58 protein-coding genes (2 of these 58 cut by a window edge) are annotated in these 56,287 nt (G+C 66.2%); 20 read left to right on the forward strand and 38 right to left on the reverse strand.

Going from position 1 to position 56,287, the window contains the following annotated elements; all coding sequences use genetic code 11:
* The 5 genes in view from ABIR17_RS04745 to ABIR17_RS04765 are tightly spaced (at most 27 nt apart) and all read left to right on the forward strand, a layout consistent with a single transcriptional unit that may run on beyond the window.
* Positions 1-684 carry the 3' portion of an RNA polymerase sigma-70 factor gene (locus tag ABIR17_RS04745; protein WP_348003211.1) on the forward strand. 177 nt of this gene lie to the left of the window's left edge, so only the last 684 of its 861 coding nucleotides appear in the window; its start codon lies off the left edge, out of view; it ends in the stop codon at positions 682-684.
* Between the two features lie 27 nt (positions 685-711).
* Positions 712-1,443, forward strand: a complete 732-nt coding sequence (locus ABIR17_RS04750) for an NAD(P)H-binding protein (RefSeq protein WP_348003212.1) — start codon at positions 712-714, stop codon at positions 1,441-1,443.
* Positions 1,440-1,877 carry a hypothetical protein gene (locus ABIR17_RS04755; protein ID WP_348003213.1) on the forward strand — a complete coding sequence of 146 codons (438 nt, stop codon included), beginning with the start codon at positions 1,440-1,442 and terminating at the stop codon, positions 1,875-1,877. Before ABIR17_RS04750 ends, ABIR17_RS04755 begins: the two co-directional genes overlap by 4 nt.
* Before the next feature lie 23 nt (positions 1,878-1,900).
* Complete coding sequence (locus tag ABIR17_RS04760) at positions 1,901-2,584, forward strand: TRIC cation channel family protein (protein ID WP_348003276.1); 684 nt, start codon at positions 1,901-1,903, stop codon at positions 2,582-2,584.
* A complete protein-coding gene (locus tag ABIR17_RS04765; RefSeq protein WP_348003214.1) occupies positions 2,577-3,299 on the forward strand; it encodes a methyltransferase domain-containing protein in 723 nt (240 codons plus the stop codon). The genes ABIR17_RS04760 and ABIR17_RS04765 overlap by 8 nt, the downstream gene beginning before the upstream one ends.
* Here ABIR17_RS04765 and ABIR17_RS04770 read toward each other — a convergent pair.
* Together ABIR17_RS04770 and leuA are read right to left on the reverse strand one after the other, a co-directional pair.
* Positions 3,296-3,952, reverse strand: coding sequence for a GNAT family protein (locus tag ABIR17_RS04770; RefSeq protein WP_348003215.1), 657 nt, complete (start codon positions 3,950-3,952; stop codon positions 3,296-3,298). The two genes, ABIR17_RS04765 and ABIR17_RS04770, sit on opposite strands and share 4 nt — an antisense overlap.
* 69 nt (positions 3,953-4,021) lie before the next feature.
* Positions 4,022-5,785, reverse strand: coding sequence for a 2-isopropylmalate synthase (leuA, locus tag ABIR17_RS04775; RefSeq protein WP_348003216.1), 1,764 nt, complete (start codon positions 5,783-5,785; stop codon positions 4,022-4,024).
* A gap of 253 nt (positions 5,786-6,038) precedes the next feature.
* Between leuA and ABIR17_RS04780 the strand changes: the two genes are divergently transcribed.
* Positions 6,039-6,740: a hypothetical protein gene (locus ABIR17_RS04780; RefSeq protein WP_348003217.1), complete on the forward strand. Its 702-nt coding sequence runs from the start codon at positions 6,039-6,041 to the stop codon at positions 6,738-6,740.
* A gap of 80 nt (positions 6,741-6,820) precedes the next feature.
* Here ABIR17_RS04780 and ABIR17_RS04785 read toward each other — a convergent pair whose 3' ends face one another.
* Positions 6,821-8,200 (reverse strand): FtsX-like permease family protein, encoded by a 1,380-nt coding sequence (locus tag ABIR17_RS04785; RefSeq protein ID WP_348003218.1) that lies wholly within the window; start codon positions 8,198-8,200, stop codon positions 6,821-6,823.
* On the reverse strand, positions 8,197-8,943 hold the full coding sequence (locus ABIR17_RS04790; protein WP_348003219.1) for an ABC transporter ATP-binding protein: 747 nt from the start codon (positions 8,941-8,943) through the stop codon (positions 8,197-8,199). The genes ABIR17_RS04785 and ABIR17_RS04790 overlap by 4 nt, the downstream gene beginning before the upstream one ends.
* A 149-nt stretch (positions 8,944-9,092) precedes the next feature.
* Between ABIR17_RS04790 and ABIR17_RS04795 the strand changes: the two genes are divergently transcribed.
* Positions 9,093-9,701 carry a hypothetical protein gene (locus ABIR17_RS04795; protein ID WP_348003220.1) on the forward strand — a complete coding sequence of 203 codons (609 nt, stop codon included), beginning with the start codon at positions 9,093-9,095 and terminating at the stop codon, positions 9,699-9,701.
* A gap of 34 nt (positions 9,702-9,735) precedes the next feature.
* Here the strand turns inward: ABIR17_RS04795 and ABIR17_RS04800 are convergent, their stop codons facing one another.
* From ABIR17_RS04800 to hrcA, 12 genes are all read right to left on the reverse strand, one after another.
* Positions 9,736-10,398: a response regulator transcription factor gene (locus ABIR17_RS04800; RefSeq protein ID WP_348003221.1), complete on the reverse strand. Its 663-nt coding sequence runs from the start codon at positions 10,396-10,398 to the stop codon at positions 9,736-9,738.
* A complete protein-coding gene (locus ABIR17_RS04805) occupies positions 10,395-11,597 on the reverse strand; it encodes a histidine kinase (RefSeq protein WP_348003222.1) in 1,203 nt (400 codons plus the stop codon). The genes ABIR17_RS04800 and ABIR17_RS04805 overlap by 4 nt, the downstream gene beginning before the upstream one ends.
* Positions 11,598-11,695: 98 nt before the next feature.
* The gene (gene era / locus ABIR17_RS04810; RefSeq protein ID WP_348003223.1) at positions 11,696-12,589 is read right to left on the reverse strand and encodes a GTPase Era; all 894 of its coding nucleotides are present in this window, start codon (positions 12,587-12,589) and stop codon (positions 11,696-11,698) included.
* Entirely contained in the window at positions 12,586-13,914 is a 1,329-nt protein-coding gene (locus tag ABIR17_RS04815) for a hemolysin family protein (protein WP_348003224.1), read from the reverse strand. The genes era and ABIR17_RS04815 overlap by 4 nt, the downstream gene beginning before the upstream one ends.
* Before the next feature lie 4 nt (positions 13,915-13,918).
* Positions 13,919-14,380 carry an rRNA maturation RNase YbeY gene (gene ybeY / locus ABIR17_RS04820; protein ID WP_348003225.1) on the reverse strand — a complete coding sequence of 154 codons (462 nt, stop codon included), beginning with the start codon at positions 14,378-14,380 and terminating at the stop codon, positions 13,919-13,921.
* On the reverse strand, positions 14,377-15,333 hold the full coding sequence (locus ABIR17_RS04825; RefSeq protein ID WP_348003277.1) for a PhoH family protein: 957 nt from the start codon (positions 15,331-15,333) through the stop codon (positions 14,377-14,379). Before ABIR17_RS04825 ends, ybeY begins: the two co-directional genes overlap by 4 nt.
* A gap of 73 nt (positions 15,334-15,406) precedes the next feature.
* Positions 15,407-15,763, reverse strand: coding sequence for an HIT domain-containing protein (locus tag ABIR17_RS04830; RefSeq protein ID WP_348003226.1), 357 nt, complete (start codon positions 15,761-15,763; stop codon positions 15,407-15,409).
* Positions 15,764-15,844: 81 nt separating this feature from the next.
* Positions 15,845-16,042 (reverse strand): hypothetical protein, encoded by a 198-nt coding sequence (locus tag ABIR17_RS04835; RefSeq protein WP_348003227.1) that lies wholly within the window; start codon positions 16,040-16,042, stop codon positions 15,845-15,847.
* 50 nt (positions 16,043-16,092) lie between these two features.
* Positions 16,093-16,773, reverse strand: coding sequence for a phosphotransferase (locus ABIR17_RS04840; protein WP_348003228.1), 681 nt, complete (start codon positions 16,771-16,773; stop codon positions 16,093-16,095).
* 7 nt (positions 16,774-16,780) lie between these two features.
* On the reverse strand, positions 16,781-17,524 hold the full coding sequence (locus ABIR17_RS04845; protein WP_348003229.1) for a 16S rRNA (uracil(1498)-N(3))-methyltransferase: 744 nt from the start codon (positions 17,522-17,524) through the stop codon (positions 16,781-16,783).
* An 11-nt stretch (positions 17,525-17,535) separates the two neighbouring features.
* Complete coding sequence (dnaJ, locus tag ABIR17_RS04850; protein ID WP_348003230.1) at positions 17,536-18,645, reverse strand: molecular chaperone DnaJ; 1,110 nt, start codon at positions 18,643-18,645, stop codon at positions 17,536-17,538.
* Positions 18,642-19,673: a heat-inducible transcriptional repressor HrcA gene (gene hrcA / locus ABIR17_RS04855; protein ID WP_348003231.1), complete on the reverse strand. Its 1,032-nt coding sequence runs from the start codon at positions 19,671-19,673 to the stop codon at positions 18,642-18,644. The genes dnaJ and hrcA overlap by 4 nt, the downstream gene beginning before the upstream one ends.
* Before the next feature lie 164 nt (positions 19,674-19,837).
* Here hrcA and ABIR17_RS04860 point away from each other — a divergent pair, with 164 nt between their 5' ends.
* Together ABIR17_RS04860 and ABIR17_RS04865 are read left to right on the forward strand one after the other, a co-directional pair.
* Entirely contained in the window at positions 19,838-20,230 is a 393-nt protein-coding gene (locus tag ABIR17_RS04860; protein WP_348003232.1) for a DUF4870 domain-containing protein, read from the forward strand.
* Positions 20,231-20,364: 134 nt separating this feature from the next.
* The gene (locus ABIR17_RS04865) at positions 20,365-20,919 is read left to right on the forward strand and encodes a DUF4870 domain-containing protein (RefSeq protein ID WP_348003233.1); all 555 of its coding nucleotides are present in this window, start codon (positions 20,365-20,367) and stop codon (positions 20,917-20,919) included.
* Positions 20,920-21,001: 82 nt separating this feature from the next.
* Here ABIR17_RS04865 and hemW read toward each other — a convergent pair whose 3' ends face one another.
* The 6 genes from hemW to ABIR17_RS04895 form a co-directional block, all read right to left on the reverse strand.
* Positions 21,002-22,225, reverse strand: a complete 1,224-nt coding sequence (hemW, locus tag ABIR17_RS04870) for a radical SAM family heme chaperone HemW (RefSeq protein ID WP_348003234.1) — start codon at positions 22,223-22,225, stop codon at positions 21,002-21,004.
* A gap of 2 nt (positions 22,226-22,227) precedes the next feature.
* The gene (locus ABIR17_RS04875) at positions 22,228-22,890 is read right to left on the reverse strand and encodes a DUF1990 domain-containing protein (protein WP_348003235.1); all 663 of its coding nucleotides are present in this window, start codon (positions 22,888-22,890) and stop codon (positions 22,228-22,230) included.
* A gap of 33 nt (positions 22,891-22,923) precedes the next feature.
* Complete coding sequence (locus ABIR17_RS04880) at positions 22,924-23,601, reverse strand: GNAT family N-acetyltransferase (RefSeq protein WP_348003236.1); 678 nt, start codon at positions 23,599-23,601, stop codon at positions 22,924-22,926.
* 10 nt (positions 23,602-23,611) lie between these two features.
* Entirely contained in the window at positions 23,612-23,977 is a 366-nt protein-coding gene (locus ABIR17_RS04885) for an NINE protein (RefSeq protein ID WP_348003237.1), read from the reverse strand.
* 13 nt (positions 23,978-23,990) lie between these two features.
* Positions 23,991-25,841, reverse strand: a complete 1,851-nt coding sequence (gene lepA, locus ABIR17_RS04890) for a translation elongation factor 4 (protein WP_348003238.1) — start codon at positions 25,839-25,841, stop codon at positions 23,991-23,993.
* Positions 25,842-25,948: 107 nt separating this feature from the next.
* Positions 25,949-26,266 carry a hypothetical protein gene (locus tag ABIR17_RS04895; protein ID WP_348003239.1) on the reverse strand — a complete coding sequence of 106 codons (318 nt, stop codon included), beginning with the start codon at positions 26,264-26,266 and terminating at the stop codon, positions 25,949-25,951.
* Between the two features lie 236 nt (positions 26,267-26,502).
* Here ABIR17_RS04895 and rpsT point away from each other — a divergent pair, with 236 nt between their 5' ends.
* Positions 26,503-26,772 carry a 30S ribosomal protein S20 gene (gene rpsT / locus ABIR17_RS04900; RefSeq protein WP_348003240.1) on the forward strand — a complete coding sequence of 90 codons (270 nt, stop codon included), beginning with the start codon at positions 26,503-26,505 and terminating at the stop codon, positions 26,770-26,772.
* A gap of 202 nt (positions 26,773-26,974) precedes the next feature.
* Here the strand turns inward: rpsT and ABIR17_RS04905 are convergent, their stop codons facing one another.
* From ABIR17_RS04905 to pabB, 7 genes are all read right to left on the reverse strand, one after another.
* The gene (locus tag ABIR17_RS04905; RefSeq protein ID WP_348003241.1) at positions 26,975-28,297 is read right to left on the reverse strand and encodes an NtaA/DmoA family FMN-dependent monooxygenase; all 1,323 of its coding nucleotides are present in this window, start codon (positions 28,295-28,297) and stop codon (positions 26,975-26,977) included.
* A 50-nt stretch (positions 28,298-28,347) separates the two neighbouring features.
* Positions 28,348-29,388 carry a DNA polymerase III subunit delta gene (gene holA, locus ABIR17_RS04910; protein ID WP_348003242.1) on the reverse strand — a complete coding sequence of 347 codons (1,041 nt, stop codon included), beginning with the start codon at positions 29,386-29,388 and terminating at the stop codon, positions 28,348-28,350.
* A gap of 10 nt (positions 29,389-29,398) precedes the next feature.
* Positions 29,399-31,651: a ComEC/Rec2 family competence protein gene (locus tag ABIR17_RS04915; RefSeq protein ID WP_348003243.1), complete on the reverse strand. Its 2,253-nt coding sequence runs from the start codon at positions 31,649-31,651 to the stop codon at positions 29,399-29,401.
* Complete coding sequence (locus ABIR17_RS04920; RefSeq protein WP_348003244.1) at positions 31,648-32,238, reverse strand: ComEA family DNA-binding protein; 591 nt, start codon at positions 32,236-32,238, stop codon at positions 31,648-31,650. The genes ABIR17_RS04915 and ABIR17_RS04920 overlap by 4 nt, the downstream gene beginning before the upstream one ends.
* A gap of 90 nt (positions 32,239-32,328) precedes the next feature.
* On the reverse strand, positions 32,329-33,180 hold the full coding sequence (locus ABIR17_RS04925) for an aminoglycoside phosphotransferase family protein (RefSeq protein ID WP_348003245.1): 852 nt from the start codon (positions 33,178-33,180) through the stop codon (positions 32,329-32,331).
* A 4-nt stretch (positions 33,181-33,184) separates the two neighbouring features.
* On the reverse strand, positions 33,185-35,683 hold the full coding sequence (gene leuS, locus ABIR17_RS04930) for a leucine--tRNA ligase (RefSeq protein WP_348003278.1): 2,499 nt from the start codon (positions 35,681-35,683) through the stop codon (positions 33,185-33,187).
* A 173-nt stretch (positions 35,684-35,856) separates the two neighbouring features.
* Positions 35,857-37,200 (reverse strand): aminodeoxychorismate synthase component I, encoded by a 1,344-nt coding sequence (gene pabB / locus ABIR17_RS04935; protein ID WP_348003246.1) that lies wholly within the window; start codon positions 37,198-37,200, stop codon positions 35,857-35,859.
* Between the two features lie 11 nt (positions 37,201-37,211).
* Here pabB and ABIR17_RS04940 point away from each other — a divergent pair, with 11 nt between their 5' ends.
* On the forward strand, positions 37,212-38,009 hold the full coding sequence (locus tag ABIR17_RS04940) for an aminotransferase class IV (protein ID WP_348003247.1): 798 nt from the start codon (positions 37,212-37,214) through the stop codon (positions 38,007-38,009).
* Entirely contained in the window at positions 38,006-38,686 is a 681-nt protein-coding gene (locus ABIR17_RS04945; protein ID WP_348003248.1) for a DedA family protein, read from the forward strand. The genes ABIR17_RS04940 and ABIR17_RS04945 overlap by 4 nt, the downstream gene beginning before the upstream one ends.
* A gap of 10 nt (positions 38,687-38,696) precedes the next feature.
* Here the strand turns inward: ABIR17_RS04945 and ABIR17_RS04950 are convergent, their stop codons facing one another.
* On the reverse strand, positions 38,697-39,269 hold the full coding sequence (locus ABIR17_RS04950; protein WP_348003249.1) for a TetR/AcrR family transcriptional regulator: 573 nt from the start codon (positions 39,267-39,269) through the stop codon (positions 38,697-38,699).
* A gap of 200 nt (positions 39,270-39,469) precedes the next feature.
* Here ABIR17_RS04950 and ABIR17_RS04955 point away from each other — a divergent pair, with 200 nt between their 5' ends.
* On the forward strand, positions 39,470-40,510 hold the full coding sequence (locus ABIR17_RS04955) for a phosphatase domain-containing protein (protein WP_348003250.1): 1,041 nt from the start codon (positions 39,470-39,472) through the stop codon (positions 40,508-40,510).
* Positions 40,511-40,749: 239 nt separating this feature from the next.
* A complete protein-coding gene (locus tag ABIR17_RS04960) occupies positions 40,750-41,073 on the forward strand; it encodes a hypothetical protein (protein ID WP_348003251.1) in 324 nt (107 codons plus the stop codon).
* Between the two features lie 34 nt (positions 41,074-41,107).
* Here the strand turns inward: ABIR17_RS04960 and ABIR17_RS04965 are convergent, their stop codons facing one another.
* Positions 41,108-42,289, reverse strand: a complete 1,182-nt coding sequence (locus ABIR17_RS04965; protein WP_348003252.1) for a glycoside hydrolase family 3 N-terminal domain-containing protein — start codon at positions 42,287-42,289, stop codon at positions 41,108-41,110.
* 76 nt (positions 42,290-42,365) lie between these two features.
* On the opposite strand from ABIR17_RS04965, the gene ABIR17_RS04970 reads away from it, so the two are divergent.
* Positions 42,366-43,199, forward strand: a complete 834-nt coding sequence (locus tag ABIR17_RS04970; RefSeq protein ID WP_348003253.1) for a UbiA family prenyltransferase — start codon at positions 42,366-42,368, stop codon at positions 43,197-43,199.
* Positions 43,200-43,205: 6 nt separating this feature from the next.
* Here ABIR17_RS04970 and ABIR17_RS04975 read toward each other — a convergent pair whose 3' ends face one another.
* The 3 genes from ABIR17_RS04975 to ABIR17_RS04985 are packed head-to-tail and all read right to left on the reverse strand — an operon-like array spanning position 43,206 to position 45,827.
* The gene (locus ABIR17_RS04975; protein WP_348003254.1) at positions 43,206-43,874 is read right to left on the reverse strand and encodes an alpha/beta hydrolase; all 669 of its coding nucleotides are present in this window, start codon (positions 43,872-43,874) and stop codon (positions 43,206-43,208) included.
* A 10-nt stretch (positions 43,875-43,884) separates the two neighbouring features.
* On the reverse strand, positions 43,885-44,715 hold the full coding sequence (locus ABIR17_RS04980) for an alpha/beta hydrolase (RefSeq protein ID WP_348003255.1): 831 nt from the start codon (positions 44,713-44,715) through the stop codon (positions 43,885-43,887).
* A 32-nt stretch (positions 44,716-44,747) separates the two neighbouring features.
* Entirely contained in the window at positions 44,748-45,827 is a 1,080-nt protein-coding gene (locus ABIR17_RS04985; RefSeq protein WP_348003279.1) for an LLM class flavin-dependent oxidoreductase, read from the reverse strand.
* 90 nt (positions 45,828-45,917) lie between these two features.
* Here ABIR17_RS04985 and ABIR17_RS04990 point away from each other — a divergent pair, with 90 nt between their 5' ends.
* Positions 45,918-46,373, forward strand: coding sequence for an NUDIX domain-containing protein (locus ABIR17_RS04990; RefSeq protein ID WP_348003256.1), 456 nt, complete (start codon positions 45,918-45,920; stop codon positions 46,371-46,373).
* Positions 46,374-46,429: 56 nt separating this feature from the next.
* On the opposite strand, the gene ABIR17_RS04995 is transcribed toward ABIR17_RS04990, so the two are convergent.
* Positions 46,430-47,800: an aminomethyl transferase family protein gene (locus ABIR17_RS04995; protein WP_348003257.1), complete on the reverse strand. Its 1,371-nt coding sequence runs from the start codon at positions 47,798-47,800 to the stop codon at positions 46,430-46,432.
* Positions 47,801-47,900: 100 nt separating this feature from the next.
* Here ABIR17_RS04995 and ABIR17_RS05000 point away from each other — a divergent pair, with 100 nt between their 5' ends.
* From ABIR17_RS05000 to ABIR17_RS05010, 3 genes are all read left to right on the forward strand, one after another.
* On the forward strand, positions 47,901-48,836 hold the full coding sequence (locus ABIR17_RS05000) for an IclR family transcriptional regulator (protein WP_348003258.1): 936 nt from the start codon (positions 47,901-47,903) through the stop codon (positions 48,834-48,836).
* Complete coding sequence (locus ABIR17_RS05005; RefSeq protein ID WP_348003259.1) at positions 48,794-49,555, forward strand: IclR family transcriptional regulator; 762 nt, start codon at positions 48,794-48,796, stop codon at positions 49,553-49,555. The genes ABIR17_RS05000 and ABIR17_RS05005 overlap by 43 nt, the downstream gene beginning before the upstream one ends.
* Positions 49,556-49,623: 68 nt before the next feature.
* Positions 49,624-50,802, forward strand: coding sequence for a 4-hydroxybenzoate 3-monooxygenase (locus ABIR17_RS05010; protein ID WP_348003260.1), 1,179 nt, complete (start codon positions 49,624-49,626; stop codon positions 50,800-50,802).
* Positions 50,803-50,806: 4 nt separating this feature from the next.
* Here ABIR17_RS05010 and ABIR17_RS05015 read toward each other — a convergent pair whose 3' ends face one another.
* The 3 genes from ABIR17_RS05015 to ABIR17_RS05025 all read right to left on the reverse strand — a co-directional run bounded on the left by ABIR17_RS05015 (position 50,807) and on the right by ABIR17_RS05025 (position 55,290).
* Positions 50,807-52,678, reverse strand: coding sequence for a heavy metal translocating P-type ATPase (locus ABIR17_RS05015; protein ID WP_348003261.1), 1,872 nt, complete (start codon positions 52,676-52,678; stop codon positions 50,807-50,809).
* Between the two features lie 36 nt (positions 52,679-52,714).
* Positions 52,715-54,217, reverse strand: coding sequence for a glycerol kinase GlpK (gene glpK / locus ABIR17_RS05020; RefSeq protein WP_348003262.1), 1,503 nt, complete (start codon positions 54,215-54,217; stop codon positions 52,715-52,717).
* Between the two features lie 98 nt (positions 54,218-54,315).
* The gene (locus ABIR17_RS05025) at positions 54,316-55,290 is read right to left on the reverse strand and encodes a sugar-binding domain-containing protein (protein WP_348003263.1); all 975 of its coding nucleotides are present in this window, start codon (positions 55,288-55,290) and stop codon (positions 54,316-54,318) included.
* Between the two features lie 114 nt (positions 55,291-55,404).
* Here ABIR17_RS05025 and ABIR17_RS05030 point away from each other — a divergent pair, with 114 nt between their 5' ends.
* Positions 55,405-56,287, forward strand: partial view of a glycerol-3-phosphate dehydrogenase/oxidase gene (locus ABIR17_RS05030; RefSeq protein ID WP_348003264.1) — the 5' portion only. Its footprint extends 779 nt past the window's final position; only the first 883 of its 1,662 coding nucleotides appear in the window; the start codon lies at positions 55,405-55,407; the stop codon falls past the right edge of the window.

Consider the following 56,287-nt stretch of genomic DNA (forward strand, 5'->3'; position numbering starts at 1 on the left):
ATCACCGCGTTGACGAGTGCACGTGCACGCCGCGAGGTCTACGTCGGGCCGTGGTTGCCCGAACCCGTCGATACCTCGGCGGATCCGCTGTTGGGGGCCGAACTGGCCGAGGCTCTGTCGATCGCGATCCTCGTGTTGCTCGAGAGGCTGCTGCCCGCCGAACGTGCCGCCTTCGTGCTGTACGAGGCCTTCGACTATCCGCACGCACGCATCGCCGAAGTGCTCGAGGTGAGCGTCGCGAACGCTCGGCAGTTGCTGAGCCGGGCTCGCAAGCATCTGGCGAGTGAGCGTTCCCGTGCGGTGCCCACGACCGAACGCGACCGGCTCCTGGGAGCGTTCCTGACCGCAGCAGGCAGCGGCAACCTCAAGTCGCTCGAAAGCGTTCTCGCGGCTGACATCGTGGCACTCTCGGACGGTGGGGGCAAGGTGACGGCAGCCCGCAAGCCGATCCGTGGCCCGCAACGAGTGGCGCAGTTCGTTCTCGGGGTTCTCGAGAAGTTCGGGGGCGGCATCCACCCGGTCTCCGTCGAGGTCAACGGTGGCCCCGGAATGCTGGGGGTTCGAGACGGTGTGCCGATCGCAATCTGGACGATCGAGGCGGAGCCTGGCGGCATCCACCGCATCTTTATGGTCGTCAACCCCGACAAGCTGTCACGTTTTGAGAGCCTCGCCGCTCTCAGCTAGGGAAATCCCACCCCTAAGGAGAGAACCATGACCACCATCCTCGTCACCGGCGGCACGTCGGGACCGGGACACCCCACCGTCGACCGGCTCCGCGCGGCAGGACACGACGTGCGCGTGCTCAGTCGTCAACCCGGCGACGGCCACCTGCTCGGCAACCTGTCGACCGGCGTCGGACTCGCCGACGCTCTGGTCGGAGTGGAAACCGTCGTGCATCTGGCGACCAACCGAAAAAGGGACCTGCCCGATACGCAGCGCCTCCTCGACGCCGCGAAAGCCGCCGGCGTGACTCACCTGGTCTTCCTCTCGATCGTCGGCGTCGACCGCATCCCGTATGCCTACTACCGTGACAAGGTCGCCAACGAGTCGGCGATCGAAGCGTCGGGGATTCCATTCACGATCCTGCGCGCGACCCAGTTCCACTCCTTCCCCGGCGAGATTCTGGCGATGACGGGAGGGCGGTTCTTCGTCGACCTGAAGATCCAACCCATCGGGGTCCTGGATGTCGCGGTTCGGCTAACAGAACTGGCGACAGCTACGCCCGCTGGCCGGGTCGGCGACATCGGCGGGCCGGAGATTCTCGAAGGCCGCAACATCCTGGCTCGCCTGCAGCTCGCGGGTCGGGCCAAGAAACGGGTGTTCGTACTCAATCTGCCGGGCAAGACTTTCGCCGCATTCCGTGCCGGCTACCACCTGACGGGGGTACCCGGGTATGGCACTCAGACCTTCGACGAGTGGCTCGCTTCGGGAGCACGGCGGTGACCGCCGTGCTGCGTATCGGCCTCGCGGTTCTCGCGCTCGCCGAACTGTTGATCGGGGGCTGGAACCTTCTCGCTCCCGAGAACTTCTACGCGAACTTCCCCGGGGTGAACCTCACGCCGCCGTTCGCAGAGCACTACGCCCGCGACTTCGGGGGCGCGACGCTCGGGATCGCCATCGTGCTCGTCGCGGCCGCGATCATCCCTCGCACGGTTCTGGTCATCCCGGCACTGCTCGCCATTTCCGCCTTCGCGGTGCCGCACGCCGTGTTCCACCTTGAGCACCTGCATGATGTGGGCCCCGATCTTCTGCTTTTTGTCGTGGTGACCACCCTGGGCGAGGCCGTCGCCGCACTCGTGCTGCTCGCGGTCGCCCTCGTGCGCTGGCAACGCGAGCGCAGCAACAGGACTGAGCAAGTGCTACCAATGGAGTCGTGACCCCCGACGTTTTCGTGATCCCGATGTGGGCCGACCTGCTGGCGATCGGGATCGGCAGCCTGCAGGGGGCGACGTTCGCGGCACAGTTTCGGGATCGGCGGCTCGACCTGCTCGGGGTGGCCATCATCGGCATCGCGACCGGGTTCGGTGGTGGGCTGCTGCGCGACATCCTGCTCGGAGAGGTGCCGAAGGCGCTGCTCAGCAACTGGTACCTCCCGGTTGCGGTCGGCGCTGCACTCGGCGGGATGTTGCTTGAGCGCCTCTTCTCACGGCTCCAGAAGGTCATCACCGTGCTCGACGCCCTCACCCTGGGGCTGTTCGGGGCGATCGGTACCACCGCGGCGTTGAGCGCCGGACTCCCGGCGATTCCGGCGATCTTCGTGGGTTCGCTGTCGGCTGTCGGAGGCTCGATCCTGCGCGACATGTTGCTCAGCGTGCCGGTCGCCCTGATGCACGTCGGCTCGCTCTATGCGGTCGCTGCCCTCGTCGGCACAACGACCCTGGTCGTGCTCGTGGCGCTCGGGGTCACCATCACCGTTGCAGCGGTCGTCTGCGTCGCGTTGACGGTGACGGTGCGCATCCTTGCCGTGCTGTTCCACTGGAGCCTGCCCGAGCAGCGCCGGCTCGAGCGCTTGCCGCGACTCGTCATTCGCCGTCGTAGCAGGTCAGCGCCAACACCGGCCCCCACGCCAACGGCCGATGCCTGATCCGCTCGTTGCGCGATTGCGCGCTGTTGGGTGCGTCTTCGCCGAAGAGGAGGCAGCCGAAATCCGCCGGGTGCTCGGTGACGACGACAGCGCAGCGGATGCGGTGGTTGCTGCCCGCGGAAGCGGCATCCCGCTCGAACACGCCCTCGGCACTGCCCTGTTCGCCGGCATCGAAGTCGAGGTCGGTCCCGGCGTCTTCGTGCCCCGCGCCCGAGCCGAAACCCTGATCGAGCAAGCCGTCGCCCTGCGCCCCGAAGCCCGTGTGATCGTCGACCTTGGAACCGGCTGCGGCGCGATCGCCGCCGCCCTCGCCTCGCGTCTCCCAGAAGCGGTGGTCTACGCGGCGGATCTCGATCCGCTCGCATTGACCTTCGCGACCCGCAACGCAAACCGGTACGGGTTTACGGTCCACGAAGGCGACTGGTGGGATGCCCTCCCGCCCGCACTACGCGGCACGGTCGACCTCGCGGTCGCCTACCTCCCCCACGTGCCTACAGCCCGCCTCGACGAAATCCCCGGCGACTACCGCACCCACGAACCCGACCTCTCCGTCGCCGGCGGCGTCGACGGCCTCGACCCGCTGCGTGCGGTGCTCGTCGACCTGGACGACTGGCTCGCCGTTAACGGCATCCTCGTCACCCTCGTGGCGGACGAGCAGCTGGATGCCGCCCGCGCAGTGAGCTACGTACGCCGAGTCCACCTCGTCGAGGGCTAGAGCTTGTTCGGTTGGATTCCCAGTGTGTGAGCACACGCCTCGATGCCGTGTAGTTCGATGTCGTCACGTCGGCGCGTCGACCACTCCTGACGAGTGAGTCGCCAGCGTTGTAGTTGGGCGGGCTCGCCGCGCCGTGTCGCCCACTCGAACCCATTGGCTTGATAACCCAAAGCTCGAGAGACGCCATTAGATCCGGGATTGTCCAGGAAACCTTCGGTGGTCGCTTCCTTGGCTCCGAACCCTTCAAACGCGAGGTGAAGAATTGCCTGCCGCATCTCTTTGCCGAGACCGCGACCCCGCACATCCTCGGACAGCCACGAGAAGGTCGTGACGATGCCGAGGTCATTGAATGATTGCCCGACCATGTCTTGCATCCCTACCGGTTCCCCGTCGAGGATGACCGCAAAGTAGAGGCGCCAGAAGTCGTTCGTGGCGGAGCCCCGCCCCCGCCAGATTCCTTGCAACCACTTCGCTTCCCGAGTCTCAGGATTCTCCTCGTACAGAGACATCGGATCGTCGTACGGGGGCGGATCGGCCATGGCTTTGCCGGAACGCACCAACGGGGCCAGTCGCTCCAGCAACTCGTCCGACGCTCCAACAAGTTTGATCCGCGGCGTTGTCGCTGTCACCTCGAGAGGCGGGTATCTCAACACCGGTCAAAGCTAACACCGGCCATACCCGCCTCACCGTGGGTTGAGGAGCGCCGCCCGACAGCGCGAGGCTCAACCGGCGGGGACGAGCTCCCGGTCGGTGGCGTCGGAACGAACCGAGCGGTTGACCGCCGACACGACAGCCTTCAACGATGCCGTCGAGATGTCGCCGTCGATCCCGACGCCCCAGAGCCGTTTGCCGTCGACCTGAAGTTCGACGTACGCAGCAGCCTGGGCGTCGCCGCCGGCCGAGAGAGTGTGTTCGACGTAGTCGTACAACTTGATGTCGTGTCCTTGCTCGGCGAGGATGCCGAGGAATGCGGCGATGGGTCCGTTGCCGTTCCCGGTCGCCGCCTGCACCTCCTCGTCGACCCGCATTTTGATCTCGAGTGAGACGTTGCCATCCATATCGCTTGCAGTGCGGGTACCGAGCAGTTCGTAGCGTCCCCACTTCGCGTCGGCGTCGCCGGCGGGCAGGTACTCGTCTTGGAAGATCTCCCAGATCTGGTCGCTGGTGACTTCGCCCCCGTCGATGTCGGTCTTGGCTTGCACGACGCCGCTGAATTCGATCTGGAGGCGACGCGGCAGGTCGAGGTGACGGTCGGCCTTGAGCAGGTAGGCGACGCCACCTTTGCCCGACTGCGAGTTGACCCGCACGACCGCTTCGTAGCCGCGACCGAGGTCTTTCGGGTCGATCGGCAGGTAGGGAACGGCCCATGCGAGCTCGGAGACCGGGATGCCCTGTCGGGCCGCCTCGGCATCCATCGCCTCGAAGCCCTTCTTGATGGCGTCCTGGTGCGATCCCGAGAATGCGGTGTAGACCAGGTCGCCCGCCCACGGCGAGCGCTCGTGAACCTTGAGCTGGTTGCAGTATTCGGCGGTTCGGCGAACCTCGTCGAGGTCGCTGAAGTCGATCTGCGGGTCGATCCCTTGGGTGAACAGGTTGATCCCGAGCGCGACGAGGTCGACGTTGCCGGTGCGCTCACCATTGCCGAACAGGCAGCCTTCGATGCGGTCAGCGCCGGCCTGGTAGCCCAGTTCGGCGGCCGCGACCGCGGTGCCGCGGTCGTTGTGCGGGTGCAGGGAGAGCAGCACGCTGTCGCGCTTGAGGAGGTTGCGCGACATCCACTCGATCGAGTCGGCGTACACGTTCGGGGTCGCCATCTCGACGGTCGCCGGCAGGTTGATGATGAGCTTGCGGTCCGGCGTCGGCTGGAAGTGTTCGATCACGGCGTTGCAGACCTCGAGCGCGAACTCGAGCTCCGTGCCGGTGTAGCTCTCCGGCGAGTACTCGTAGTACACCTTCGTCTCGGGCACGGTCGCCTCATACTGCGTGCACCACCGCGCACCCTGCAGGGCGATGTCAACAATGCCGGCGCGGTCGGTGCGGAACACGACATCCCGTTGCAGAATGCTGGTCGAGTTGTAGAGGTGAACGATCGCTTGCTTGGCGCCCTTGATCGATTCGTAGGTGCGCGCGATCAGCTCCTCGCGGGCCTGAGTGAGCACCTGAATCGTCACGTCATCCGGAATCAGGTTTTCGTCGATCAGCTGCCGTACGAAGTCGAAGTCAGTCTGACTCGCCGATGGAAAGCCCACCTCGATCTGCTTGTAGCCCATGCGGACGAGCAGGTCGAACATGATGCGCTTGCGCTCCGGGCTCATCGGGTCGATGAGCGCTTGGTTGCCGTCACGAAGGTCGACGGCACACCAGATCGGGGCCTTATCAATGACCTTGTCGGGCCAGGTGCGGTCGGTCAGGTCGGTGCTGAATTGGGTGGCATAGGGGCGGTAACGATGTACCGGCATCCCAGAAGATGTTTGTGTGTTTTTCATGGTCGTGGAGGGTTCTTCCTGGTCGAAACGGGGATCAGCCGACGACGAACTCCGCGACGAGGGGGGCTAGATAAATGAGCCCTCGTCGCGGCAGCTAAGAAGAAGCAGACCGTAGTACACACTGCGAGGCTAGCACCGCCGCTCCGGTGCGGAGTGGTTGATACCGAGACGCACCTTCGCTGCACTATGTTGTGGACCGGCCGGAGGGGGATTGCTTTCCGGCATCACACAGCGCATTTATTGGAGGACGTCCATGTTCCGCACCCCGACCCTGCTCCGCGCGACCATTGCGGTCGCCGTCGGACTCAGCGCCGCAACGCTTCTGAGCGGCTGCTTCTCGCCGGTCGCCATCGGCGGCGCGACTCCGAGGCCGACCTCCACCGGATTCGCCAGCGTCGGCGGCGATACCCCGGAGCCGATCGATACCGGCAACCAGGTCGATCCGACCGCTGCACCGACCGCCGGCTATGTCAGTGTTCAAGACGACCTCAAGGTGCTCGCCGTCGCGGTGCCCGTTGCCTGGACCGACATCGACACTGCGCCCTTCGACGACAATGGCGGCCAACAGTGGGCCTCGATCGCCGCCGCCACGAACCTGGACGACTATTTCGCGGGCTGGTCGGCATCGGGTGTGGAGGTCGGCGCGGCCCCGCTGAACCCCGACCTGACCGATGCCGACCTGACCACGTTCCTCGAGTCCATCAGCGACTACCTCACGAAGGCGTGCACCGTCGACGAGGATGCGGGGACGTACAGCGACCCGTACTACGCCGGATTCGAATCCATCTTTGAAGACTGCGGTGGAGCTGGAAGCGGCGTTGAAGGATTCGCAATCGTCGCCGTCAACACCGACCGCACCCACGTGATCTACGTGCGCGGTCAGATCGCCGACGCCGCCGAAGACCCGAGCGACATTTTTTCCAACATCACCAACTCTTTCCAGGCGACGATCTAGTCTGCTGAACCGAGAGGTCTCCTGACCTGACAGAAAGGGCGTCCGGGGAGCCGGGCGCCCTTTCTCATTTAGGTGGGACGTCAGTCGACGGCGAGCGCCTCGATCGGCGAGATCTGAACTGCCGCTCGCGCCGGCGCCCAGGATGCTACGGCCGTCAGGATTGCCCCGGCGACCACCACGAGCGTGATCGACAGCCACGGCACCCCGGGAATCACAATGCCGTGGGATGCCGCGCCGAGGAGCGACTGCGCCCCACACCAGCCGTAGAACGCCCCGAGCACCAGACCGAGGATGACCGCGGCGAAGGTGAGTTGCGCACTCTCGGCCAGGATCATCCCGCGCACCTGGGGCCGCGAGAAGCCAAGCGCGCGCAGCAGGCCCAGCTCGCGACGCCGCTGCAACACGCTAAGGGAGAGGTTGTTGACGAGCCCGACGGCGGCGATGAGTCCGCTGAAACCGACCAGCACCGAGAACACCGTCGTGGTCGCGGTCAGCATCTGATCGATCCCCTGATAGGTCTCGGGCTGCTGACGTTGGGCCTCGCGAATCGACGCCTCGAACCCGGCCATTGCGACGGCGAACATCGTGACCAAGGTCACCCCGATCACAAGTCCGATCGTCGCGCGCGAGCTGCGCTGTGGGTGTCGCACCGCGTTCTCGGCAGCGAGTCGTGCCGGTGCGCTGCGTCCTGAGAGGCGCCCGACCAACCGCAGTACGGGGGGCATGATGACATCCGCTCCAAGCACGATTCCGGTGAACGACAGCACCCCGCCGGGAAGGGCGATCAACACACCGAGCGGCGACCCCAGCCCGACGAGCACCCCGAATACCAGGAGCAGCAAGCCGAGGATGCCGAGCACGAGAGCCGTGCGGTTGCGCCCCGACCGGGCCAGCGTTTGCTCGCGACTGAGCTCCTCACTGCGACCCAGCGCCTCGAGCGGGGTGACGGTGGTCACGCGACGCGACCCCACCCAGGAGGCGGCCCAGGTGGTGAGCACGACTCCGGCGATCGGGATGAGCACCACCGGGTCGTTGTACAAGTAGCCGGATGGGGGGACGACCCCGGTCGCCACGGCGGCGCGCTCGATGCCGAAGGCCACCGCGGTGCCGATCACCCCTCCCGCGAGCGACCCGACGACGCCGACGCCGAGGCCTTCCCGTGCGATGCGGCCGCGCTCCCGGCGGGCCGACGAGCCGAGCAGGCGCATCAGCGCGATGCTGCGCACTCGGCCGGCGACGATCGTCGAGAAGGTGTTTGACGTGACAACGGCCGAGACGTAGACCGCGATCACGATGAAGACGAAAGCGGTGATGCGCAGCAACAGCGCGACCGTGTTACTCGAACCCGTGACGTCATCCCCCCGCAGTGCCGCGGCGAGCGCGCCGGTTACTTGCAGCAGCGTCACGCCGAACGCCGAGCCGAGGATCGCGACGATCACGCTCGCCCCGTGCTGCTTCACGACTGCACCTCGAGCGAGAGCATGAACGCCGAGATCGCTTCGGCACTCGATCGTGCGCGGTCGGCGACGATCTGCCCGTCACCCAGGATGACGACCCGGTCTGCGTACGACGCGGCGATCGGATCGTGGGTGACCATCACGATCGACTGCCCGTGCTCGGTCGCCGCCTGACGCAGCAGGCCGAGCACATCTCGACCGGTGCGAGAATCCAAGTTGCCGGTCGGCTCGTCGGCGAACACGACATCCGGCCTCGTGGCAAGCGCCCGCGCAATCGCGACCCGCTGCTGCTGCCCGCCGGAGAGCTCGTGCGGGCGATGCGTCATCCGGTCGGCGAGGCCGAGGGAGGCAATCAGTTCATCGATCCACTTCTGCTCGGCCGAGTCCGGCTTGCGGCCGTCGAGCTCGAACGGCAGCAGCAGATTGCCGCGCACATCCAAAGTCGGCACGAGGTTGAAGGCTTGGAACACGAACCCGACGCGACGTCGGCGCACCAGGGTGAGCTGGGCATCCGGCAACTTGCCGATCTCCAGCGGTCCGAGCCACACCTCCCCCGCAGTCGGCGAGTCGAGCCCCGCCATCAGATGCATCAGGGTCGACTTGCCCGAACCAGACGGCCCCATGATCGCCGTGAATTCGCCGCGACGCACGTCGAGCGAGACGTCGCGCAGGGCGTGAACAATGTTGCCGTCGTGGCCGTAAGTCTTGTTGAGGTGCCGCACGCGGGCGGCGAAGTCGTTCTCCATAGGATCAACGCTAGGCAGGGGGCCCGCGCGGCGGATCAGGCGCAAGAACGATCGACCTCCGTCGGGAGGATGACCGCGAGGCGTGCTGACGTTCGACTCGCGCGAATAGTTGGGTGGCCGTCATCCGCTCCTGCGGCGACACTGGTGGAGTGAGACTTCTGCGCCCTGTCCTGCTTCTTGTCGCCGCGACCCTTGCTCTGGCCGGGTGCGCCTCGGCAACCCCCGGCAGCGCGGTACCACCGAGCGCGACGATCACAGCCCCCGGCGAAGTCGTGGGGCAGGGCACCGTGCTGCAAAAGGATGGCGAGACCGCGATGCTCTGTCTCGGTGTCGTCGCGCAGTCGTATCCGCCGCAATGCACGGGACCCGCGATCGCTGGCTGGGACTGGTCGACCATCGATCTGAAGGAATCGTCGGGTGGCGTGACCTGGGGCACCTTCGCCGTATTCGGCACCTGGGACGGCACCACCTTCACCTCAACCCAGTCGCCGATTCCGCTCGCGCTGTACGACCCGATGAAACACGACCCCGACCCGCGCCTCGACCCCGCCAACGCCGGCGCCGGCACGGCCGAGGGGATGACGCACATCCAAAACGATCTGATGAACTCGTCGGTCGTGACCGTGCTCTCGACGCACACCGAGAACGGCTACGTGTGGGTGAGCGTGATCTACGACGACGGCACCATCCAGGCCTACTTCGACGCGACCTATGGCTTCGACGTCGTCGCGGTGCAGCCGGCTCTCGTCGATCGTTGATCTCACGGCCCGCGACTCACGCGCCCGAAGCGGCTCAGACCAGTCGGTGCTCGAAGGCGTAGACCACGAGTTGCACGCGATCGCGCAGCCGCAACTTCGCGAGGACGCGCGAGATGTGAGTCTTCACGGTCGCCTCGCTCACAAATTCAGCCTTCGCGATCTCGGAATTTGACAGACCGCGCGCGGCGAGCATGAAGATCTCCCGCTCACGCGTACTGAGGTCGGCGAGCTCGACGTCAGGGTCGCCGGGCCGCGGAGCACGCTCCCCGAAATGTTGGAAGAGTTCGGCCGTGGCCGCGGGCGCGATCACCGCGGTCCCCGAATGCACGGTCCGGATGGCGGCAAGCAGAAACTCGGGCTCGGCGTCTTTCAGCACGAATCCGCTCGCACCCGCACGGATCGCCTTCGCGGCGTTCTCGTCGAGGTCGAACGTGGTGAGCACCAGGATGCGCGGCCCGATGCTGCCGCCGGCGACCGCATCCGCCACAATTCCCTGCGTCGCCTGGATGCCGTCGGCGACCGGCATCCGAATGTCCATCAAAACGACGTCGGGCTTCGCGTCGCGCACCATCCCGCGGGCGGCCTCGCCGTCGCCAGCCTCGCCCACGACCTCGAGGTCGTCTTGCGAGTCGATGAGCATCCGCAGGCCCGAGCGGAACAGCGGCTGATCGTCGACCAGGGCAACGCGGATGCTCAACTGGCCACCGCGGCGGCCGACGCGCGGGCGAACGGGACGGTCGCGCGCACCCGGAACCGACCGTTGGTTCCGTCGCTTGCCTCGAGTTCCCCGCCGGCCAGCGTCGCGCGTTCCCGCATCCCGGGGATGCCGTGGCCCGCGGTGTTGGCGAGGATCGTTGCGCCCTGGGGGAGGGCGTTCGTCACGATGACAGTGAGGCTGGCGGCGCCCCAGTCGAACACCAGCTCGACGGGGGTGGCCCTTTCACCGTGACGCAAGGCGTTGGTGAGCCCCTCCTGAACGATCCGATACACCGCCAACGCCGCGGGATCAGAGAGCGGGCCCGCGGTGCCGTAACTGTTCCACTCGACCTGGAGCCCGGAGTCCCGAAAACCACGGATGAGGGCGTCAAGGTCGTTCATCCCGGGCTGCGGCCCGGCCTCCTGGTTGTGCCGCAACTCGCCGAGGAGCACCCGCACGTCTGTCAGCGCCGCGCGAGCCGTCGCAGCGATGTTCTCGAGAGCCTCTACCACCGGGGCCGGAACATCCTTCGACGCGTAGCGCGCGCCATCCGCCTGGGCAATGACCACAGCGAGGGAGTGGGCGACGATGTCGTGAACGTCGCGAGCGACTTTGTTGCGCTCCTGCTCGAGGGTGACCTCATGCTTCACCTCGCCGAGCTTCGCTGTCGCGACGATCTCCCCGGACTCGGCTCGCATTCGACCCCGGTTGACGTAGACCAACATTCCCGCCACCCAGGCGAGCGCGAAGAAGGCCAACGCGAAGAAATAGATCAACAGTCCCGAAAACGAAACCCCGTAGCTACCGAAGATCATGAACGACGCCACGAAAGTTCCGACGAGACCCGTCCACCTGGTCGTCGGCTTCCCGTACGCGGCCGTGCCGAAGAACACCAGCAAGAGGGGTGCGTAAACCGCGAAACTCCCGAGGTTCGACAAGTACGAGCTGGCCAGCATCGTGAGAGCGCCGAGCGCGCCGATGGCGAGCGACAGGAACGGCTGGATGCGATAGAGCACGATCGTCGACGCCAGGAGGAGCACCGAAAGCAGTCCCAGAACGCCACTGAAGTCCGAGACGGCCACGGACGCCACGATGAAATAGAGTGCCGCGACAACGCACTCAACGACCAAGCGGTACTTCCGAAAGTTGGCGAGGGAGAACCAGACCTTCAACCGGTCGATGAATTCTCTCTCCGTCATGCCCTCACGCTACGTCGCAGTCACCCCTTCCGGCATCCGTCGCGAGGTTGACTGTCGGTCATCCCCCAGGCGGGCCGAGGTTCAGGCGGGCAGAGGTTCTAAAAGCCGAGACGCCCGAGCTGCTTGGGGTCGCGCTGCCACTCCTTGGCGACTTTCACCCGAATCGACAGGAACACCTGCTTGCCGACGAGCGGTTCGATCTCGGCACGTGCGCGGGCGCCGACATCCTGGAGGCGCTCCCCCGCGTGGCCGATGATGATGCCCTTCTGGCTGTCGCGTTCGACCCAGAGGTTGGCGTAGATCTCGACCAGGTCTTTGTCGTCGCGCTCGATCATGTCGTCGATCGTGACGGCGAGCGAGTGCGGCAGTTCGTCAGAAACTCCCTCAAGCGCCGCCTCACGGATCAGTTCGCTGATGCGCGCTTCGAGGGTCTCGTCGGTGCGCTGCTCGTCGGGGTAGAGCGAGGGCGACTCCGGCAGCAGGGCGACCAGTTGCGTGGTCAAAACATCGAGCTGGATGCGACTGGTCGCCGACACCGGGATGATCGCTTCCCAGTCCGCCAATTCGCTCACTGCGAGTAACTGCTGGGCGACCGCCGGACGCGATGCGGCGTCGATCTTGGTGACGATCGCGACCTTCTTCGCTCGCGGGTAGTCGGCGAGCTGATCGACGATGTACCGGTCACCCGGACCGATGCGATCGGGCGCCGGGATGCACATCCCAATCACGTCGACGTCACCGAGGGTCGCGGTGACGACATCGTTGAGACGCTGTCCGAGCAGCGTGCGCGGGCGGTGCACGCCGGGGGTGTCGACGATGATCAGTTGGCCGTCAGTGGTGTGCACGATCCCGCGGATGGCGCGGCGCGTGGTTTGCGGCTTCGACGACGTGATCGCGACCTTCTCACCGACGAGAGCGTTGGTGAGCGTGGACTTGCCGACGTTGGGCCGCCCGACAAACGAGACGAACCCCGCGCGATGGATAGCGGTCATCCCGCGTGCTCCTTGTTCTTCTCGTCGGTCTTGTCGGACTTGTCGATCTCGAACGCACCCCTGGCGTCGAGCAGCGCCTGGTCGGCCTCGACGACGATCGTGCGCAGCAGTTTGCGGCGGCCTTCGACCCGTTCGGCACGCAGCCAAATTCCCGACAGTTCGACAGCCGACCCGACGTCGGGCAGACGACCCAGGGTCTTCGTCAACAGGCCGCCGGCTGTGTCGACGTCGTCGTCGTCGAGTTCGATCCCAAACAGGTCGCCCAGTTCGTCGAGGGGCAGCCGCGCGCTCACCCGAAAGACTCCGCTGCCCAGGTGCGTCACATCCGGGGTCTCGCGGTCGTATTCGTCGGCGATTTCACCGACCAGTTCTTCGATCAGGTCTTCGAGCGTGACGAGCCCCGCGATTCCGCCGTACTCGTCAACCACGAGCGCGAGATGGATGCTCTTCACCTGCATCTGTCGCAGGGTGTCGTCGGCCTTCTTGGATTCGGGAACGAACTCAGCCGGACGAGCGAGGTCGCGCGCTGAGGCCGTTTTCGCATCTTTCGGCTGTTCAAAGCTCAGCCGGGCGACATCGCGCAGGTAGAGCACCCCGAACACCTCGTCGGCGTCTTTGCCGATCACCGGCATCCGCGAATGGCCGGTGCGCAGGAACTCCGCCATGGCTTGCGCGATCGTGGTGTCGTCATCGAGGGTGTCCATATCGGTTCGGGGCACCATGACCTCGCGCACGACGGTGTCGCCCCATTCGAAGATCGAGTGGATGAGCTCCCGATCGTCTTGCTCGAGCACGTCGAGTTCGGCCGCCTCATCCACCATGCTCAGCAGCTGTTCTTCGCTCGAGAAGGTCTGAGTGCGCGGGCGGCCGGGGGTCACCCGGTTGCCGATCGCGACCAGGGCATCGGCGAGCGGACCCAGGATCACTCGAACGGCCCGGATGATCGGTGCTGAGAATCCGAGCAACCCGCGGGCGTGAGCGCGGCCCACCGAGCGCGGGCTTGACCCGACGAGCACGAACGATGCCGCCGTCATGACGACGACCGAGGCCAGCAAAATCCACCACCAGTCGGCGAACACCGACGCGAACGCGAGGGTGACGAGCACCGCCGCTGTCGTCTCGGAGAGCACGCGCATGAAGTTCAACGCGTTGACGTGAGCGCCGACATCCGCCGCGATCGCCAACAGCGAGGACCGCGTGCGTCGGTTGGCCGCGAGGTCGATCAGGTCGGTGCGACTGACGACCCCGAGTGCCGCATCGGCCGCGGCAAGCAACCCGCCGAAGGCAACCAGCAGCACCGCGAGGGCGACGAAGATTCCGATCACAGCGTTACCGTCGTCGTTCGGCGAGCGTGAAGCCGACCAGAATCTCGCGCTGGATGTCGAACATCTCGCGCTCCTGATCGGGTTCGGCGTGGTCGTAGCCGAGCAGGTGCAGGATGCCGTGAGCGGTCAGAAGGTGCATCTCGTCGGCGGCGCTGTGGCCAGCCTCAATCGCTTGGGCGACCGCGACCTGCGGACACACGACGAGGTCACCGAGCAGTCCGGGCGGGGTGATCTCGTCTTCACTTCCGGGCCGCAGCTCATCCATCGGAAAGGAGAGCACGTCGGTCGGACCCGGTTCGTCCATCCATTGCACATGCAACTGCTCCATCGCCGCTTCGTCGACCAACAGGATGGCGAGCTCGGCATCTCGGTGCACGTGCAGGTGATCGAGGGCGAACGTCGCAAGCCGCTGGAGCGATGCTTCATCGACTTCGACGCCCGACTCGTTATTGATCTCGATGCTCATGTCGATACCTCCGGCGGGTTCTCGCGTTGGTACCGCCGTGCCTGCTGCGTCGCGTCGTACTCGGTGTAGCGATCGACGATTCGGCCGACCAGCGAATGGCGCACGACGTCGTCGCTGGTCAGACGCGAGAAGTGGATGTCATCCATCTCGTTCAGAATTGTGCTCACCAGTTTCAGGCCCGAAGCCCCCGCCGGAAGGTCGACCTGTGTCACGTCGCCGGTGATGACCATCTTGGTTCCGAAGCCGAGCCGAGTGAGGAACATTTTCATCTGCTCGGGGGTGGTGTTCTGTGCCTCGTCAAGCACGACGAACGCGTTGTTGAGGGTGCGCCCGCGCATGTAGGCGAGCGGAGCGACCTCGACGGTGCCGGAGGCGAGCAGTTTAGGCACCAACTCGGGATCCATCATCTCGTTGAGGGCGTCGTAGAGCGGTCGAAGATAAGGGTCGATCTTGTCAGTCAAGGTGCCGGGCAGAAAACCGAGCCGCTCCCCCGCCTCGATCGCCGGCCGAGAAAGGATGATGCGGTCGACCTCTTTGCGCTGCAGAGCCTGCACGGCTTTCGCCATCGCCAGGTAGGTCTTGCCGGTACCGGCGGGACCGATGCCGAAGGTGATCGTGTTGAGGTCGATCGCGTCGACGTACGCCTTCTGGCCGAGAGTCTTGGGACGGATGCTCTTGCCCCGGCTGGTCAGAATGGCCTGGCTCAGCACCTCGGCTGGGCTTCCCTCACCGCGTTCCAGGATGCGGGCACCGGTCGTCACATCGGTCGGACCGAGGTCGACGCCGTTTTTCACCATCGCCACCAACTCAAGCAGGAGTCGCTCGGCAGCACGCAGCTCGGCTTCAGGCCCCTCGAGGCTGACATGGTTGCCACGCACCAGGATGCTCACCTGGGGATAGCGCTGCTCGATGGTCGTGAGCAACCGGTCTTGTGCCCCGAGCAGGCGCACCATGGCGACACCATCCACCTCGAGTTCCGCACGCTGTGGCGCAGCAGAGCCGAGTTCCGTCACAGCGTTCCCCTGCTCACAGCGTTCCCTCGGTCAGTGCACCGGTGTGCTCGGGGTCACCGAGAACGTGCGCGTGCACGTGAAAGACCGTTTGCCCGGCGGTTTCACCCGTGTTGAAGATCAACCGAAACTCCCCGCCGCAGTGCTCGTCTGCAAGGTGCTGCGCGACCGAAACGAGTTCGGCAAGCAGGCCCGCGTCGCCCGCGGCGAGCGCCGCAACGTTCGGGTACGTTCCCACCTTCGGGAACACCAGCAGGTGCACGGGCGCCTTCGGCGCGATGTCGCGGATCGCGAGCACACGGTCGTTCTCGAAAACCTTCGAGGCAGGGATTTCTCCGGCGACGATTCGCTCGAAGACGCTGGCCTCTGACATGACCTCCAGCTTACGGTTTCGACCCACGCGAAAACCGGGCTTCAGTACGCTGGCGGCGAAGAGGAGGTCCGATGCAACTCGTCAGTCGCCCAGCACGCCGATGACCTCGATCGTGCGGCTCAGTTCTACGCCCGGCTGCTCGGGGTCGAGCCGACCGCGAAGTTCGATCCTCCCGGGCTTCTGTTCTTCGATCTCGACGGTGTGCGCCTGCTGCTCGAACGCGGCGCCCCAACGCCATGCCTTCATTCGCGACTCCGAGGGCAACACCGTCGGACTCATCTCGTTCAGCCCTTCGACCTAGGCGCTCGGTGTCCTAGGCACTCTGTGTCCTAGGCGTTCCAGGCGGCACGGTAGTAGTCGATGCGGTCTTCGTCGCGCTCGATCCCGTACGCGGCGAAGAACTCGTCTTGCCATCCTTCGCCGTAGTTCCAGTCGAGGCTCAGGCTGGCAATGGCCAGGTCCGCCCAGCGGTCGCCGACCCCGATCGCTCCGAAATCGACATGCCCAACGAAGCGGCCGTCGACCCCGATGATCGTGTTCGGTGCACACGCATCGCCATGGATCACGACGGCCCCGTCATCCGGTCGCGGAGCATCCGCCGGAATCCACGGGGTGCGGAACGGACAGGCTGCGGACGGCACTTTATCGTGGAGCGCCCGAAGTCCGGCCGCGATCGCGAGGACGGCGTCACGGGGTCGTTCGACCCAGGTCGGTGAGACCGCGCCCTCGCCGTCGAGCGCTCGCGTGACGAGCACCTGACCCTGGTCGTCGCGCCCCAGGTCGAGCACTTCAGGAACCGGATGCCCGATCGTGCGCGCCCAGATCAGGCGCACCCGCTCGTCCTCCAGATCGACCCCGCTGCCCCGTGGATTCCACTTGAGAAAGCGGTCACCGGCAACGAAGGTGAGGCCGCCGAGTTCGTTGCGCCAGACCACGTCGTCGATCTGATCCGCGAAGGCGCGCACCAGGTCGGGAACCTCAACCGGACCGGTCGGCACTCCAGCTACCACCGTGCGCCTACCAACGCGCGAGCCTCGCGTTCAACACGGCAAGCGCGGCGGGTCCAGCCGTGGACGTGCGCAACACTTCGGGGCCTAGCCGCACGATCGTTGCGCCAGCAGACAGGAAAGTCTCGAGTTCGCGCGGTGCGATGCCGCCCTCCGGTCCCACCACGAGGGTGATCCGGTCAGCGTCAAGCGGCACCGCAGTGAGCGTCACGGTCGCCGTCGGTTCCAACACCAGGATGACGCCCGCCAGTTTCGCAACGGCGGCCGTCGACATCATCGGTTCGACGACCGGAATGCGGGATCGGATGGACTGCTTCGTCGCCTCGCGCACGATCGACGCCCACCGCTCGCGGCCTTTGTCGGCCTTCGGGCCGTCCCAGCGCGACACCGACCGCTCGGCCGCCCACGGGATCACGCCGGCCGCGCCCAGTTCGGTAGCGGCCTGGATGGCGAGTTCGTCCCGATCGCCTTTCGCGAGCGCCTGCACCAACCACAACTCGGGAAGGGTCGCAGGGTCGAGGCTCGAGGACTCGACAGTCACCGACACCACGCCATCGTCGATCGAGAGCACGGGACCCGACACCACGAGACCGGCGCCATCGCCGAGTGAGATCTTCTCGCCGATGCGCACCCGAGCGACCGAGACCGCGTGCCGCGCCTCCTCGCCGCCGAACGTCACGACCGAGCCGGCCACGGCATCCGTTCCCAGATTTAGCTGCCGAGCGAGATCACCCGCGAGATAGAGCGAAGCCATGCGCGACCGAGCTAAACGCCCAAGAACCGATCGCGGATCTTCGCGAACAGCCCCTGCTGGAACGTCGCGAACTCGGGCGCGACCGGGCGACGCGAGGCAGCGAACTCTTCCATCAGCTTTTGCTCTTTGCTGTTGAGCCGCACCGGCGTCACCACCTGGATGCCCACCTTCAGATCTCCGCGACCCGCACCGCGCAGGTGGGTGATGCCGCGATCCTTGACGGTCACGACGTCGGCGCTCTGCGTGCCCGGCTTGATCTCGATCGAAACCTCGCCATCGAGCGATCCGAGACTGACGCGGGTGCCGAGCACGGCATCCGTCATCTGCACTTCGAGAGTCGCGAGCAGATCGTCGCCATTGCGGCTAAAGGTCTCGTGGTGCTTGACCTTGACCTCGAGGTAGATGTCCCCATTGGATCCACCCGCCGGGCCGGCCTCACCCTGGCTGGGGAGATGCAGTCGCGTGCCGGTTTCAACTCCCGCCGGGACGTCGAGCGAGATCGTGCGCTTGGCGCGCACGCGGCCCTGGCCGGCACACGTTGGGCACGGGTTCGGGATGACGGTGCCGTAGCCGCGGCAGGTTCCACACGGGCTCGACGTCATGACGTTGCCCAGCAGCGACCGAACGGCGCGCTGGATCTGACCGCTCCCCCGGCAGATGTCACAGGTGACAACGGAGGTGCCGGGCGCGCAGCACGAGCCGCCGCACGCCTCGCACGTGACCGCGGTGTCGACATCGATGTCACGGTGCACGCCGAACACGACTTCTTCGAGTTCAACCTCAACCCGTAGGAGGGAGTCCTGCCCGCGTTCACGGCGCGAGCGGGGAGCTGATCGACTTTGCCCACCGCCGAAGAAGGTTTCGAAGATGTCGCCGAAACCGAACGTCGCCCCGCCGCCTCCGCCGCCGAAGCCGGTCTGCGGTCCTAGGTCGTAGCGTTCACGCTGGTTGGCGTCGCTCAGCACGTCGTAGGCGTGAGTGACCGACTTGAAGCGTTCGGCGGCGTCCCCACTCGGATTCACATCGGGATGCAACTCGCGCGCCAGCTTGCGGTACGCCTTCTTGATCTCTTCAGTGCTCGCGGTGCGCGAGACTCCGAGAACTTCGTAGTGGTCGGTCACCCGCGGTCGTCCTCACCGAGAAGTCGTGTGAGGTATCGCGCCACCGCACGCACCGCAGCCATGTTGCTCGAGTAGTCCATCCGGGTCGGACCGAGCACGCCGAGATGGGCGAGCCCTCCTCCCGACGCGGTGTAGCCGGTCGCGACGAGACTCGTCTCGCTCAGCCCGGATGACTCGTGCTCGCGCCCGATGCTGGTTCGCACCTCGTCGACCTCGATCTGCATTTCGCCGAACAGTTTCAGCATCGTCACTTGCTCCTCGAGGGCTTCGAGCACCGGGTAGATACTGCCGCTGAAATCGCGTTCAGTGCGAGCCAGGTTCGCTGACCCCGCCACCACGAGACGGTCCTGTCGGTTGGCGGCGACCTGCTCGCCGATGCTCGCTGCGATTGACGCGATCAGCTCGGCGCGTTCGCGGGGGAAGGCAGCGGTGAGGGTGGGCAGCTTCGCAGCCGCGTCTGCGAGGCCGAGGCCGCCGAGTTCCGTGTTAAGCCGCTCACGCAGTTCGGCCACGGCGTTGTCGTCAAGAGGAGCGGCGACATCCAGCAGGCGTTGATCGACGCGGCCGGTGTCGGTGATCAGTACCGTCATGAGGCGGGTTGGGCCGAGCGCGACGACTTCGATGTGCCGCACCCGGGCGCTGCCGAACGACGGGTACTGCGCAAGCGCGACCTGACTCGTGAAAGTCGACAGCAACCGAACCGTGCGCGCGAGCACGTCGTCAAGGTCGACAGCTTCGCCGAGGAACACCTCGATCGCCTGCCGTTGTCCGGCGCTCAGCGGACGCAGTTCGGTGAGCTGATCGACGAAGACGCGGTAGCCCTTGTCGGTGGGGACGCGCCCGGACGAGGTGTGCGGAGCCGCGATCAGCTCTTCTTCTTCGAGCTGCGCCATGTCGTTGCGGATCGTCGCGGCCGAGACGCCGAAGGAGTGTCGCTCCACGATCGCCTTTGAACCGACCGGCTCACGGGATGCGACGTAGTCCTCCACGATCACGCGGAGCACCTCGAGGCTGCGTTCGGAGACCATGCGAGCCCCCTTCCGCGGTTAGCACTCGATCAGATCGACTGCCAATGATAGCTCGACACGCCATCGCCGGGCCGTTGCATAGGTGATGAGGCAGCGCTACCGTTCGAGTGTTATCACTGGCGTCGGCAGGTGCCGACATTCGCTCATCGAAAGGCATGAAGGTCATGACCACTCCGCAGCCCGCGGCTCCGGCACCGCAGCCACCTCTCACCGCAGCGGAAGACCAGCAGTGGGCGTCGTTCGCTCACTTTGGGAACATCCTCACGCTCATCCCGCCGCTCATCATCTGGGTCCTCTTCAAGGACCGTGGCGCGAAGTCGAACGTCGAAGGTAAAGAAGCCCTGAACTTCGGAATCACGGTGGCCATCATCGGCGTTGCGATCGGCATCGTTAACGGCATCCTCGGTCTCGTGACGCTGGGCTTCTGGTTCGTTATCGGATGGATTCTGCCCGTCGCTCTCTGGGTGTTCGTGGTGCTGTTCTCGATCCAGGGCGGCACCAAGGTCAGCGCCGGTGGCTCGTACCGGTACCCCTTCGCCATCCGCTTCATCAAGTAGCCCCCACCGCATCTGCAAGAGCCGGGCCCTCGGGTCCGGCTCTTCGTGCATCAGCGTGGCCCGTTGCATCACGTGACCGCGAGGCACTAGCTTGTGACCGACCCGCCACCTAACTCGTTGAAAGGCCTTCCCACATGAGCACCCCTCCTCCTCCTCCCGCGCAGCCTGCTGCTCCGCAGCCAGCTATCCCGGCTCAGCCTGCTGGTCCGCTCACCGAGGCCGGCGACAAGCAGTGGGCGATGCTCGCCCACTTCGGCGGCGCAATCAGCCTCTTCACGATCTTCGTGGGCTTCTCGCTGGTGAGCTTCATTGGCGGCGTTCCCGGCAGCGTCATTGTTCAGGTAATCCTGGCGCTCCTGTCGCTGGTGCCTGCGCTCGTCATCTACCTGGTGTTCGGCAAGCGGGGACCCCGCACTCTCGTTGAGTCGAAAGAGGCGCTGAACTTCCAGATCACCGCGGTCGCGATTTTGGTCGTCTGGATCATCGTGTCGTCGATCATCGTCTACAACATCATCGTCTCGTTGGCGTTCGGATTCAGCGAGGGTCCGTACTGGGCGATCTTCATCGTTCTGGGAATCCCGACGCTCGCGATCGTTGGCCTCAACATCCTGCTGTCGGTCCTTGGCGGTCTCAAGGTTCAGAAGGGTGGCACGTACCGCTACCCCTTCGCGATCCGCGTTATCAAGTAGTCGCGACCTCGTTTGAGAAGAGCCGGGCCCTCGGGTCCGGCTCTTCTGGTTTTCGTCGGAGCGGGTCAGCCGTCGGAGCGGGTTAGCCCAGGAGACGTCGCACCACGGCGTCGGCGAGCAGCCTGCCCTTGCGTGTGAGCACGACCCGTCCGTGGATGGCGGGGCCGCCCTCAACCAGACCCTCCGCGATCAACCCGGCCACCGCCCGCCGGCCGGGCGCTTCGAGTTCTGCCGTCGGCAACCCGTCGGAGATCCGCGACCGAAGCAGCACCGACTCGACCCGACGGGTTTGCGCATCCAGGGTTTCTCGCCCCGCGGCCGGTGACTCGCCGGCTTCGAGCCGCGCCGCGTAGGCCGCGGGGTGTTTGACGTTCCACCAGCGCACGCCGCCGACATGACTGTGGGCGCCGGGTCCGATCCCCCACCAGTCTTGTCCGGTCCAGTAGGCGAGGTTGTGCCGGCTTCGGGTGGCGGTCGAGGTCGCCCAGTTGCTGACCTCGTACCAGTCGTAGCCGGCAGCGGCGAGGGTCTCGTCGGCGAGGTCGTACATGTCGGCCTGGAGGTCGTCGTCGGGCTGGGCGACCTCACCGATCTTGATCTGGCGGGCGAGCTTGGTTCCGTCTTCGACGATCAGCGCATACGCGCTGAGGTGGTCGGGAGCCTGCGCCAACGCCAGGTCGAGGGATGCCGTCCAGTCGTCGAGCGACTCCCCCGGCGTGCCGTAGATCAGGTCGAGGCTGACCTGGAGGCCGGCATCCCGTGCCCATTTCACGACCAGCGGGATGCGTGCCGGATCGTGCGTGCGCTCGAGGGTCGCGAGGACGTGCGGCACGGCCGACTGCATCCCGAAGCTGACCCGAGTGAACCCGGCCGCCTTGAGTTGCTTCAGGGACGCGGCGTCGACCGAGTCGGGGTTCGCCTCGGTCGTGACCTCGGCGCCCTCGGCGAGACCCCAGGTCGTCGTCACGGAGTCGAGCATCGCGCCCAGGTCCGAAGCGGGGAGGAGGGTCGGCGTGCCACCGCCGAAGAACACGGTCTGCGCACTCCTGGTGGGCAAACCCGCGGCTTCGAGCACGCGGGCCGCGAGGGCGACCTCGGAGATGGCTTGGGCGGCGTAATCCGACTGCTTGACGCCCCGGATCTCGGCAGATGTGTAGGTGTTGAAGTCGCAGTACCCGCAGCGCACCCGGCAGAACGGCACGTGCAGGTAGACGCCGAAGTCGCGCCCCTCGACGCCGTCCGTCATCGACGTCGGCAGCAGGCCGTCGGCAGGAGCCGGGTCGGCGATCGGGAGAGTCGAGGGCACGGCTACGCCAACGGCTTGGTGAGAGCGTGCTCGTACCGGGAGGTGAACACCGCTTGGAACAGCCGCAGAATCGGGTAGCCGATCCACAGCCAGGCGTACGCCGGCCGCGAGAAAGCTCTAATCGTCAGCCACACCGAGTCGTCATCGCGACGCTCGACGACGAACGCCTCTTCGCCGGACTCCGGATGCCCGGGCAGGGTGCCGTAGCCGAACCCGCGACGAGTGGGCTCGTCGATCACGTAGACGATGCGCACCGGAATACGCAGGCTCAGAATTTTCCAGCCAAGCAGCAGAATCGCGGTGTCGCCGGGTCGCACCAACTCAGCCCCGGTATCGGCGTACACCTGCTCGGCCGACGTCACTGTCGCAGGTTGCACCGGTTCGCCCGTTGCCTCGTCGAACGTCACCGGCGAGTAGCTGTTCTCGAGCACGGCGGCCGGGGCTTCGATGCGCTTGACCCGAAAACCCGAGCGGCTCTGGATGCCCAGGCTCAGCGTCTCAACCCAGGCGTGGCGCCAGCGATCCTCACCATGCCCGATCCGCACCCGCCGTTCGATCGGGCGGTAACCCTTCGGCGGGTAACGCAGGAGGTCGTCGTTCTGAGTCGCGCCGATGGCCCCGTAGGTGACGGCGCGCTGCCAGAGCGGCACTCCTGATCCGGCCATCCGTCTATTCTCACCGACAGCCGACCTCGCGCCTTACCTTCTGGGCACCACGACCCCCACGAATTCGATCTCCCGACGGATCACGAACCCCATCCGCTCGTACAGGCGGATCGCTCCGGTGTTCGTTCCTGCCACGTGCAAGATCGGCGTCTCGCCCCGCGCGACGATGCCGGCCGCGACGGTCCTGACCGCGCGTTCGGCGAGACCTCGGCCCCGAAACCCTTCGTCGGTACACACCGCGCTGATCTCGGTATAGCCCGGTGGATGAAGTCGCTCCCCTGCCATCGCGACGAGCTTTCCGTCGACCCGGAGACCGACATACCGGCCGATCTCGGGAGTGCGTTTCTCGAACGGCCCCGGCTTGGTGCGGGTCGCGAGGTCGAGCATCTCCGCATGATCGGCCGGTCCGAGCTCACGTGCGTCGGGATCAGGATGCCCCACCCAGTCGCGCGCAATCATCTGGTACCCGACGACCTGGAACGGGACACGGATGCCATCCGCCACCGGCAACGGGGATCCGGCGAGAACCCCGGCGCGGCCCGCGAGCAACGTGCGGAGGTCATCCCATGCTTCGACACCATCACCCTCGGTGCCGGCGAAAGGGGAGATCTCGGGGTCGTAGACGGCAGCGGTTCCGTGCCGGGTGCCGAGGTGGGCGTGGAGACCCGTCAGCGAGTGCCAGACGGGACGGTCGAGAACACTTTCGTTCACGATGGCCGTCTCACTCCCAGCGCGTGACAGCGTACCCGTCGCCGTCGTGGGCCTGGCCAGAGATGATGATGATCCAGTCGATGAGCGGCCAGAGGCCAGCGGTTGCCCACCCGAGGAGCAGTTTCGCGACGCCCATGCCGATGTTGCCGAGGTAGAACCGGTCAACTCCGAGGCCGCCCAGGAAGAAGCCCAGGATCGACGCGACAGTGCGACTCTTCGGCGACACGTCGGCAGGCCGCGCCATCCCGACATACGGTGCAGGCATCGTCGAGTGCTGTCGGGGCTGCGAGTGGGTGTACTGGTTTCCATCCCACCAGTGCTCCATGCCGGGATTGCTCGGGTCTGGGTACCAGCCGGGCGAGGCGGACATGCTCATCCCGCCACGCTAGCTACTTCTTGTCCTTTTTCTCGACGTCTCCGGAGAGCGCGGCGATGAAGGCTTCCTGGGGGACTTCGACGCGCCCGACCATCTTCATCCGCTTCTTGCCCTCCTTCTGCTTCTCGAGCAGCTTGCGTTTGCGGGTGATGTCGCCGCCGTAACACTTGGCGAGCACGTCCTTACGCATCGCGCGGATCGACTCGCGCGCGATGATGCGGGCACCGATCGCCGCCTGGATCGGCACCTCGAACTGCTGCCGCGGGATCAACTCGCGCAGCCGTCCGGTCATCAGAACCCCGTATGCGTACGCCTTGTCTTTGTGCACGATCGCGCTGAAGGCATCCACTTGTTCGCCTTGAAGCAGGATGTCGACCTTCACCAGATCCGCTTCCTGGTCGCCGGCAGGCTCGTAGTCGAGCGACGCGTAACCCTGGGTGCGGCTCTTCAGTTGGTCAAAGAAATCGAACACGATCTCGCCGAGCGGCATCGTGTAGTGCAACTCGACGCGGTCGGTGCCGATGTAGTCCATGCCGCCGAGGGTGCCGCGGCGCTGCTGGCACAGTTCCATGATCGTGCCGACGTAATCCTTGGGCGCAAGAATGGATGCCTTCACGATCGGCTCGCGCACGTTCGCGATCTTGCCGTCGGGATACTCGCTCGGGTTCGTGACAGTGACCGTCTTCTTGTCTTCGGTCGTCACCTGGTAGATCACCGACGGGGCCGTCGTGATGAGGTCGAGGCCGAACTCGCGCTCGAGTCGCTCGGTGATGATCTCGAGATGCAGCAGACCGAGGAATCCGCAGCGGAAACCGAACCCGAGAGCAACGGATGTCTCCGGCTCGTAGTTGAGCGACGCATCCGACAGTTTCAGCTTGTCGAGGGCTTCGCGCAGGTCGGGGTAGTCGCTGCCGTCGATGGGGTAGATGCCCGAGAAGACCATCGCGAGAGGTTCGGTGTAACCGGGCAGCGCCTGAGTCGCGGGCTTCATCGCGGTCGTAACCGTGTCGCCGACCTTCGACTGCCGAACGTCTTTCACGCCGGTGATGATGTAGCCGACCTCGCCGACGCCGAGACCCTTGCTCGGAGTCGGCTCGGGGCTCGAGACGCCGATCTCGAGAATCTCGTGGATCGCCCGCGTCGACATCATTTGGATGCGCTCCCGCGGCTTGAGCGCTCCATCGATCATGCGCACATAGGTCACGACTCCGCGGTAGGAGTCGTAGACCGAGTCGAAGATCGCCGCCCTGACCGCGCCGTTCGGATCGCCCTTCGGCGCCGGAACCCGTTCGACGACTCGGTCGAGCAGCGCCTCGACGCCCATGCCGGTCTTGCCGCTGACGCGCATGACCTCGTTCGGGTGGCCGCCGATGAGTCCCGCGATCTCGGCGGCGTACTTTTCGGGGTCGGCGGCCGGCAGGTCGATCTTGTTGAGCACCGGGATGATCTCAAGGTCGTTGTCGAGCGCGAGGTAGAGGTTCGCGAGGGTCTGCGCCTCGATCCCCTGCGCGGCATCGACGAGCAGGATTGCGCCCTCGCAGGCGGCGAGGCTTCGGGAGACCTCGTACGTGAAGTCGACGTGGCCGGGGGTGTCGATCATGTTGAGGGCGTAGGTCGTCCCCTCGACCGCCCACGGCATCCGCACCGCCTGGCTCTTGATCGTGATGCCGCGCTCGCGCTCGATGTCCATCCGGTCGAGGTACTGCGCGCGCATGTCACGGTCACTGACGATGCCGGTGATGCCCAGCATCCGGTCGGCCAGAGTCGACTTGCCGTGGTCGATGTGGGCGATGATGCAGAAGTTGCGCAGGCGCGCGGGGTCGGTTGCGGCCGGATCGAGGGGCTTCGCGGCGCGGGGAGACATGACGCCCCATTGTTTCATGCGCGCTGTGGCTCCAGCGGCGCGGCTCCATCTGACGAGACCGATGCGTCAGCTGGAACTTGGAACGCGCTGATTCAGAAGCCGCCGAGTCAGAAGCCGCTGATGGCCCAAGCGCCCAAGGCGAATGGCGCGAACAGAACGATGCCCAGAACCGCGAACAGCATCCAGCCGAACAACGAGAAGAGGCCGACGACGATCGCCCAGTTGGCGGTGGTGACGGCGGACGGCTCCTTGGTGCGGCCGAGGAATCCGAGAACGATACCGGCGATCGCGAGGGGCGCCATGCCGACCGGGATCGACACGATCGACAACACCAGACCGACCACGCTGTAGGTGTTGCCCGCAGTCGCGGCAGTCGGCGTGGCGGTTGTTGGGGTCGCGGTGGTGGGGGTGTCAGTGATGGTCATATCTCGAGATTAAGAAGGTCGCGGTGAGGTCGACATGGGGCAAACCCCCCGATCGGCACTCGGGACCGCCTCCTGCGTTGCCCGACCGCCCGGATTCCGGTAACGTAGCCCCTTGGTTTCCGCGTGGACTTTCCTTCCACGCGATTCATCCGGAAGCACCCCTTGCGTTGATCAAAGCTTTGGTCAACGCAGTCACTCCGGATCGGCACCCTTCGAGATCACAACGAAAGACAGTCATGGCCAATATCAAGTCGCAGATCAAGCGCATCGGCACCAACAAGAAGGCTCAGGACCGCAACAAGGCGGTCAAGAGCGAACTCAAGACCGCCATCCGCGCCGCCCGTGAGGCCGTCGTCTCCGGCGACAAGACGAAGGCCACCTTGGCCCTCGGCGTCGCGACCAAGAAGCTCGACAAGGCCGTCAGCAAGGGTGTCATTCACGAGAACAACGCCGCCAACCGCAAGTCGGCAATCGCGAAGAGCGTCGCCGCACTGCCTGCGAAGTAGCCACTGCTTCTCCCTCGAAGGCCTCGTCCCTGCAGGACGAGGCCTTCTTCGTTCCGCCCCTGAACTCACAAGATTCAGGCCAGACCGAGTTTTCCGACACGCCTTCGGGCACAAGCGCTGATCCGCCCTGAATCTTGTGCGCGCCAGCGACCGGCTCGCGCCAATTTGTTGGCTCGACTACGCGCCAGCCAATCTCCGGGACCTAGTCGGTCTCGCTGCTGGGCAGACCGTAGTTTGCTCGGAAGCTCTTGTACTCGTACTCGGTTCGGTACCGACCGCGGTTCTGAAGCTCGGTAATGACATCCTTGAATCTCGCAACGCCATCCGGCTGAACGTCGATATTGATGTTGAACCCGTCGGCGACGTCGGTGTCCACCCACTCGATGATCTTGTCGGCGATTTGTTCCGGCGTGCCGAAGATGGCCCGCTGCCCGCGATTGAGGTTGTGGTGAACCAACTCTTTGACAGTGAAGCCGTTCGCCTTCGCCACGCCCCCGATGTCTTCACGTCGGTAGTTGATGACCTCGTCATCTGAGGGGATTGTTTCGAACAGCTCGAAGGGAAGCGGCTTGTTGGGATCGAGCTCTTCGACCGGCAGGCCCAGTTGCTTGGCGAGATTGTTCACCAAGAAGTTGAGGGGCATCAGTTCGTCGAACTCGGCCTTCCGCTTGCGCGCGGCCGCCTCGCTTTCACTGACGACCGCATACAGACCCGGGAGCACGACGAGGTGGTCGGGGTTCCGGCCGAACTTTGCCGCATGCGCCTTGGCCTCGGCGTAGAACTTTCGGTCGTGCTCGACATCCGGCTGCGAGGTGAACAGCACGTCGGCGTATTTCGCGCCGAACTCGCGGCTCTGCGGCGACACGCCGGCCTGAAAGAGCACCGGGCGATCGCCTTCGTATCGGCCCGTGAGCTGCAGGACCCCGCTCGAGCGGTAGTGCTTGCCTTCGAAATTGACCGGTCGCGTCAGCGTGGTGTCGATATAGACGTCATTGTCCTTATCCGAGGTGATCGCTTCCTTCGGAAGCGAATCCCACAGCGCGGTAACAATTTCGACGAATTCCGCTGCTCTTTCATATCTGGTGGGGCGATCAAGCTTCTCGCTCAACGGCACACCCACGGCCTCCAGCGCCTGATCGTCTTGACTGGTCACAATGTTCCAGCCGGCTCGACCCTTGCTGATGTGGTTGAGAGTGGCGATGGTTCGGGCCACCACGTATGGGTGACCAATCAGGGACGACGCCGTGGAAATCAGGCCGAGATGCTCAGTCTCGCGGGCGATCGCCGCAAGAAGCACAACGGGATCCAGCCCACGCCGGGGCTTGCGAAGAAAGCTGCTTCCGAGTACCGCGTGGGTATCGGGCAGGAAAATCGCGTCGAACTTTGTTTCTTCGGCGAGTTTGGCGTACGCAATCTGGTGGTCGATATCATCGACCAGGGTGGTGGCGTCTTCGAATGATTTCCAACCGGCATCATGTCTGCCCGACGTGTGGAAAATGAGATTCAAGCGAATCTGTTTTGCCATTCACTAGCCCGTTCTCAGCGCAATCGCAGTCATCACAAGCGTACCTACGTTCAGCGTCGCGATCGGTCGCTGAGCTGCGCGACGACGACTTCGAGCGCGTAGACCGGGTCCCGGCCGCCGCCCTTCACCTGCGTATCGGCTTCGGCCAGCAGTTCGATCGCTCGACCCAGACCCGCATCCGTCCAGCCCTGAAGATCCCGCTTCGCGCGGTCGACCTGCCAGGGGGCGAGACCGAACCTCTGAGCGAGATCGTTGGATGAGCCACGTTGACCGGAAAGTTTGGCCATCGTGCGAATCTTGCTCGCGAAGGCGGCAACGATCGGCACCGGGTCCGCACCGGAGGCGAGTGCGTGGCGCAGCAGGCCGAGCGCCTCGCCGTAGTGTCCGGCGATGGCGGCATCCGCTACGGCGAAGGCCGTCGTCTCCACCCGTCCGCCGTAGTACTTCGCGACAGTCTCTTCCGTGATCTCGTCGCTTGTCGCGCCCGTCGTATCGGAGAGCAACTGCTGACAGGCTGCAGCGAGTTCGGCCAGGTCGCCGGAAAATGCCGTGACCAGTGCCCGCAGAGCGCCGCCCGTGATGCGTCGACGTGCGGCCGCGAACTCGGCCGCCACGAAATCCTGCTTGTCGCTGTCACGTTTGAGTTCGGCGCAGACGATCTCAATGCCGCCGCCGGTTCCCGCGCGGATCGCATCGAGCAACTTCTTGCCGCGCACCCCGCTGGTGTGGCGGATGACGAGGTACGTTTCGTCGGCCGGACTCTGGATGTAGGCGAGAGTCTCCTCGAGGAAGGCATCCGTCATCTTCTCGGCGCCTTCGACCCGCAGAAACCGGGGTTCGCCGAACAGGCTCGGGCTGGCGAGAGTCAACAACTCCCCCGGCGAGTAGGCACCGGCGTCGATGTCGTGCACTTCGAGGCTGGGATCTTCAGCCCGCAAAATGTCGCGCAGCAGCCGGATGGTGCGGTCGCCGAGCACCGTCTCGGAACCCGTCACGAGCACGACAGGCGCTGGGCGTACCTGGTCCCACGGCAGTTGCGGAATCGCGGATCGGGCGGGAAGCGCTCGACCGCGGGAGGAGTTTGTCGCCATCGCTGCAACCCTAACGCGCTGTCCAGACGTCGATCCCATCGGTCCCCGGTGCCACGAGGATCAGTCCGTTGAGGTCGGTGCGCAGCACCGTTGTGCCGGTCGACGCCAGGATGCCGAGAGCCCGATCCGTCGGATGGCCGTAGTCGTTGTCCGCACCGACTCCGATCAGTCCGATCGTCGCCTGTAACCGTTCGTAGAGTGCCGGGGACTGGTCAGCCGAGCCGTGATGGGCAACTTTCACGACATCCACCTGTGCGGGGTGTGCCGAACCGGTCATGCGTAACTGGGCCTCCTCGCCCAGGTCGCCGAGCATGATCGCGCTCAAGCATCCCGACGTGCACGACCACCAGAGGGTCACGCTTGACGGGTTGCCGGGCTCGGTGCCGTGATCGGGCGGCCACAGCACGTCCCAGGTGAGGTCGCCCAGGGTGCCCTGGTCGCCGCGTTCGGCACGCACCACCTCGGCACCGGCCGCCGCAAACCGTTCGACCAGGCGCTCCTCATCCGGTTCGCTGACGACTCCCACGAGCACGCGATCGGTGCGACCAATGACCGCATCCGCTCCCCCGACGTGGTCAAGGTCGAAGTGGGTGAGCACCACGAGGTCGAGTCTGCCGATCCCGAGGTCGTCGAGGCAGGCACGAAGGGGCGCAGGATCTGGACCGACGTCGACCGCCGCGATGTGATCGCCACTGCGCACCAGGGTCGCGTCGCCCTGCCCGACGTCGCACATCGCGTACTGCCAGTTGGACGGCCGACCGACACGTGAAACGACGGTGGCCCCGATCGAACTCGCGAGGTAGGCAACGACGGCGAGCGCGCAGACCAACCGTGCCGCACGGCGGGAACGGCGCGCGCCGAACAGCGCCACCAGCGCCGCGACTTCGACCAGACACAGCAGCGCGATGCCGACGCCCCCGCCGGGCCACGGGCTCCGCGCGCCGGGGAGTCCGGCGAACAGGGTGGCGACCGCCGCGATCCAGGATGCGGGCAGCCAGCCCAGCCACGCGATCGCCGAACCGAGCGGCGGCGAGAGCGCCCCGACCAGACACGCGACCAGACCCAGCACTGTCGCGAGCGGCGCGGCGGGTTCAGCCAACAGATTGGCCGGGATGCCGTAGATCGGCAGCGACGGATCGAGCAGCAACAAAACCGGCTGGCAGGCGAGCTGCGCGGCGCTGGGAACGGCGATCACCGTGGCGAGCCATCCCGGCAGCACTCGGCCGAGCACCTTCGCCAGCGGACCCGCGAGCATGAGGAGCCCGGCCGTCGCCAGCGCGGAGAGTGCGAACCCGTACGACCGGGCCAGCCACGGGTCGGTGATCAGCAACCCGAGCACGGCGACGCAGAGCACGGGCATCCCGAGTGCAGGTCTGCCCGCGGCGAGCGCGCCGAGGGCGAGGGCCGCCATCACCGCCGCCCGCAGAACGCTCGGCTCGGGGGTGACGAGCACCACGAACCCGAGGAGAGCCGCTGCGGCGACGGCGATCCGCACGATTCGCGGTGCTCGCGTGCGCGCCATGAGGGCAAACACCGCCCCCACGACGATCGCGCAGTTCGCTCCCGACACCGCGGTCAGGTGGCTCAGTGACGACACCTTCATCGCCGTGTCGAGCGACTCAGGAACCCGCGAGGTCTCCCCGATTGCGAGACCCGGCAACAGGCCACCACCGGGGTCGGGTAACTGGCGCGAGATCTCAACGAACCCCGTGCGGATGCCGTCAGCCCACGCCAGCAGCGGCGGCGGCCCGGCGACCACCTCGATCGCGTCCTTCGGGTACACCAGGAATGCGACGTTCTCACCAGCGTCCGCGGGCCTGAGGGTTGCGCGCAGCGACACGGTTGACCCGATGGCGGGGCCCGCACCGCGGGCGTCGCCGAACACGAGCACCGGCACCGACGTGTCAGCGATCACCCCGGCAAACCGACCCTCGACAGTTCTGCCGCCCACGACCACGAGCAGTTCACTCGATCGCCCACCGTGCGCGGCCGCAGCGAGGTCGGATGGCGCCCTCGCGGGAGCAGCGAACGCCACCGCCGCGAGCACGAGCGCGGCACCCCCGACGCACAGCGCGGGAAGGATGAGAATGCGCACCCGACGCGCCGCGATGGAAAGCCCCGCCGCGACCAGCGCAGCGATGACGGCGGACGGGAGGGCGGCATCCGGAATCCCGATCGCGATGCCCGCAGCGAGCCACGCCAGGAGGGCGACCGGCAGCAGCCTCAACCTCGCGGGAAGGGCCGGGATGGTGGCGATGGTCACACCGTCACCAGATCCCGAAGCGACTCGAACTTCGACTGGCCGATTCCGCCGACGTCGAGCAGATCTTCGACGCTCGAGAACCTGCCGTTCTGTTGCCGCCAGGCGATGATCTTCGCTGCCGTCGCCGGCCCGACGCCCGGCAGCGTGTCGAGAGCTGCGGCATCCGCGGTGTTGAGATTCACCTTGCCCGGAACGCTCGCCGAGCCCGCGGCCGGGACTTCCCCCACCGCAGGAACCACGATCTGCTCCCCGTCACTCACCAGGCGGGCGAGGTTGAGACCTCCAGGGTCAGCCGTCTGCGTGAACCCGCCCGCGGCAGCGACAGCATCCACCGCCCGGTCGCCGTCGTGCAGTTCGTACAGCCCCGGCCGCATCACCTGCCCGAGGATGTGCACGTAAATCACATCGGCGACCGTCGGCACCTCGGTCGCACGCGTCGATGGGGCGATCACCTGCGACGAACCGTGCGGGGTGATCGCGGTGACGAAGACCGCGATTCCCAACCCGCCCAGCACGAGGACGAGTGCGACTCCCGCCCACCGTCTCGCGCGGGCGCGGCGCGGGTCGGGGCCGGGAGTCGCACTCACCCGCTGACGCTAAGCATCCCGTCCAGCATCGGGGATGGCGAGCGCCCAACGTCGGGATGACGACACGGAATGAGCGCGGTGGAGGACTGCTCAGTCGGCGAGTAGCTCACGCAGAGTCGCGGTGGCGAACGAATCGTTGAAGTCGACTTCGAGCTTCCAGAGCACCTGCCAGATGGCCCAGCCCCGGCCACGGTCGATCGTGTCGACGTCGAGATCGACTTCGTCGAGAAACGCGGCGCGAGCCCGACCGCGCAAGAGCGTCCAGGCGATCACGACATCGCAGGCGGGGTCGCCGACGCCGAGAAGTCCGAAGTCGATGAGTGCCGCGAGCCGCCCCTCGCGCACGAGTAGGTTGCCGCTTGCGACATCGCCGTGGAACCACACTGCTGGCCGCTGCCAGGTGGTCGAGAGGGCGCGTTCCCACACTGCTGTCGCAGCCGGGGGGATCTTGTCGCCCAGAGCTGCGAGCGCGCGCCGACTCTGCTCGTCGTAGTGCTGAAGCGGTGCGCCCCGGTACCAACTGGTAGCGCCGGCCTGTGGCCCGCCCGTGGCATCCACCGCCCGGAGAGCACGCAGTGTTGCAGCCAGGTCACAGGCAAACGGAACTGATTCGGCGACTCCCGCATCGGTTGCGACCCCGCCGTCGATCCACTCGCGAATCGACCACGGCGAGGGAAATCCTGAACCCGGCGCTCCCGTCGCGACGACGACCGGGATCTGCATGGGGAGATGAGGCGCGATCCGAGGCAACCAGGTGGCCTCTTTGGCGACCTGGGACTCGTAGTCGGGGTGGGAAGGCAGCCGCACAGCCAGGTCGTCGCCGAGCCGAAAGGTGCGGTTGTCGACTCCGCCGGGCAGCACCGGCCGAACCGCGAGCGACGCCCACGCGGGGAACTGACTGGCGAGCAGCCGTTGCACCAGCGAGACGTCAATCTCGGCCATTGACCTACTTCGTCGCGATGTTGACAACCCGAGGAGCGCGCACGATGACGTTCACGATCTCCCGGTCGCCGATCGAGCGGATGACTGCTTCGGATGCGCGGGCCAACGCTTCGAGCTCGTCCGAGTCGATCGTGGGCGAGACTTCGAGCCGGTCGCGTACCTTGCCATCGACCTGGATGACCGCGGTCACCTGATCTTCGACGAGCAACGTCGGGTCGGGCTTGCGCAGTCCGGCAGTTTCGATGCCCGGCGGGTAGCCGAGACGTTCCCACATGTCGGCCGCGGTGTACGGCGCGAACAGTGACAGCAACACCGCAACCAGTTCCGTCGCTTCGCGCACCGCGGCATCCGCCGGTCCCGCTCCGGAGTCGATGACCTTGCGGATGGCATTCACCAGTTCCATCACGCGCGCGACGACAACGTTGAACTTGAGCGCCTCGATCATTCCGGGTGCGTCGGCGAGCAGCCGGTGGGTGACCCGGCGCAGGGCTACGTCGCCGGTCTTCCACTCGACCTCGGGCGCCGAGGTGACGTCACCCGAGAGGCGCCAGGCACGCGCCAAGAACTTGGCGGATCCTGCGGGCGAGACGTCGGCCCAGTCGATGTCGTCTTCGGGGGGCCCGGCGAACGCCATCGTGAGGCGCACGGCATCCGACCCATGTTCATCCAGCTGGTCCGACAGTTTCACCAAGTTGCCGCGTGACTTCGACATCGCAGAGCCGTTCATCTGCACCATGCCCTGCGTCAGCAGTTGGCCGAACGGCTCGGTGAACGAGATGAGTCCTTCGTCGAACAGGAACTTCGTGATGAACCGGGAGTAGAGCAGGTGCAGCACCGCGTGAGTGATGCCGCCGACGTAGTGGTCGACCGGTGCCCACTTCTCGGCCTCGGCCGGGTCGAAAGCCTGGGTGGCGTCGTTCGCCGACAGGTACCGCAGGAAATACCAGGACGAGTCGACGAAGGTGTCCATCGTGTCGGGGTCGCGATGGGCGACCCGACCGTCGGGCAGGGTGACATCGCGCCAGGCGGTGGCCCCGCCGAGCGGGGAGGTGCCCTTCGGTTGCATGTCGAGGCCTTCGGTACCCGGCAGTTCGATGGGCAACTGGTCGAACGGCACCGGGATCTCGTCGCCGTCGTCGGTGTGCAGGATCGGGATGGGCGTTCCCCAGTAGCGCTGGCGTGAGATCAGCCAGTCGCGCAGGCGGAAGGTCTTCGCGGCGCGACCGATCCCCTGGGCCTGCAGCAGTTCGATCATCTTGGCTTGCCCGTTCGCCTTACTCAGGCCGTCGAGCGAGCCGGAATTGATCATCCTGCCGTCGCCGAGCAGCGGAACGCCCGTCGCCTTCGGGTCGAGCGGGGGCACCTCGCCGGCCTCAAGCTGCTCCGGCGTGATGATCGGGATGGCGCCCGTGATCGGAGCGTTCGTGTCGATGACGACGCGCACCGGCAGGTCGAAGGTGATCGCGAAATCCAGGTCGCGCTGATCGTGCGCCGGAACGGCCATGATCGCACCGGTGCCGTAGTCAGCCAACACGTAGTCGGCCACCCAGATCGGCAGCCGTTCGCCGTTGACCGGGTTGATCGCAAACCGGTCGATGAAGACGCCGGTCTTCGGGCGGGAGTCATCCTGACGGTCGATCTCGGAGGTGCGCTGCACCGTCTCGAGGTAGTCGGCGAAGTTCTTTTGCACCTCGGGGGTCGAGGCGGCGACCAGCTCAGCGGCCAGGTCAGAGTCGGGGGCAACGACCATAAAAGTCGCGCCGTACAGAGTGTCGGGACGGGTCGTGAAAACCGTCACCGCCGCATCTCGACCGTCGACCCTGAAGTCGACCTCGGCGCCCGTCGAGCGACCGATCCAGTTGCGCTGCATCGCGATGACGCGCGACGGCCAGAAGCCCTCGAGCTGCTTCAGGTCATCGATCAGCCGGTCGGCGTAGTCGGTGATCTTGAAGTACCACTGGGTCAACTTCTTCTTGGTGACCAGGTTGTCGCAGCGCTCGCAGCGGCCGTCGACGACCTGCTCGTTCGCGAGCACGGTTTGGTCGTGCGGGCACCAGTTCACCCACGACGCCTTGCGGTAGGCGAGTCCCTTTTCGTACAACTTCAGGAACAACCACTGGTTCCACTTGTAGTACTCGGGGTCGCTGGTGTGCAGCACCCGATCCCAGTCGAAGGATGCCGCCAGGCGACGCATCGAAGATCGCTGCTGCGCGATGTTGTCGTAGGTCCAGACGCGGGGGTCGATACCCCGCTTGATCGCCGCATTCTCGGCCGGAAGACCGAAGGAGTCCCAGCCGATCGGGTGCAGAACGTTGAACCCCTGCTGACGCCAGTAGCGCGCAATCACGTCGCCCAGCGTGTACGCCTCGGCGTGACCCATGTGCAGGTCGCCCGACGGGTACGGAAACATGTCGAGGATGTACTTGCGCGGCCGGTTATCAGCAGGGTCAGAGGTCGAGAAGGGCTTCAGTTCATCCCAGCGCGCGAGCCATTTTTCTTGGATGCGGGCGACGTTGTACGCGTTGACGCCGAGCTCGTCGGCGCTGTCGTCACGGGTGTGGTCGTTCACGGAAAATCAGCCTCTTCTGTGGTGCGCGGACCCGGAGGGGCCCCATCCAGAGTAGTCAACGCGTTCGGGGCGCTGGGCGTTCCCGCGATCTGCCGCAGACGTAACGCTCAGACGGAACGGATGCCGAGGGCCGCCAGCGGGGCCCGCGCCTTCAGCCGCATCTCCGCATACTCCTCGTCGGGATCGGAGAGGGTGGTGATACCGCCGCCGGCACCGACCGAGGCGCCCGTGGCATCCAGAATGATCGATCTGATGACCATCGCGAGGTCGGCCTGGCCGTCGTAGCCGAAGAAGCCAAACGTGCCGGCGTAGATGCCGCGAGGGCCGCCTTCGAGGGAGTCGAGGATCTGCGTGGCCCGAATCTTCGGCGCCCCCGTCATCGACCCGGCCGGGAAGCACGCGCCGAGGGCGTCGACGGCGGTGAGTCCGGGCCTCAATCGGCCTTCCACCTCGCTCACCAGTTGGTGCACCGCGGGATAGGACTCGACCGCCAGCAGGCTCGTCACGGTGACCGACCCGGTTTCGCAGACCCGCGACAGGTCGTTGCGCATCAGGTCGACGATCATCACGTTCTCGGCACGTTCCTTCTCGCTCTCCCACAGCTCGTTGGCGAGTTCTTCGTCGGCCACTTGGTCGCTGGCCCGTGGCCGCGTGCCTTTGATCGGGCGGGTGCGCACGATGTTCTGCTGGTCGACTTCGAGAAACCGTTCCGGCGACGCTGACAACAGCGACGTGTCGCCGACCCGAAGGAAGCCGCCGTGGTGCGTCGTTGAGGATGCCCGCAGCGCGAGGTAGACGGCGATCTCGTCGAACGTGCCGGCGACCTCCGCCTGCGTGGTGAGGCAGATTTGGTAGGTCTCACCCTCGCGGATCGCCTCGAGGCAGGCCCGCACGTTCGCGACGTACTCCTCCTCGCCGACCCGCCACCGCACCTCGGCCGACGTGGAGGGCCGGGGTGGGGCGGGCGGAGGAGAGGCCAGCCGCGCGACCCAGTCGTCCCGCCAGACAGCCAGGTCGCCCGTCCACTCTTCGCCGAGCGCAATCAGGTCGGCAGTGCCTGCCTCGACGTCGATCGCCAGTGCCCGCTCGACGCGCAGGAACGCGGCCTCGGGATGCCGAGCGTGAGCTGTGACGGCAACTCCGGTGGTCTCCCCCCGTACCTCGTAGCCGATCCAGCCAACGAGTCCCAGGCGGAACCCGTCGAACTCCGGATAGGAGCGGTACAGCTCGATGGGCTCCCGCTCGAGCTCGGTACGAAGAGTGTCGAGCACGGCGCCACGGGGCGGGAGGATGCGAACCCCGGTACCGAGCACATGAACTCCGTGCGCCCCGCTGTCGAGCCAGAACAGGTCGCCATCATCGACGGCAAGGGCACGGAAGGCGGCCTCGGGATCGAGCGTGCCAGGGAGAGGGTGGCGCAGCAGCCGGCGACGCTGTGCCTTATCCCGCATAGCCTGATCCTATGAGCGCCGCCGCTGCCATCTTCCGCTGGGACGGGCACCTGCTCGAACCGCGCGACGACTGTGACGTGCTGCCCGCGACGATTGAGGCGGCCGACTCGTGGCTGGTGAGCGACGGCACGGTTCTCGCGCTCGACCTGCACCGCACGCGGTTCATGACCTCGATCCCGCGGAGCAGCTTCCTCGGGCTCGCAGCTGGCGAGTTCTGGGATGACGCGATCGCGGCGATTCCGCGTGACGGGGACTGGTTTCCCCGCGTCGAATTGCGCACCCAGTTGTCGCGGCTCCACCTGCTCTTCCGGCTGCGGGAGGCGCCGCCACGGTCGCGGTCGATCGTGCTGGCGACGCATCGCGGCCGTGACCCACGCACCGCTCCGCGTCTCAAGGGACCCGATCTCGAGGCGATGACGCGCCTGCGAACTAAAGCCCAGCACGAGGGCGCCGACGAGGGCGTCATCCTCACTACGGAGGGGTTCGTCGCGGAGGGTTCGACGACCTGTCTCGCCTGGTGGCGCGGCGATGCCCTGGCGATTCCGGCGACCGAGATCGACCGAATCGACAGCGTCACCCTGCGCAGCGTTCTGGCGCTCGCAACAGCCACGGGCGTCGACATCCTGTACGAGTCCACTCGGCTCGAAGACCTCGACGGCTGCGAAGTGTGGGCGGTGAATGCGCTGCACGGCATCCGAATCGTGACCTCCTGGATCGACGGTCCCGATGTCGCCGAGCAACCGGGTCGGCTCGACACCTGGCGACGACGACTGGATGCCCTGCGCCGCCCCCTCCCGGAGGAGAAATGAACGACATCCTGCTGTGGATTCTTGACCTGGTTAACAGCGTCGATCCCGTCACGCGTACGTTGCTGGCCGGACTCGGAATCTTCTGTGAAACGTCGCTGCTGATCGGGCTCGTGGTGCCCGGCGACACGATCGTGTTGGTGGCGGCAACCGCGGTCGACTCGCCTGCGGAGTACATCGGACTGCTCGTTGCCGTCATTGTCGGGGCGCTGTGCGGCGAGAGCCTCGGCTTTCTGCTCGGTCGCTGGTTCGGACCGAAAATCCGCACCTCCCGGGTGGGGGGCTGGGTTGGCGAACGCAACTGGCAGCGGGCGGCGAACTACGTCGACCGTCGAGGCGGGTTCGCGGTGTTTGTGTCGCGGTTCCTGCCGATTCTGCATTCCCTCGTGCCCGTCACCGTCGGGATGAGCAATATGGGGTATCGCCGATTCCTCGCCTGGACAGCGCCGGCCAGCGCCATTTGGGCCACCGCGTACGTCACTTTTGGATCAGTCGCCGCGGTCTCGTACCGTGACCTCGCGGGCACTCTGCACTTCGCCGGCTACATCTTCGTCGGCGTCATCGTGCTGTTCGTGGTGGGCGTGCTGATCGGTAAGAAGGCGCTTGAGCGCTCGGAGGCCCGACACTGGGACCGCCCCGGCGACGGCGACGCGACGACAACCGAGGATCCGCAGGACTGAGCCCGCAGCACTAGCGGGTCGGCGTACCCCCGTGCGGCGTACCCCAGTGCGGCGCGAGAAGGGCCTCGGCGGCACGACGCCCAGCGTCGAGGAACGCAGGGTCACCCTGCGGGTCGCGAGCGAAGGCGCGTGCGGCGAGAGCGTCCAAGGTGACGACGGCCGACTCGAAGGCCGAGCGCGCCTCAGCGGACGCATCGAGAGCGAAGCGTTTGACCAGCACGTCGAAGATCTGGTCCGAGAACGTTTGCCGTGCCAGAGCGCCGACGGCGGGTCGCAGATCGAGCACGTCGCCGTAACGAAGCGAGGCAAACCCGGGCTCGGTGCGGAACGCCGCGAAGAAGTGACCGAATCCGGCGTGCAGCGCAGCCGTCCATTCGGTGTGACTGCTGTGCGAGATCTCGGCGAGCACGAGGCCGCTGGTGCGGTCAGCGTTGCGCGCGGCGAGACTCAGCAGAACCGCGATGCGGTCGGGAAAGTACCGGTAGACCGTGCCGATCGATGCACGTGCGCGATCGGCCACCATGGCCGTCGTGAGCCGCTCGTAGCCAATCTCGTTGGTGACCTGGGCGGCGGCGTCGAGCAAGGCGGTGAGGCGCGCGGCACTGCGCGCTTGAACCGGCTCGTTTCGGATAACCCCGGTCCCCTCGACCCGCGGCGTATCTAGGTGCGTAGCTAGCAATTGAGATCTCCTTGAACTGATCCGATCGGATTCTACCGCGCGACCCGTTCAGGGGTAGTGGTCGCGTCTCAGGGCCGAAACGACGAGCGTGCGACACTGGGTTCATGGCGGGTCCTGCGGTGCACATCGGGGCTCGCATCGAGGATGCCGTGCACGCCGTGCGTGAACGGTGGGGTCGTCGGGCAGGGCTGATCCCGGCGATCGTCCCGTTCGTCGGCTACGGCGGTGACGGCTGGATTCGCGTGCTCGCGCGCGTCGTCTTGCGCAAGCCCGGAGTCTTGCCGAGAGACCGTTTCACGAGCGTTCGGGGCTGGCGCTCGTTCACCTCGATCACGGTTCGGGATGCCGAGGTCACGATTACGGCAGGCGACGCGACCGGTGTAGTGCACTCCGATCGTGGTGGCGTGATCGACGCCCGCTTCGCGGTATCCCTCCCGCCCGGATGGTCCAACGTGGTGCTCTCGATCGGGAGCAAGACCGGTGGCGGCGGCATGGTTGATTCGATGGGGGTTCCGGTGCCCATCTTTGTGGTTGATGAATCGACCGACTTTGGCATGGTCTCCGATGTCGATGACACCGTGATGGTCACGCTGTTGCCCCGACCATTCCTCGCCGCGTGGAACTCGTTCGTCATCAACGAGCACGCCCGCACCCCGGTTGCGGGCATGCCCGTGCTCTACGAAAGGCTCGCGGCCGCTCACCCGGGCTCGCCGGTCGTCTACCTTTCGACCGGTGCGTGGAACGTCGTCCCCACCCTCACTCGCTTTCTGAGCCGCAACCTGTACCCGCCCGGGCCTCTGCTGCTGACCGACTGGGGTCCGACAAACGAACGCTGGTTTCGTAACGGCGCCGAACACAAGCTCGCGAGTCTTGACCTACTGGCGACCGAGTTTCCCGGTATCCGGTGGTTGCTGATCGGCGACGACGGGCAAGCCGACGAAACGACCTACGGCATCTTCGCGGAGCGTCACCCCGAGAGCGTGCGGGCCGTTGCCATCCGGCAACTCACCCCTGGACAGGCGGTTCTTGCCGGGGGGCGCAGTAACGCGCGAACCCATCGACGCGGCTCCGCGCCGTGGGTTTACGCCTCGGACGGGGCTGGCCTCAACAGTCAGCTCCGCGACCTCGACCTCGACCTGCTCTAGCAGCCTGATCCGGCTGCCCCATCGGTCTCGCACCGTCCCCCGAAGGAGGGGGCGCGGTCACGGGGGATGTTCGGTAGATTCTGACAAGTCGTGTCGTCCCCCTTAAGGCGGACAACGCGGCCAACCCCGAATCAGTAGCCTTACGGCAGACTTCATCCCGTTGAATTCGGCAGCCTCCCCCGGGCTGTCACCATCCCCCAACCCCTAGCGGTTCCTATCCCCCGAGAGGAACAGCCAGCATGTTTGCTGCGCTCACCGTCGCTCCCGTCGCGACCCCCGACTCCAGCATTTTCGCCGCTGTTATCGTCGCCGCAGGCGCGACCGCTCTGGTCGCGCTCGGCATGATGTTCTTCGGCATGCGCCGCACACACAACCTCACCGGGTTGCGCGCCCTCGCGACTGTCGGCGTCGCTGTCGCTGTGATCTCGGTCGCAATCGGCGGAGTCTTCGCCGTCTCGCCCGCTCCCGCTCAGGCTTCGCCGAACGATAGTTCGCCGACTTTCACCTACTCAACGACCGACAGCCCCGACATCCAGCTGCCGACCCTCGGTCTCGACGGCTAGACCGCCGCTCCTGCTCTGCTAGCTGGCGCTCTGTCTAGCTACTGAAGCTGCGGCAGTCATCGCCACAGTGGATATAGGGACCGGTCTCACTCGACATCCCGCGCCGTAGCTCGATGAGTCGAAGTGCAGCATCGTCGATTGTCGACTCCGGGATGCTGCCGTCGCGCACCGCCGCCGCGACAGTTGAGACGACACCTCCGACATCCACCGGCCCGACGTAGAGCAGCAGCGTGTCGCCGGCGGCAATCGCCCAGGTCGCATTTTGGGCCTGGTCCGCGAACTGCGCCTCGCCCGAGTGCTCGAGCATCGTCATGTCGTCGGTGACGATGACGCCGGTGAAGCCAAGGTCGTCGCGCAGTATCTTGTTCCACACCGGTGAAAGCGTCGCCGGCATCGTGTCGACCGAGCTGTAGCGCAGGTGGCCCATCATCACGAATTCGGCGCCGGCGTCGATGCCTGCCTGAAACGGCGGCTCCTGGGTCGAGCGCCACTCGTCAATCCCCATCCCGGTCGTCGGCACGCTCACATGAGAGTCGCCCTCGACCGACCCGTGGCCCGGGAAGTGCTTGAGGGTCGAGAACACCGTGCCCTTCTCACCCTCGACCGCCGCGGCGACGCGGGGAGCAGCGGAGGCTGCGTCGACACCCATCACGCGCGGATAGATGAACGAGTGGTGGTCTCCCGTGACATCGGCGACGATCCCGAAGTTGATGGCGACGCCCGCGGACGCCACGAGCGCTGACCGGGAGCGGAACGCTTCCTCAGCGGCCGCCGGATCTTGGGACCGCAACTGGGATGCCGACGCGGCCGAGTCGCCGGGGAGCCGACGAACGATGCCGCCCTCCTGGTCGATCGAGGTCAGCACCGGCAGTCCCGGGTCTGCGCTGAGAACGGAGGTCATCGCGGCAAGTCCCGCCGCAGATCCGGGAACGTTGTCGCCCATGAAGATCACACCCGAGACGCCCGTTGCGTCGATCGCGCCGCGGATAGCGCTCGCGTCGGTTCCGGGCACGTGAATCATCAGCAGGCTGGCGATCTTCTGTTCCAAGGTCAGATGGGCAAGGCGAGCCGTCGAATACGCCGTCACCGGATCGACGGCGACCGCGGGGACTGCTGACCACGGCTTCAGCGGCCCCGAGAGCGTGACGGGGGCAGCTGCGCACCCACTCAATACGAGGCCAATCGCGATTGCGGCGATAGCGCAACGTCGAGCCATGATCGGGATGCTATCGCTCGCGCAGGATCAATGTCCCCTCTAGGGGGCCTGTTGCACGCCCGCCTACGCTGGCCTCATGCGGTCGATCGGCGCGCTGGCGCGTTCGTCCCACCCGGGACCGGTACTCATCGTCACGCTCATCGAGGTGCTCCTCGGGATCGCGGTCGGGCTCGAGCCGTGGCGCGTTCTCGTGCTGGGTCTGACCCTCGGGTTCAACCAGCTCTCGATCGGTCTTTCCAACGACTGGATCGATGCCCGCCGAGACATCGCCGCGGGCCGTACCGACAAGCCGATCGCGCGCGGCGATGTCACCCCACATCTCGTTCGTAACGTCGCTCTGGCCTGTGGCGGGTTAGCGATCGGGGTCTCGCTTGCCCTGGGGTTCCCGTTCGCCGTCGCGCACCTGATCGCGATTGCGGGCGGCTGGGCGTACAACCTGTGGCTGAAGAGCTCGGCGTTGTCGTTCGTGCCCTACCTCGTGAGTTTTGGCCTCCTGCCCCTGTTGGCGACTCTCGCGCGCCCCGTTGCGGCCGGGGCTGCCTGGTGGGCAATCGCCGCTGGCGCGCTGCTCGGGCTCGCCGCGCACATCGCCAACGTGCTCCCCGACCTCAGCGCTGACGTCGCTACCGGCGTGCGCGGGATGCCGCACCGGGTCGGCCTGCGAGTCGCGTCGGTCATCGCGGGGCTCGCGCTTGCGGCGGCCGCGCTGGCGCTCGTGGTGGGAATTGGAGTCTCGCCGATCTCCACCGCGGGTCTCGCGCTGTCTCTCGCGGCCTCTGCGGCATCCGTCGTCTTCGGTCTGCGCCGAAGCCGCGCCGCCTTCCCGCTCGTGATGCTTGCCGCTGTCATGGACGTCGTGCTGTTGGTCGTCGCGGGCAGCCGGATGGTCGCGTCGCCGTTCGGTGGCTGACCGACGTCAGCCTTCTCGCTCGACGGCTGCGACGACAGCGGCGATCGCGGCCGGATCTTCGAGCACCCGAAAGTGCCCGACGATCCTGAGCGGCACGTTGGTTGCCCCCTCGAGCGCGCTCCCTTCGGGAACGTGCGGGTCGAACGACGGGTAGATCGACGTGATGCGCGAGTTCACCCGGGTCTCGCGGACCAGTCTGCGGATCACGGGGTGCTCCGGCCGGAACGCCCGCAGCGCAGGCAGGATCATCAGGTCGGCCATTCGCGAGCCCGAAAACGGCGTCGCGACCGCCACGAGCCTGTCGATGCGCCCGTCCCGGTCGGCAAGCATCGCGGACTTCCCGATGAGCCCACCTTTGCTGTGCGCGACGAGCACCGCCCCGTGCAGATCGCGAGCGGCGAGGAAGCGCAGCACCCGCTCGGCCGAGGCGGGAATGTCGGCGGTATTGATCCCCAATTCCCGCACGACATGAATCGGGTGGCCGCGTTCGGAGAGCCGCAGTGCGATGGAGCGCAGAAACTGCCACCGCTCGTAGACGCCGGGAATCAGCACGACGGGGCGCGCATCGCCCGCCCCGAAGGATGACGGCACCGGGGCCGCAAACCCGAAACCGCGCATCCGCATCGCCCGGGGGTAATCCCGCAGCGCCTGCCCGGCGTACTCGACCCACCTCACAGCAGCCACCTCACGGCGCGTCAGCAAAGTCGGTGATGTGTTTCGCGATCATCACCGGATCGGTGTACATGATGACGTGCGGTCCGCGCACTTCGTGAAACGCTGCATCCGGGTGCGCTGCCGCGAGCGCTTCGGCCCACGGAGTTGGCGAGATCGTGTCGCGATCGCCATTGATGACCAGAGTGCGGGCACGGTCCGCGCCGACCCGGTCCTCCAACCGGTCGTTGATCATGTGCGGTAACTGACGCAGCAGATACGGCATCCCGCATCGGATGAGGTAGTCAGTGATCGCAATTCCAAACACGACGGGCGGTTCTCGCGTCGCGTCCCACAGCAGATTGCGGATGGCGAGCCACGGCGTGCGAGCACGCGGCACGAGCGTCGGCGCCATCATCACGATGCGGTCGGTGACATCCGGAAATTTCTGGGCGAGCAGCGACACGATCTGCGTGCCCATCGAATGTCCGATGATGATCGGATTGTCGAGGCCCGCCTCCCGCACGAATCCGGCCAGCACCGCGGCGTGGTCGGTGAGTGTGACGTCCCGCCGTGGGTTCGGCGCGGCCCCGTAACCCGGGAGGTCGACCAGAAAGACCCGGCCGGTCTTAGCCAACTCGGCGGCGAGCGGGCGGAAGTACCGCGAGGACACACCGAGTCCGTGTACCAGGAGGTAGGTGCGCGTCGAGGCCGCGACCAGCCCCGGGAACCGCTCGACGACGATCGTCAGATCTTCGTGCTCTTGTCGGCTTGTGAAGAACGTCGCGCCGTTCACCGCGCGGGTTCGAAAGCTCTCCTCCCCCGCGGGTCCGCGGCGACCGCGACGTCCGCGAGGTTCGGGCATGCCTCGATCCTACGAATGCGAGGCGGCGTTTCTTACGCGGTCGCGGCGATCGGATCCTCAGCGAGCAGCTCCCGCACGCGCGGGATCACCACCGTGCCGTAGAGCTCGATCGCGTGCATCAGGTGCTCGTGCGGGATGGTGCCCGCCGAGTACTTGAGGTCGAACCGCTGGATGCCCAGGGTGCGCACGGTGTCAGCGATCTTGCGCGCGACCGTCTCGGGCGAACCGGTGTGCTGGGCACCCGAGGCGATCTCAGCCTCGAAGTGCTCGCGCGTCATTGGACCCCAGCCGCGCTCCCGGCCGATGCGGTCGAACATTGCCTTCTGATGCGGCCACAGGATGTCGGCGGCCTCCTGGTCGGTGTCGGCAACGAACCCGGGCGAGTGCACCGCGACCGGAAGGTCGGGCATGTTCTGCTGCGCGAGCGCGCGGTGGAAGAGGTCGACGTAGGGGGCGAACCGCACCGGTGCGCCGCCGATGATCGCGAGGGTGAGCGGAAACCCGTAGCGCGCGGCACGCACTACCGATTCGGGACTGCCTCCGACGCCGACCCAGGCTCGAATCGATCCCGAGTCGGTTTTGGGGTACACCTCCTGGTTTTTCATCGGTGCACGCAGAGTGCCCTCCCAGGTGACCGGACCCTCCTTGAGCAGTTCGTGCAGCAGCTCGAGCTTCTCTTCGAACAGACGCTCGTAGTCGCCGAGGTTCAGTCCGTACAGCGGGAACGACTCGGTGAACGATCCACGGCCGAGGATGATTTCGCCCCGACCCTTCGAGATCGCGTCGAGGGTGGCGAACCTCTCGAACACACGCACCGGCTCATCCGACGACAGAACCGTGACCGCCGTGCCGAGATGGATGCGCTCGGTGCGGGCGGCAATCGCGGCCAGCACGAGTTCGGGACTCGAGATCGCGAAGTCGTCGCGGTGGTGCTCGCCCACGCCGAAGAAGTCGACCCCGACCGAATCGGCGAGAACGCCCTGCTCGACGACGTCACGGATGACTTGGCCGTACGAAACGGGGTTGCCATCGAGATCCACACTCTTGTCGCCAAAGGTGTCGAGCCCCAGCTCGACGCCGTCGAGCGGGATGTGGTTCGGAACTGTTGTCATGTCACCATTCAACTCGATCGAGGCGGTTGCCATTCCCAGCATCCCTCGCCCAGCATCCCGCGGCGGGCCTCGCCGATCTAGCCTGATCTGATGGCATCCGTTCACAGCGCCGGCATCCTGTTGTATCGGGATGGCGTGGTCGGGCGCGAGGTATGGATCGCCCACATGGGCGGCCCGTACTGGGCGCGTAAAGAGGACCATGCCTGGTCGATCCCCAAGGGCGAGTACCTCGACGACGAAGACCCCTTCGACGCGGCGCGGCGCGAGTTCGTGGAGGAGACCGGGATACCCGCTCCCTCGCTCGCCTACCGCCACCTGGGTGTCTACCGCTATTCGTCGGGAAAGTTACTCACGGTCTTCGCCGCAGAAGCCCCGGACTTCGACCCGGCGAACATCGCCAGCAACACTTTTGATCTCGAGTGGCCGCCGAGATCCGGCAGGATGCAGTCGTTCCCCGAGCTTGACCGGGCCGCGTGGGTCACCCGGGAAGAAGCGCGTCGGATCCTCGTCTCAGCGCAGGCCGCGATGCTGGACGACCTGATGTGAATCGCGGGTTGAGGTTAATCGGTCGCCGAGCCTTCAGCGATTGAGTAGCAGAGCACTCAGTGATTGACCCGATACACCGTGCGCGCATAGTCGTGATACGGCGCCGGAGCGACAGTGGCACGAATCTTCACCTGACGGTGCTTCTGGTCGACCTGCGGCTTCGTCGAAATCGGGTCTTCGCCCCAGACCACCTCGACGACAGTTCCGTCGGCCACGTCGTTGTCGAGTGTCGCAAGCGACATGTAGAGCTGTTCAAACGCGGTGTAGCCGGCGTCCGTCGAGATTCCGACCGGCTTACCCTCGAGGTCGACACGGTCCATTTGGTAAAAGCCGTATCGAGCTTTGGGAAAGTCGAGGAACTTCGCCGGGATGCCCGGTTCGACCTGGGACTTGACGACGGCTGCGACGTCGTCGGCATTCCAGAGCAGCGTGACCTTGCGCCGCTTCGGGGCGGCCGCGATCTTCTCGAGGGCCTCTCGACCGTGGAAGTCGTGGTCGAACTTGACTGACTTGCCGAGTCCGATGTCGAACGGCGTGAGGTAGTAGTCGTGGATGTCGGTGGAGAACAGCGACCCGGCGAGCGAACCCGCGCGCGCGGCGGGCAACCACTCGCGGTACTCGGCGAAGTCGTCATCCCAGATCGCCGGGAAGGGGGTCGGCACCCAGCCCGACTCTTGGGGCGACGAGGAGTACGCCTTGGCGCCCACCATCTTGATGTCGAACTCGGCGCCCGCTTCCTGCAGCGCGGCGAGGATCGCGGGGCCGTCGGCGTACGGGCCGTAGAACTCGAAGCCCGGCTGCCCGGCCATTCCGTGCCGCAGCGCCTTGACCTTCTTGCCGGCGATCTCGACGTCGGCGATGTGGAAGAACTTGACCTCGGGAATCGCATCCCAGAGCTTCAGCATGACTTTGTCGGCCTCCGGGCCCTGCAGTTCATAGCGGTAGAAGGTCGGGTCGGCGTCGGTGCGCATGTTCGAGTTGGCCTCAAGGCGGTGGTGCACGTTCTTCCCCTCGGCCTCGCCTTTCTCGAGGTTGTAGCGCACCCAGTCAATGAGGATGTGGTGGCCGATGAGCACGAGACCCTCACGGTCGTCGGAGTTGTAGAACAGGATGCCGTCGCCGATGAGGTAGCCATCCTGGTTGACCGCGATGAGCTGCTTGGCGACACCCGCCCGGAAGGTCGCGAACGTGTTGGGCGAGATGCTCGACAAGATCGGGATGAGGTCGGACCCACCCATAAAGAGCTGCGTCATGTGGTGCGACTGGTCCATAATCGCGACCGTTGTCGACCAGGCGCGCTGCTCGTCGCGCCAGTTGGTGAACTCCGGCTTGATCGGAAAAGTGACCGACGGCCAATCCTGGTTGCGCAGCAGTTCAACTGGGCTACCGACGCGGGCGACCGCGGCTGCCAAAGTCTCTGAAGTCATCATTGATCCTCACGTGGGTGCGCCGGAATGCGTCGCCACTCTACGAGCGGCACCGGAAGCCCGCGCCTTGGTTCTCTTTGAAAGGAAGTAGGCTGCGCTCGTGGCACGGCAATCGAACGGCACCTCCGCGATCAGCCGCGTCGTACTCGTGCTCGACACCTTCTCGGTCGAAGCCCCGTTTCTCTCGCTGAGCGAGATCTCGGAGCGCGCCGGTCTCCCCCTTTCCTCCACGCATCGGATCGTCACAGAACTGGTCGGCCACGGCCTGATCGAGCGGATGCCGGACCGCAGTTATCGGGTCGGCAACCGGCTCTGGGAGCTGGGCAGTCGCACGCCCGGGGCTCTCGGGCTGCGCGAGATAGCACTCCCCTATCTCCACGCCGTCCAGACCCGTGTGCGGCAGCACACCCAGTTGTTGGTGCGCTCCGACCTCGACGTGCTCGTCATCGAGCGGCTCTCGGCACGCGATGCCGTGGTCAACGCCTCGATCGTGGGCGGGCGCATCCCGGTGCAGCACTCATCGAGTGGGATTGTGCTGCTCGCCCATGCCGACGAGGCCGAGGTGCTTCTCGACCGCGTCGTCGCGCGCGGGCTGAACCCGATCACGCCGACCAGCCTGCGCACCGCCACGCAGCTTCGAGATGCCGTCGAGCATGCGCGCCACGAGGGGTTCGCCGTCTCGGAGGGCTTCATTTTCCCCGAGTCGCGCGGCATCGCCGTGCCGGTGCGGGGTTCTCAGGACGTCGTCGTCGGCGCCATCAGCGTCGTCGTGCCCAACGACGGGTCGGCGGTGCACGACTTCGTCCGCCTGCTGCGGCTCGCGGCGGACGGCATCCACGAGGCGCTGTTGCGCAGCTACCTGCCGGTCGGGCATCCGAACGCTCGAGCCGGCGGCATCTACCGGCAACTGGTGTCGTCGTCCGACCGTTCGATGGAGTATTTCGAACACCTCCTCACCGACCACGTCTCGTTGAATGGGAATACCGTGTCGCTATGGCCAACGGACCCTCTGGAGAGGGAGTCATCGAGCGGCTGATCCGCGTGCTCGAGACTTTCGACCCCGACCACACCGCGCAGACCGCCAGTCAGATCTCCCGCCGGGCCGCACTGCCCGCATCCACCGGGCACCGGGTCGTCGCCGAACTGACGGCGGCCGGACTGCTCGAACGCGACGATGAGGGTCGCGCGCGGGTCGGGATGCGACTGTGGGAACTCGCCACCCGCGGCTCCCTCGCCCTCGGGTTGCGCCAGGCGGCACTGCCTGCCATGGAGCGCGTGCAATCCGCGGTTCGTCAACACACGCAACTCGCCGTGCTTGAGCACGACACGGCGCTCTTCCTCGAACGGCTGTCACACCCGGAAGCCGGCGCCAACATCACCCGGATCGCCGGACGTCTGCCGTTGCACGCGTCGTCGTCGGGACTCGTGTTGCTGGCCCACGCTCCACGAGAGGTCATTGAGCGGGTACTCGCGTCTCCTCTCCCGGCGGTTGCCCCCGACACGATCACCGACTCCGCGGTGCTCCGCCGCCGGCTCTCCGAGATCCGCCGACTCGGCTACGCAGTCTCGCCGGGGTCGGTCGAGACCGTTTCGACCGGGATCGCGGTTCCCATCCTCGACAGTGGGACCGTCGTGGCGGCGCTCTCCGTCATCCTGCCCCGCGGTTCGCGCGACGAAACCCGCACGCTCGTTCTGCTCCGGGATGCCGCAGCCGACATCGCGACGACCCTTGCGCAGGCGAGATTGTTCCGTTGAATGGGCAACCGTGCCCACGAGACTGACCGCCCCGGCACACTGGAGCGACCTCGTCGAAGGAGACTGAAGTGGCCGACAGTATCCACACCCGCGTCGCGATCGTGGGCGCCGGCCCTGCCGGGCTTCTGCTCTCGCACCTGCTGCACCTCGACGGCATCGAGTCGATCGTTCTCGACGACCGTTCGCGCGATGACATCGAACACACCATCCGGGCCGGCATCCTCGAGAACGGAACCGTCGACCTGCTCTCCTCGTCCGGTGCATCGGAGCGGGTCCTCGTCGACGGACACCGGCACGAGGGCATCGAGCTGCAGTTCGAGGGCGAGGGTCACCGCATCGACTTCGAGAAACTCGTGGGCCGCGCCGTCTACCTCTACCCGCAACACGAGGTGCTCAAAGACCTACTGGCTCGACGTCTCGCCGACGGCGGCGACATTCGCTTCAGCACCTCGGTCACGGCGGTACTCGACGCCGAGAGCGACTCACCGCGCGTGGTGGGAACGGATGCCGACGGCACCCCGTTCGAGATCGTCGCGGAGTTCGTGATCGGGGCCGACGGTTCCCGCAGCATCGCCCGCACGGCGGTCGTCGGATCGCAATCCGGCGGATACTTCCGTGAGTATCCGTTCGGCTGGTTCGGCATCCTGGTCGAGGCGCCGCCTTCGTCGGACGAGCTGATCTACGCGAACTCCGTCGATGGCTTCGCGTTGATCAGCCAGCGCTCGGCAACGGTGCAGCGCATGTACCTGCAGTGCGACCCGGGGATGAGCCCGGATGCCTGGAGCGACGCCCAGATTTGGGACTCGTTGCAGTCCCGGGTCGCTGGCCGCGAGTTGCACGAAGGACCGATCTTTCAGCGCGACGTACTGCGGTTCCGAAGCTTCGTCGCCCATCAGCTGCAGAAGGGCAGGGTGTTTCTGGTCGGCGACGCCGCCCACACCGTGCCGCCGACGGGAGCGAAGGGGATGAACCTCGCGATCAACGACGTGCGCATCCTGCACGAGGGACTGGCCGCCTACTTTGCCGGTCAGGGCACCGCGGCGCTCGACGCGTACGAGGAGCGAGCGCTCCCCCGCATCTGGAAGGCCCAGCACTTCTCGTGGTGGATGACCAGCATGCTGCACTCGACAGCCGAGGCGAGCGAGTTTGACCGTCGTCGCCAGATCGGCGAACTGCGCAGCGTCGTGGAGTCCACCGCGGGCAGCACGTACCTCGCCGAGGCGTACACCGGCTGGCCCTACGACTGAGTCCCTACGACTGAGCCGAAACCGCCGGTGTGACCGGTGCTGAGGATGGACTGTTCCGAGCGCCGATCGTTCGCAGCGCAGCCAGGATCGTGACCAGATCGATCCCCTCCTGCAGGAAGGCGCCGAGGGTCGCGGGGATGACGCCGAACATGGCGACCACCATCAACGCGACGGACACAATCATCCCGAGCCAAATGCTCTGCAGCGCGATGCGTACCGTGTCCTTTCCGATCTGGATGGCGTCGGCAACGCGCGAGATGTCGTCGACCAGAATGACGGCATCCGCTGACTCGCTCGCGGCCGTCGCACCCCGCACCCCGATCGCGATGCCGATCTCCGCGGCGGCGAGAACGGGCGCGTCATTCACACCGTCGCCGACCATGATGACCGGCCGCTCGGTGATCGCAGCTACCTCTGCGACCTTGTCGGCGGGCAGGCATTCGGCACGCACCGTCGTGATGCCCACTTCTGCGGCGACGAACTCGGCACTCTCGCGCGCGTCCCCGGTGAGCATCCGGGTGTCGCGGATGCCGAGCTGCGCGAGCCGCACGAGCATTGCCGCCGCTTCGGGTCGGACGGTGTCGCGGGCAAGAAGAGCGCCGGCGAACACTCCCCCGACCGCGACGTAGACCGCGAGTTCACCAGGCCCGATCCTCGTGCGCGCGGCATCCGAAACGCGTTCCGCGATGAAGGCGTACTTGCCGACTGCGACATCCCGACCGTCGATGGTCGCGACCACGCCGTTGGTCGCGTGTTCCTCGGCTGCGGCGCCCTCCTGCAGCACGAGATCGCGAGAGCGCGCGGCAGCGATGAAGGCCGACGCAAGCACATGAGACGAGTACTGCTCGGCGCTCGCGACGAGTCCGAGCAACTCGTTTTCGCCGAAGCCGTGCTCGGGTCGCACCGCGACGAGCTCGGGCGACCCATGGGTGAGGGTGCCGGTCTTGTCGAACACGGCAGTTCGGGCGCGGGCGAGCTGTTCGAGAACGCCGCCGCCCTTGACGATGATCCCGTTGCGGGCGGCGCGGCTCATCCCGCCGATGAAAGCAACGGGCGCCGCGATCAGCAGCGGACACGGCGTCGCGAGCACAAGTACTTCGGCGAAGCGCACGGGCTCGCCGCTCACCGCCCAAGCGACTGCGGCCAGCGCGAGCGACAGGACCGTGAACGGGACGGCGTAGCGGTCCGCGAGGCGCACGACCGGGGCTCTGCTGCGCGACGCCTGCTCCACGAGGGCGACGATCTGCTGATACTGGCTGTTGCCCGCAGTGGCCGTCGCGCGCAACTCGAGCGCCGCGACGCCGTTGACCGACCCGCTCAGCACCGCATCCCCGGCCACCTTCTCGACCGGGATCGGCTCGCCGGTCACGGAAGACTGATCGAAAGCGCCGGCCGGGGAGACCAGGGTGCCGTCAACGGGAACGATCTCCGAAGGACGCAGGAGCAGCAGATCACCGACCCGCACCTCGTCGATACCGACATCCCGCAGGCCGCCGTCCTCGATCAGATGCGCGTGCTGGGGCGAACGTGCCAGGAGCGCGTCGAGGTCGTGCTGTGCCCGTCGGTTCGCGGCATCCTCGAGGGCGACCCCGCCGGCGAGCATCAAGACAACAACGATTGCGGCGAGATACTCACCAACGAGCACCGCCGCAACGATCGCGGTGACCGCGAGGATGTCGAGCCCGAACTGACGTTTGAGAAGTGAGCGGATCATCCCGACCGCTTGCCACGCCGCCATCGCGAGCGCGTAGCCGCCGAACAGCCACGGCACGAACCAGGCCTCCCCCGTTAGGAAGAGGACCCCGCCAACCGCGGCCACCATGAGAGTCAGGGTGACGGGCCAGTAGCGCACCGCGTAGTTGAGGATGCGCCGCATGCCTGAGTGTCGCAGACCGGCCCCGACCGCACCTGCTTAGGAGTCGATCCACCCGAAGGTGCGCTCGACGGCTTTGTGCCAGGTGCGACGCAGCTCGGCGCGGCGGTCGTCGTTGATCGAGGGTTCCCAACGTCGGTCTTCACGCCACCGGGCGCGCAGGTCGTCGAGGCCCGACCAGACTCCGACAGCGAGGCCTGCAGCGTACGCAGCACCCAGCGCGGTCGTCTCGGTCACGACCGGACGAACGACCGGGATGCCGAGAACATCCGCCTGCAACTGCATCAGCAGGTCGTTGCGCACCATGCCGCCATCGACGCGGAGTTCGACGACCGACACCCCGGCATCGGCATCGGCGGCCTCCAGCACATCGCGAGTTTGGAACGCCACGGCCTCGAGCGCGGCGCGAGCGAGGTGCGCCCGCGTGACGAACCGCGTGAGACCGAGGATCGCTCCACGGGCGTCGGGTCGCCAGTACGGGGCGAACAGCCCTGAGAAGGCGGGAACGATGACCGCGCCGCCGCTGTCAGGAACGGATGCCGCGAGCGGTTCGATCTCGTCGGCCGATTGGATGATTCCGAGGCCGTCACGCAGCCACTGCACGAGCGAACCGGTGACCGCGACCGACCCTTCGAGCGCATACCGGGGTGACTGGTCGCCAATGCGATACGCGACCGTTGTGATGAGGCCGTTGGCAGAGTGCACGACCGTCTCGCCGGTGTTAACGAGCAGAAAGTTTCCGGTGCCGTAGGTGTTCTTGCTGTCGCCCGCCTCGAACGCGACTTGCCCGAAGGCGGCGGCCTGCTGGTCGCCGAGGATTCCCGCGATCGGAACTTCGCGCAGCAAGCTCGACGACTCGACCTGACCAACCACTTCGGAAGAACTGCGGATCTCGGGCAGCATCGCGCGAGGGATGTCGAACGCCTGAAGCAGCGCGTCATCCCATTCCAGGGTGTGGAGGTCCATCAGCAGGGTGCGGCTCGCGTTGGTCACATCGGTAACGTGCACGCCGCCGTCGGGGCCGCCGGTCAGGTTCCACACCACCCAGCAATCGGTCGTGCCGAACAGCAGGTCGCCGCTGACCGCCCGCTCGCGGGCGCCCTCGACGTGGTCGAGGATCCAGCTGATCTTCGTCGCAGAGAAGTAGGTCGCGAGGGGCAGCCCGGTGTCATCGCGGAACCGGTCGACCCCGCCGTCGGCCGCGAGGCGATCGACGATGTGCTGCGTGCGGGTGTCTTGCCACACGATCGCGTTGTAGATCGGTTCACCGGTCGCGCGATCCCACACGACGGTGGTCTCCCGCTGATTGGTGATGCCGACCGCGGCGATGTCGTGCCGGGTTAGATCGGCTCGGGCAAGCGCGAGCCCGATGACCTCTTGGGTGTTGCGCCAGAGCTCTCGCGGGTCGTGCTCGACCCAACCCGGCCGCGGGAGGATCTGCGTGTGTTCCAGCTGTCCGCTGGACACGACAGTTCCCGTGACGTCGAACACGATCGCCCGGGTACTGGTGGTGCCTTGATCGATCGCCAGGACGTGACTCATCGTCGAGCATCTCCTTCGGTGCGCTCACCATGTCGGTCAACGCCTCACTTTACGAGCGCGGCGAGCACCGGATGAGCGGCGTGCACGAATGTGCGGGGTCACGTCGTCGCGAGCAGCCGCCGCGCGAGCCCCTCGTCGAGCACGAGATCGGTGATCACTCCGGCGGCGAGGGCCCCGCGCAGGCTGTCGAGTTTCTGCTCGCCGGCGACGACGCAGATTCGACGAGGCACCCGTCGGAGCGTCGCGAAGTCGGGTCCGGTCGCCCGGGCATTGAGTGCCACGTCACGATGGCTGCCGTCGACTCGATAGAACACGGTGGCCACGTCGCCAACCACTCGATCCGCGCTGAGGCTGCGATAGTCGCGATCGTCGAGGTAGCCGCCGACATAGACGTGGCTGGGGACGCCCGCGAAGGGGGATCCCAAACCGAAGAGTGCGACATCCATTCGTCCCTGAAGTTCGAGGACGCGTTGGGTTGCTCGCTCGCGCCAGAAGGCATCCTTCGTGCTGGCTTCGTCGAAGAGTGCTGGCACCGGAAACTGCTGCACGCGGGCGTGATACGCGTCACCGAATCTGCGGAGAATCTCGCTCGCGTAGTCGATGCCCGTGGTCTGGGTGTTGCCTGCTCCGTTGAGCTGCACCACGAGGGTGTTGTGCACGTCCTTGACGGCGAGATGCCGACTGATCGCCCCCATCGTCGACCCCCAGGCGAGCCCGATGATCATGTTCGAGTCGATATGGCGATGCAGCAGGCGGGCCGAGGTCAACGCGACGCGTTCGAGCCGGTCGACGTCGCTCAGCGAATCCGGCGCGGGGACGACGTGGGCGACGACCTGAAACCGTTCCGCGATCGCTCGCTCGGCTGGCGGCCCCGCCGCGAAGGGCGCACGCACCCGGATGTCGACAAGCCCCGAGGAGCGCGCGTAGCTCAGCAGACGCGAGACCGTCGACCGGGAGGCGTGGAGTTCGGACGCGATGGTCTCCATGGTGAGGTCTTGCAGGTAGTACATCTGCGCTGCCTGAAGCGCAGCGAGTGCGCGCGGATCGGAAGCAACGTCGTTCTGGTCGCTCATCGTCGGCTCCTTTCCGGCTGCGCACGTTCGTGCAGAGGCATTGCGCGATTGTGCACTCCTCCCCGATCATAGGGATTGCCGGCGAACACGACGAGACCCCAAGGATTCCCACGCATGCCCGAACGGAAGTCTCAGCCGACCGTTCTCGTCATCGGCGGCGGAATCAACGGGATCGGCGTCTTCCGTGAACTGGTCCTCCAAGGGATCGACGTGTTGCTCGTCGAACGCGGCGACTTTGCCTCCGGGGCGACGGCCGCATCCAGCCACATGGTGCACGGCGGGATTCGCTACCTCGAGAACGGCGAACTGCGGCTCGTGCGCGAATCCGTCGTTGAACGCAACCGGCTGCTGCGCGTCGCTCCGCACCGGGTCACGCCGCTTGAGACGACCATCCCGATCTTCTCCACCTTCTCGGGACTGTTCACCGCACCTCTTCGGCTGCTCACTCACCGGGCGCCGGCGCGACCCCGTGAACGCGGTGCGCTGCTGATCAAAATCGGCCTGGTCATCTACGACACCTTCTCCCGCGACGGCGGAACGGTGCCGCGGCACCGCATCCACGGTCGCCGCCGCTCGCTCGGCGAACTTCCCCAGCTCAACCCGAACGTGCGCTACACGGCGACCTACTACGACGCGTCGATGGATCAACCTGAGCGTCTCGCTCTCGACGTGCTCGGCGACGCCCTCGCCGTCGGCCCGCACGCCCGTGCGCTCAACTACACCGAAGCGGTCGGAATGGATGAGGCGGGCGTGCGACTGCGCGACCTCGATTCCGGGCGCGAATGGCACGTCACTCCGGATGTGATCATCAACGCCTCGGGGCCGTGGACAGACCTCACCAATGAGGCGCTCGGCGAACCGACCTCCTACCTGGGGGGAACCAAGGGTTCCCACGTCGTGCTCGACGACCCCGAACTGCTGGCCGCGACCGGCGGGCGCGAGATCTTCTTCGAGAACAACGACGGCCGAATCGTTTTGATCTACCCGCTCAACGGCC

The sequence above is a fragment of the Pseudolysinimonas sp. genome, assembly GCF_039912695.1.
GTDB lineage: Bacteria > Actinomycetota > Actinomycetes > Actinomycetales > Microbacteriaceae > Pseudolysinimonas_A.

Coding starts and splice junctions, on each gene's coding strand:
- ABIR17_RS04945 (WP_348003248.1), top strand. CDS start 38,006: ATGAACGACATCCTGCTGTGGATTCTTGACCTGGTTAACAGCGTCGAT.
- ABIR17_RS04865 (WP_348003233.1), top strand. CDS start 20,365: ATGAGCACCCCTCCTCCTCCTCCCGCGCAGCCTGCTGCTCCGCAGCCA.
- ABIR17_RS04965 (WP_348003252.1), bottom strand. CDS start 42,289: ATGGCTCGACGTTGCGCTATCGCCGCAATCGCGATTGGCCTCGTATTG.
- ABIR17_RS04955 (WP_348003250.1), top strand. CDS start 39,470: ATGGCGGGTCCTGCGGTGCACATCGGGGCTCGCATCGAGGATGCCGTG.
- era (WP_348003223.1), bottom strand. CDS start 12,589: ATGACCGCTATCCATCGCGCGGGGTTCGTCTCGTTTGTCGGGCGGCCC.
- ABIR17_RS04940 (WP_348003247.1), top strand. CDS start 37,212: ATGAGCGCCGCCGCTGCCATCTTCCGCTGGGACGGGCACCTGCTCGAA.
- glpK (WP_348003262.1), bottom strand. CDS start 54,217: ATGAGTCACGTCCTGGCGATCGATCAAGGCACCACCAGTACCCGGGCG.
- ABIR17_RS05005 (WP_348003259.1), top strand. CDS start 48,794: ATGGCCAACGGACCCTCTGGAGAGGGAGTCATCGAGCGGCTGATCCGC.
- ABIR17_RS04765 (WP_348003214.1), top strand. CDS start 2,577: ATGCCTGATCCGCTCGTTGCGCGATTGCGCGCTGTTGGGTGCGTCTTC.
- leuA (WP_348003216.1), bottom strand. CDS start 5,785: ATGAAAAACACACAAACATCTTCTGGGATGCCGGTACATCGTTACCGC.
- pabB (WP_348003246.1), bottom strand. CDS start 37,200: ATGCGGGATAAGGCACAGCGTCGCCGGCTGCTGCGCCACCCTCTCCCT.
- ABIR17_RS04905 (WP_348003241.1), bottom strand. CDS start 28,297: ATGGCAAAACAGATTCGCTTGAATCTCATTTTCCACACGTCGGGCAGA.
- ABIR17_RS04895 (WP_348003239.1), bottom strand. CDS start 26,266: ATGACCATCACTGACACCCCCACCACCGCGACCCCAACAACCGCCACG.
- ABIR17_RS04780 (WP_348003217.1), top strand. CDS start 6,039: ATGTTCCGCACCCCGACCCTGCTCCGCGCGACCATTGCGGTCGCCGTC.
- ABIR17_RS04760 (WP_348003276.1), top strand. CDS start 1,901: ATGTGGGCCGACCTGCTGGCGATCGGGATCGGCAGCCTGCAGGGGGCG.
- ABIR17_RS04750 (WP_348003212.1), top strand. CDS start 712: ATGACCACCATCCTCGTCACCGGCGGCACGTCGGGACCGGGACACCCC.
- lepA (WP_348003238.1), bottom strand. CDS start 25,841: ATGTCTCCCCGCGCCGCGAAGCCCCTCGATCCGGCCGCAACCGACCCC.
- ABIR17_RS04960 (WP_348003251.1), top strand. CDS start 40,750: ATGTTTGCTGCGCTCACCGTCGCTCCCGTCGCGACCCCCGACTCCAGC.
- ABIR17_RS04990 (WP_348003256.1), top strand. CDS start 45,918: ATGGCATCCGTTCACAGCGCCGGCATCCTGTTGTATCGGGATGGCGTG.
- ABIR17_RS04830 (WP_348003226.1), bottom strand. CDS start 15,763: ATGTCAGAGGCCAGCGTCTTCGAGCGAATCGTCGCCGGAGAAATCCCT.
- ybeY (WP_348003225.1), bottom strand. CDS start 14,380: ATGAGCATCGAGATCAATAACGAGTCGGGCGTCGAAGTCGATGAAGCA.
- ABIR17_RS04885 (WP_348003237.1), bottom strand. CDS start 23,977: ATGAGCATGTCCGCCTCGCCCGGCTGGTACCCAGACCCGAGCAATCCC.
- ABIR17_RS04790 (WP_348003219.1), bottom strand. CDS start 8,943: ATGGAGAACGACTTCGCCGCCCGCGTGCGGCACCTCAACAAGACTTAC.
- ABIR17_RS05025 (WP_348003263.1), bottom strand. CDS start 55,290: ATGAGCGACCAGAACGACGTTGCTTCCGATCCGCGCGCACTCGCTGCG.
- rpsT (WP_348003240.1), top strand. CDS start 26,503: ATGGCCAATATCAAGTCGCAGATCAAGCGCATCGGCACCAACAAGAAG.
- ABIR17_RS04995 (WP_348003257.1), bottom strand. CDS start 47,800: ATGACTTCAGAGACTTTGGCAGCCGCGGTCGCCCGCGTCGGTAGCCCA.
- ABIR17_RS04835 (WP_348003227.1), bottom strand. CDS start 16,042: ATGAGTCCGACGGTGTTGCCCTCGGAGTCGCGAATGAAGGCATGGCGT.
- ABIR17_RS04860 (WP_348003232.1), top strand. CDS start 19,838: ATGACCACTCCGCAGCCCGCGGCTCCGGCACCGCAGCCACCTCTCACC.
- ABIR17_RS04875 (WP_348003235.1), bottom strand. CDS start 22,890: ATGGCCGGATCAGGAGTGCCGCTCTGGCAGCGCGCCGTCACCTACGGG.
- holA (WP_348003242.1), bottom strand. CDS start 29,388: ATGGCGACAAACTCCTCCCGCGGTCGAGCGCTTCCCGCCCGATCCGCG.
- ABIR17_RS04980 (WP_348003255.1), bottom strand. CDS start 44,715: ATGCCCGAACCTCGCGGACGTCGCGGTCGCCGCGGACCCGCGGGGGAG.
- ABIR17_RS04970 (WP_348003253.1), top strand. CDS start 42,366: ATGCGGTCGATCGGCGCGCTGGCGCGTTCGTCCCACCCGGGACCGGTA.
- ABIR17_RS04805 (WP_348003222.1), bottom strand. CDS start 11,597: ATGACGGAGAGAGAATTCATCGACCGGTTGAAGGTCTGGTTCTCCCTC.
- ABIR17_RS04925 (WP_348003245.1), bottom strand. CDS start 33,180: ATGGCCGAGATTGACGTCTCGCTGGTGCAACGGCTGCTCGCCAGTCAG.
- hrcA (WP_348003231.1), bottom strand. CDS start 19,673: ATGGTCTCCGAACGCAGCCTCGAGGTGCTCCGCGTGATCGTGGAGGAC.
- ABIR17_RS04825 (WP_348003277.1), bottom strand. CDS start 15,333: ATGGTGCGCCTGCTCGGGGCACAAGACCGGTTGCTCACGACCATCGAG.
- ABIR17_RS05015 (WP_348003261.1), bottom strand. CDS start 52,678: ATGCGGCGCATCCTCAACTACGCGGTGCGCTACTGGCCCGTCACCCTG.
- ABIR17_RS04985 (WP_348003279.1), bottom strand. CDS start 45,827: ATGACAACAGTTCCGAACCACATCCCGCTCGACGGCGTCGAGCTGGGG.
- ABIR17_RS04845 (WP_348003229.1), bottom strand. CDS start 17,524: ATGGCTTCGCTCTATCTCGCGGGTGATCTCGCTCGGCAGCTAAATCTG.